57 protein-coding genes, 2 tRNA genes and 1 other RNA gene (2 of these 60 only partly in view) are annotated in these 54,563 nt (G+C 62.1%); 31 read left to right on the forward strand and 29 right to left on the reverse strand.

Features of this window, described 5'->3' with window-relative positions; genetic code table 11:
* The 3 genes from B2G88_RS15315 to B2G88_RS15325 all read right to left on the reverse strand — a co-directional run.
* A protein-coding gene (locus B2G88_RS15315) for a hypothetical protein (protein WP_245835412.1) crosses the window boundary here: on the reverse strand, positions 1-61 show its 5' portion. The gene continues 1,568 nt to the left of window position 1, outside the view; 61 of the gene's 1,629 nt are visible here — the first part of the coding sequence; the start codon lies at positions 59-61; the stop codon falls past the left edge of the window.
* A 539-nt stretch (positions 62-600) separates the two neighbouring features.
* A complete protein-coding gene (locus tag B2G88_RS15320) occupies positions 601-1,380 on the reverse strand; it encodes a DUF7504 family protein (RefSeq protein ID WP_087715246.1) in 780 nt (259 codons plus the stop codon).
* 150 nt (positions 1,381-1,530) lie between these two features.
* Entirely contained in the window at positions 1,531-2,286 is a 756-nt protein-coding gene (locus tag B2G88_RS15325) for a DUF5781 family protein (RefSeq protein ID WP_087715247.1), read from the reverse strand.
* A 225-nt stretch (positions 2,287-2,511) separates the two neighbouring features.
* Here B2G88_RS15325 and B2G88_RS15330 point away from each other — a divergent pair, with 225 nt between their 5' ends.
* Complete coding sequence (locus B2G88_RS15330) at positions 2,512-4,698, forward strand: elongation factor EF-2 (protein ID WP_087715248.1); 2,187 nt, start codon at positions 2,512-2,514, stop codon at positions 4,696-4,698.
* A gap of 417 nt (positions 4,699-5,115) precedes the next feature.
* Here B2G88_RS15330 and serS read toward each other — a convergent pair whose 3' ends face one another.
* The gene (serS, locus tag B2G88_RS15335) at positions 5,116-6,495 is read right to left on the reverse strand and encodes a serine--tRNA ligase (RefSeq protein ID WP_087715249.1); all 1,380 of its coding nucleotides are present in this window, start codon (positions 6,493-6,495) and stop codon (positions 5,116-5,118) included.
* Positions 6,496-6,617: 122 nt separating this feature from the next.
* On the opposite strand from serS, the gene B2G88_RS15340 reads away from it, so the two are divergent.
* On the forward strand, positions 6,618-7,826 hold the full coding sequence (locus B2G88_RS15340) for a potassium channel family protein (RefSeq protein ID WP_087715250.1): 1,209 nt from the start codon (positions 6,618-6,620) through the stop codon (positions 7,824-7,826).
* Between the two features lie 32 nt (positions 7,827-7,858).
* Here the strand turns inward: B2G88_RS15340 and B2G88_RS15345 are convergent, their stop codons facing one another.
* The 3 genes from B2G88_RS15345 to B2G88_RS15355 all read right to left on the reverse strand — a co-directional run bounded on the left by B2G88_RS15345 (position 7,859) and on the right by B2G88_RS15355 (position 9,406).
* A complete protein-coding gene (locus B2G88_RS15345) occupies positions 7,859-8,077 on the reverse strand; it encodes a hypothetical protein (protein WP_054863644.1) in 219 nt (72 codons plus the stop codon).
* Between the two features lie 178 nt (positions 8,078-8,255).
* Positions 8,256-8,837, reverse strand: coding sequence for a magnesium transporter (locus B2G88_RS15350; protein WP_087715251.1), 582 nt, complete (start codon positions 8,835-8,837; stop codon positions 8,256-8,258).
* Complete coding sequence (locus tag B2G88_RS15355) at positions 8,837-9,406, reverse strand: magnesium transporter (RefSeq protein ID WP_054863643.1); 570 nt, start codon at positions 9,404-9,406, stop codon at positions 8,837-8,839. Before B2G88_RS15355 ends, B2G88_RS15350 begins: the two co-directional genes overlap by 1 nt.
* 189 nt (positions 9,407-9,595) lie before the next feature.
* Between B2G88_RS15355 and B2G88_RS19685 the strand changes: the two genes are divergently transcribed.
* From B2G88_RS19685 to B2G88_RS15365, 3 genes are read left to right on the forward strand one after another with little or no spacing between them, the layout of a single operon-like run.
* Positions 9,596-9,760, forward strand: a complete 165-nt coding sequence (locus B2G88_RS19685) for a hypothetical protein (RefSeq protein WP_054863642.1) — start codon at positions 9,596-9,598, stop codon at positions 9,758-9,760.
* The gene (mgtE, locus tag B2G88_RS15360) at positions 9,747-10,787 is read left to right on the forward strand and encodes a magnesium transporter (protein ID WP_087715252.1); all 1,041 of its coding nucleotides are present in this window, start codon (positions 9,747-9,749) and stop codon (positions 10,785-10,787) included. Before B2G88_RS19685 ends, mgtE begins: the two co-directional genes overlap by 14 nt.
* Positions 10,788-10,797: 10 nt before the next feature.
* Positions 10,798-11,016, forward strand: a complete 219-nt coding sequence (locus B2G88_RS15365) for a universal stress protein (RefSeq protein ID WP_087715253.1) — start codon at positions 10,798-10,800, stop codon at positions 11,014-11,016.
* Here B2G88_RS15365 and B2G88_RS15370 read toward each other — a convergent pair whose 3' ends face one another.
* Entirely contained in the window at positions 11,017-11,418 is a 402-nt protein-coding gene (locus B2G88_RS15370; RefSeq protein ID WP_054863641.1) for a fluoride efflux transporter FluC, read from the reverse strand. It abuts the gene before it with no gap.
* A complete protein-coding gene (locus B2G88_RS15375; RefSeq protein ID WP_054863640.1) occupies positions 11,415-11,840 on the reverse strand; it encodes a fluoride efflux transporter FluC in 426 nt (141 codons plus the stop codon). Before B2G88_RS15375 ends, B2G88_RS15370 begins: the two co-directional genes overlap by 4 nt.
* A gap of 220 nt (positions 11,841-12,060) precedes the next feature.
* On the opposite strand from B2G88_RS15375, the gene B2G88_RS15380 reads away from it, so the two are divergent.
* On the forward strand, positions 12,061-12,963 hold the full coding sequence (locus tag B2G88_RS15380) for a cation diffusion facilitator family transporter (protein ID WP_054863639.1): 903 nt from the start codon (positions 12,061-12,063) through the stop codon (positions 12,961-12,963).
* A gap of 11 nt (positions 12,964-12,974) precedes the next feature.
* On the opposite strand, the gene B2G88_RS15385 is transcribed toward B2G88_RS15380, so the two are convergent.
* Entirely contained in the window at positions 12,975-14,225 is a 1,251-nt protein-coding gene (locus tag B2G88_RS15385) for an ATP-binding protein (RefSeq protein ID WP_087715254.1), read from the reverse strand.
* A gap of 175 nt (positions 14,226-14,400) precedes the next feature.
* Between B2G88_RS15385 and B2G88_RS15390 the strand changes: the two genes are divergently transcribed.
* A complete protein-coding gene (locus tag B2G88_RS15390) occupies positions 14,401-15,327 on the forward strand; it encodes an MBL fold metallo-hydrolase (protein ID WP_087715255.1) in 927 nt (308 codons plus the stop codon).
* A 103-nt stretch (positions 15,328-15,430) separates the two neighbouring features.
* Positions 15,431-17,470, forward strand: coding sequence for an AMP-dependent synthetase/ligase (locus tag B2G88_RS15395; RefSeq protein WP_087715256.1), 2,040 nt, complete (start codon positions 15,431-15,433; stop codon positions 17,468-17,470).
* Positions 17,471-17,478: 8 nt separating this feature from the next.
* On the opposite strand, the gene B2G88_RS19690 is transcribed toward B2G88_RS15395, so the two are convergent.
* Complete coding sequence (locus tag B2G88_RS19690) at positions 17,479-17,649, reverse strand: hypothetical protein (protein WP_176393263.1); 171 nt, start codon at positions 17,647-17,649, stop codon at positions 17,479-17,481.
* Between the two features lie 111 nt (positions 17,650-17,760).
* Here B2G88_RS19690 and B2G88_RS15400 point away from each other — a divergent pair, with 111 nt between their 5' ends.
* Positions 17,761-18,024 (forward strand): hypothetical protein, encoded by a 264-nt coding sequence (locus tag B2G88_RS15400; protein WP_054863638.1) that lies wholly within the window; start codon positions 17,761-17,763, stop codon positions 18,022-18,024.
* 10 nt (positions 18,025-18,034) lie between these two features.
* On the opposite strand, the gene B2G88_RS15405 is transcribed toward B2G88_RS15400, so the two are convergent.
* On the reverse strand, positions 18,035-18,607 hold the full coding sequence (locus tag B2G88_RS15405; protein WP_054863637.1) for a DUF2391 family protein: 573 nt from the start codon (positions 18,605-18,607) through the stop codon (positions 18,035-18,037).
* 141 nt (positions 18,608-18,748) lie between these two features.
* Between B2G88_RS15405 and B2G88_RS15410 the strand changes: the two genes are divergently transcribed.
* Positions 18,749-20,449, forward strand: coding sequence for an aldehyde ferredoxin oxidoreductase family protein (locus B2G88_RS15410; protein WP_087715257.1), 1,701 nt, complete (start codon positions 18,749-18,751; stop codon positions 20,447-20,449).
* Between the two features lie 44 nt (positions 20,450-20,493).
* Here the strand turns inward: B2G88_RS15410 and B2G88_RS15415 are convergent, their stop codons facing one another.
* The 3 genes from B2G88_RS15415 to B2G88_RS15425 all read right to left on the reverse strand — a co-directional run bounded on the left by B2G88_RS15415 (position 20,494) and on the right by B2G88_RS15425 (position 22,558).
* Positions 20,494-20,898 (reverse strand): response regulator, encoded by a 405-nt coding sequence (locus B2G88_RS15415; RefSeq protein ID WP_054863636.1) that lies wholly within the window; start codon positions 20,896-20,898, stop codon positions 20,494-20,496.
* Between the two features lie 89 nt (positions 20,899-20,987).
* A complete protein-coding gene (locus B2G88_RS15420; protein WP_087715258.1) occupies positions 20,988-21,353 on the reverse strand; it encodes a PLD nuclease N-terminal domain-containing protein in 366 nt (121 codons plus the stop codon).
* Positions 21,354-21,421: 68 nt separating this feature from the next.
* A complete protein-coding gene (locus tag B2G88_RS15425) occupies positions 21,422-22,558 on the reverse strand; it encodes a thiolase family protein (protein ID WP_087715259.1) in 1,137 nt (378 codons plus the stop codon).
* Positions 22,559-22,694: 136 nt separating this feature from the next.
* Between B2G88_RS15425 and B2G88_RS15430 the strand changes: the two genes are divergently transcribed.
* A complete protein-coding gene (locus tag B2G88_RS15430) occupies positions 22,695-23,381 on the forward strand; it encodes a DUF5806 family protein (protein WP_087715260.1) in 687 nt (228 codons plus the stop codon).
* A gap of 36 nt (positions 23,382-23,417) precedes the next feature.
* On the opposite strand, the gene B2G88_RS15435 is transcribed toward B2G88_RS15430, so the two are convergent.
* Together B2G88_RS15435 and B2G88_RS15440 are read right to left on the reverse strand one after the other, a co-directional pair.
* A complete protein-coding gene (locus B2G88_RS15435) occupies positions 23,418-24,062 on the reverse strand; it encodes a DUF7529 family protein (protein ID WP_054863635.1) in 645 nt (214 codons plus the stop codon).
* An 85-nt stretch (positions 24,063-24,147) separates the two neighbouring features.
* Positions 24,148-24,882 carry a lipoyl protein ligase domain-containing protein gene (locus B2G88_RS15440; RefSeq protein WP_054863634.1) on the reverse strand — a complete coding sequence of 245 codons (735 nt, stop codon included), beginning with the start codon at positions 24,880-24,882 and terminating at the stop codon, positions 24,148-24,150.
* A gap of 66 nt (positions 24,883-24,948) precedes the next feature.
* Here B2G88_RS15440 and B2G88_RS15445 point away from each other — a divergent pair, with 66 nt between their 5' ends.
* Positions 24,949-25,836, forward strand: coding sequence for a hypothetical protein (locus B2G88_RS15445; RefSeq protein WP_054863633.1), 888 nt, complete (start codon positions 24,949-24,951; stop codon positions 25,834-25,836).
* Between the two features lie 8 nt (positions 25,837-25,844).
* Here B2G88_RS15445 and B2G88_RS15450 read toward each other — a convergent pair whose 3' ends face one another.
* Complete coding sequence (locus B2G88_RS15450) at positions 25,845-27,269, reverse strand: serpin family protein (protein ID WP_087715261.1); 1,425 nt, start codon at positions 27,267-27,269, stop codon at positions 25,845-25,847.
* Positions 27,270-27,407: 138 nt separating this feature from the next.
* Between B2G88_RS15450 and B2G88_RS15455 the strand changes: the two genes are divergently transcribed.
* The 7 genes from B2G88_RS15455 (at position 27,408) to B2G88_RS15485 (ending at position 34,766) form a co-directional block, all read left to right on the forward strand.
* Entirely contained in the window at positions 27,408-27,902 is a 495-nt protein-coding gene (locus B2G88_RS15455; protein ID WP_054863632.1) for a PaaI family thioesterase, read from the forward strand.
* 271 nt (positions 27,903-28,173) lie between these two features.
* On the forward strand, positions 28,174-30,072 hold the full coding sequence (nosZ, locus tag B2G88_RS15460) for a TAT-dependent nitrous-oxide reductase (protein ID WP_087715262.1): 1,899 nt from the start codon (positions 28,174-28,176) through the stop codon (positions 30,070-30,072).
* A gap of 26 nt (positions 30,073-30,098) precedes the next feature.
* Positions 30,099-30,881: a hypothetical protein gene (locus B2G88_RS15465; protein ID WP_087715263.1), complete on the forward strand. Its 783-nt coding sequence runs from the start codon at positions 30,099-30,101 to the stop codon at positions 30,879-30,881.
* Positions 30,874-32,289, forward strand: coding sequence for a nitrous oxide reductase family maturation protein NosD (gene nosD, locus B2G88_RS15470; RefSeq protein ID WP_054863631.1), 1,416 nt, complete (start codon positions 30,874-30,876; stop codon positions 32,287-32,289). Before B2G88_RS15465 ends, nosD begins: the two co-directional genes overlap by 8 nt.
* Positions 32,270-33,220 (forward strand): ABC transporter ATP-binding protein, encoded by a 951-nt coding sequence (locus B2G88_RS15475; protein WP_087715264.1) that lies wholly within the window; start codon positions 32,270-32,272, stop codon positions 33,218-33,220. The genes nosD and B2G88_RS15475 overlap by 20 nt, the downstream gene beginning before the upstream one ends.
* The gene (locus tag B2G88_RS15480) at positions 33,220-34,164 is read left to right on the forward strand and encodes an ABC transporter permease (protein ID WP_087715265.1); all 945 of its coding nucleotides are present in this window, start codon (positions 33,220-33,222) and stop codon (positions 34,162-34,164) included. The genes B2G88_RS15475 and B2G88_RS15480 overlap by 1 nt, the downstream gene beginning before the upstream one ends.
* Positions 34,161-34,766 (forward strand): nitrous oxide reductase accessory protein NosL, encoded by a 606-nt coding sequence (locus B2G88_RS15485; RefSeq protein WP_054863847.1) that lies wholly within the window; start codon positions 34,161-34,163, stop codon positions 34,764-34,766. Before B2G88_RS15480 ends, B2G88_RS15485 begins: the two co-directional genes overlap by 4 nt.
* A 26-nt stretch (positions 34,767-34,792) precedes the next feature.
* Here the strand turns inward: B2G88_RS15485 and B2G88_RS19695 are convergent, their stop codons facing one another.
* The 5 genes from B2G88_RS19695 to B2G88_RS15495 form a co-directional block, all read right to left on the reverse strand.
* The gene (locus tag B2G88_RS19695) at positions 34,793-34,969 is read right to left on the reverse strand and encodes a hypothetical protein (protein WP_176393264.1); all 177 of its coding nucleotides are present in this window, start codon (positions 34,967-34,969) and stop codon (positions 34,793-34,795) included.
* A 94-nt stretch (positions 34,970-35,063) separates the two neighbouring features.
* A complete protein-coding gene (locus tag B2G88_RS19700; RefSeq protein WP_176393265.1) occupies positions 35,064-35,231 on the reverse strand; it encodes a hypothetical protein in 168 nt (55 codons plus the stop codon).
* 174 nt (positions 35,232-35,405) lie between these two features.
* Complete coding sequence (locus B2G88_RS19200; RefSeq protein ID WP_140408882.1) at positions 35,406-35,579, reverse strand: DUF1059 domain-containing protein; 174 nt, start codon at positions 35,577-35,579, stop codon at positions 35,406-35,408.
* Positions 35,580-35,592: 13 nt separating this feature from the next.
* Positions 35,593-36,006 carry a carboxymuconolactone decarboxylase family protein gene (locus tag B2G88_RS15490; RefSeq protein WP_054863848.1) on the reverse strand — a complete coding sequence of 138 codons (414 nt, stop codon included), beginning with the start codon at positions 36,004-36,006 and terminating at the stop codon, positions 35,593-35,595.
* Between the two features lie 642 nt (positions 36,007-36,648).
* Entirely contained in the window at positions 36,649-37,233 is a 585-nt protein-coding gene (locus B2G88_RS15495; RefSeq protein ID WP_087715266.1) for a cysteine hydrolase family protein, read from the reverse strand.
* A 137-nt stretch (positions 37,234-37,370) separates the two neighbouring features.
* Between B2G88_RS15495 and B2G88_RS15500 the strand changes: the two genes are divergently transcribed.
* The 4 genes from B2G88_RS15500 to B2G88_RS15515 all read left to right on the forward strand — a co-directional run bounded on the left by B2G88_RS15500 (position 37,371) and on the right by B2G88_RS15515 (position 42,060).
* On the forward strand, positions 37,371-39,005 hold the full coding sequence (locus B2G88_RS15500) for an Hvo_1808 family surface protein (protein ID WP_087715267.1): 1,635 nt from the start codon (positions 37,371-37,373) through the stop codon (positions 39,003-39,005).
* 63 nt (positions 39,006-39,068) lie between these two features.
* Positions 39,069-40,589, forward strand: a complete 1,521-nt coding sequence (locus B2G88_RS15505) for an Hvo_1808 family surface protein (RefSeq protein ID WP_087715268.1) — start codon at positions 39,069-39,071, stop codon at positions 40,587-40,589.
* A 30-nt stretch (positions 40,590-40,619) separates the two neighbouring features.
* Positions 40,620-41,780 (forward strand): nicotinate phosphoribosyltransferase, encoded by a 1,161-nt coding sequence (locus B2G88_RS15510; RefSeq protein ID WP_087715269.1) that lies wholly within the window; start codon positions 40,620-40,622, stop codon positions 41,778-41,780.
* 25 nt (positions 41,781-41,805) lie between these two features.
* Positions 41,806-42,060 (forward strand): hypothetical protein, encoded by a 255-nt coding sequence (locus B2G88_RS15515; protein ID WP_054863851.1) that lies wholly within the window; start codon positions 41,806-41,808, stop codon positions 42,058-42,060.
* Positions 42,061-42,199: 139 nt separating this feature from the next.
* Here B2G88_RS15515 and B2G88_RS15520 read toward each other — a convergent pair whose 3' ends face one another.
* Complete coding sequence (locus tag B2G88_RS15520) at positions 42,200-42,799, reverse strand: TIGR00296 family protein (RefSeq protein ID WP_054863860.1); 600 nt, start codon at positions 42,797-42,799, stop codon at positions 42,200-42,202.
* 213 nt (positions 42,800-43,012) lie between these two features.
* Between B2G88_RS15520 and rnpB the strand changes: the two genes are divergently transcribed.
* An RNA gene (gene rnpB, locus B2G88_RS15525) (RNase P RNA component) lies at positions 43,013-43,483 on the forward strand.
* A gap of 137 nt (positions 43,484-43,620) precedes the next feature.
* A complete protein-coding gene (locus B2G88_RS15530) occupies positions 43,621-43,950 on the forward strand; it encodes a DUF7344 domain-containing protein (protein ID WP_054863853.1) in 330 nt (109 codons plus the stop codon).
* A gap of 12 nt (positions 43,951-43,962) precedes the next feature.
* Here the strand turns inward: B2G88_RS15530 and B2G88_RS15535 are convergent, their stop codons facing one another.
* A complete protein-coding gene (locus B2G88_RS15535; RefSeq protein ID WP_176393266.1) occupies positions 43,963-44,256 on the reverse strand; it encodes a HalOD1 output domain-containing protein in 294 nt (97 codons plus the stop codon).
* Between the two features lie 605 nt (positions 44,257-44,861).
* Positions 44,862-44,934 (reverse strand) — tRNA-Arg (locus tag B2G88_RS15540).
* 292 nt (positions 44,935-45,226) lie between these two features.
* Here B2G88_RS15540 and B2G88_RS15545 point away from each other — a divergent pair.
* The 3 genes from B2G88_RS15545 to B2G88_RS15555 all read left to right on the forward strand — a co-directional run bounded on the left by B2G88_RS15545 (position 45,227) and on the right by B2G88_RS15555 (position 48,195).
* The gene (locus B2G88_RS15545; protein WP_087715270.1) at positions 45,227-46,681 is read left to right on the forward strand and encodes a single-stranded DNA binding protein; all 1,455 of its coding nucleotides are present in this window, start codon (positions 45,227-45,229) and stop codon (positions 46,679-46,681) included.
* Positions 46,682-46,745: 64 nt separating this feature from the next.
* Positions 46,746-47,183 carry a histone gene (locus B2G88_RS15550; protein WP_054863854.1) on the forward strand — a complete coding sequence of 146 codons (438 nt, stop codon included), beginning with the start codon at positions 46,746-46,748 and terminating at the stop codon, positions 47,181-47,183.
* A gap of 1 nt (position 47,184) precedes the next feature.
* On the forward strand, positions 47,185-48,195 hold the full coding sequence (locus tag B2G88_RS15555; protein WP_087715271.1) for a histone deacetylase family protein: 1,011 nt from the start codon (positions 47,185-47,187) through the stop codon (positions 48,193-48,195).
* A gap of 62 nt (positions 48,196-48,257) precedes the next feature.
* Here B2G88_RS15555 and cca read toward each other — a convergent pair whose 3' ends face one another.
* Positions 48,258-49,658 (reverse strand): CCA tRNA nucleotidyltransferase, encoded by a 1,401-nt coding sequence (gene cca / locus B2G88_RS15560; protein WP_054863855.1) that lies wholly within the window; start codon positions 49,656-49,658, stop codon positions 48,258-48,260.
* Between the two features lie 112 nt (positions 49,659-49,770).
* On the opposite strand from cca, the gene B2G88_RS15565 reads away from it, so the two are divergent.
* Positions 49,771-49,874 (forward strand) — tRNA-Asn (locus tag B2G88_RS15565).
* 108 nt (positions 49,875-49,982) lie between these two features.
* Here the strand turns inward: B2G88_RS15565 and B2G88_RS15570 are convergent.
* Positions 49,983-50,492 carry a CopG family ribbon-helix-helix protein gene (locus B2G88_RS15570; protein WP_054863856.1) on the reverse strand — a complete coding sequence of 170 codons (510 nt, stop codon included), beginning with the start codon at positions 50,490-50,492 and terminating at the stop codon, positions 49,983-49,985.
* A 103-nt stretch (positions 50,493-50,595) separates the two neighbouring features.
* On the opposite strand from B2G88_RS15570, the gene B2G88_RS15575 reads away from it, so the two are divergent.
* A complete protein-coding gene (locus B2G88_RS15575; protein ID WP_054863857.1) occupies positions 50,596-51,798 on the forward strand; it encodes a GTP-binding protein in 1,203 nt (400 codons plus the stop codon).
* A 4-nt stretch (positions 51,799-51,802) separates the two neighbouring features.
* Positions 51,803-53,086 carry a CobW family GTP-binding protein gene (locus B2G88_RS15580; RefSeq protein WP_054863858.1) on the forward strand — a complete coding sequence of 428 codons (1,284 nt, stop codon included), beginning with the start codon at positions 51,803-51,805 and terminating at the stop codon, positions 53,084-53,086.
* Between the two features lie 30 nt (positions 53,087-53,116).
* On the opposite strand, the gene B2G88_RS15585 is transcribed toward B2G88_RS15580, so the two are convergent.
* Positions 53,117-54,563 carry the 3' portion of a DUF6498-containing protein gene (locus tag B2G88_RS15585; RefSeq protein ID WP_087715272.1) on the reverse strand. The gene runs 20 nt beyond the window's last position, so 1,447 of the gene's 1,467 nt are visible here — the last part of the coding sequence; its start codon lies beyond the right edge, outside the window; it ends in the stop codon at positions 53,117-53,119.

A 54,563-nucleotide genomic window follows, 5' to 3' on the forward strand; every position in this document is an offset into this window, starting at 1 on the left:
GGTATGATCGTTCTGCAGAGGTTGTCTTTAACGCAGAACTAAATATCGAGACAGCCTCCATCACATCCGTTGGCTTGGTCGTCGTCGTAATCGTGTCTGCTGGTCGTCGATGAAATGATCGTGCACCAATCAGGCACTGTGTCTCCCCATCGAAGGAAATATGCGTTTGTTCGTTATCTGAATAGATATATACGGAACTATTGATGTGTGCGTAGACTTTGAGTGACCCAGAAATGTCGAGATTGTAGGTTCCGTGAGGAAAATACGCGTGATCGTCTGATTGGACTTCTGCCTTCATCAACCCCTCTTTGTTGCGAACAAGAACGCGATTCATCGTTGGAAGTACGATTTCGTCCGTTACGATCTGTGCCGCCGTCCCGATTGGAAACGGAATGCCATGCTCTTCAACCGGTTCCGGCGACACCGCACGAGGCGTCTGCAGATGATAGCGCCGTCGCTCGATGGGGTCGATAATCTCGAGTCCGGTATCGGTGGCGTCGAATGTCGGTTTCATTAGACGGGGTCCATCGGTCTGGTCGACGAGATGGCGTCAGTTACGCTGAATCAGAACGCGACCAGTATGACTGTGTTGTCGCTGAGTCAGGAGCGTGAGATCCAGCCGGACTTTCGCCCCTCGTCCGTAAGTGACCAGCGCTCTTCGTAGCCGTCCGCCCGATCTTGTACTTCGAGGACGACATCGAATAGCGACGAAAGCACCGAGACGATGGTCGCATCGTGTTCGACCGGCAAATGGCAGTGAAACATGCCGTCGGCGGCTGTCGTTCGGCCGGTGATCAGATGCAGAAAGGTGAACACGGTTTCTCTGTCGGACGCCTCGAGGAGTGGCAACAGTGAGTCGATGCCGACGCGCAGTTCGGCGGGTTCGAGGCCGTCGGCGTCAGTGTCGAAGAATTCAATTGCACTCGAGATAGCGATGCCGACGTCTGCGAGGGAGTCAACGGTAACGCGTGCTGGGGCAACGGTCGAAGAGTTGGTCGTTGCTGTCGGCGCGGTGGCTGTCTCGGGGTGGGGGGGTGTGGATGGCGTGTCCGGGTCGGTCTCGTCTGCGGTCGGTGGTGACTGGTGGGCGGTGGTGCCGCGTGCGGGGGCGTCGTACGTGATGTGTCGGAACGTTGCGGGCGTTGAGTCTGCTCCGGGTGTGGGCCAGACCGCCTGACCGGTTGTCGAGACGGCGATGCGCCGTCGCAGAGTGTCAACACTGGATTCGTCTCCGAACAGTCGGCGACAGATGTCTCGACGGTGGTCTGGTTGAAGCGAGCCGACGACGAGGACGCTCGCGCCGTCGTGTTTTAGCTGACGCAGTTTCGTCGTGAACCCCCCGTCGGTCGACGTATCGCCGCTGACTGGACCCGAGAACATCAGTTGTATGATCAGAAAAGATGGCGTAATAAACATTAAACGTTCGGGTCTCTTGTCAGCGCCTGATACTGGTTCCCAGACAGCGCCGATCACGCTCGAGCGTTCTCACGAACCCCCGTTTGTGTCTCCTGTCTTGAGACGCGCTGTGGACTAGTCGGCGGCGACGCCACCGTTGCCGACGTACGACCGTGTTGCATCGACGAGCACCTGTCGGTAGCTACTCGAGTCGGGTTCGCGCGCGAGTTCCCGGAATCGGTGTTTGAACCCCTCGAAATCGACCTCCGGGGCGTCGAGTGTGGCCGTGTGTGCGAGGTCATACAGTCGGTGATCAGTCTCAACGAGGTCGTGGCGCTCGGCGAGTGCGAGCGCGAACGCGGCGTTCACTGCCGTAATATCTGGATCCGCGCTTGCAGAGAGTCGCTCGAGGCCCGGGCGGGAGGCTGGGTCTGGTCGGTCCGCGATGGCGGCTGCGAGACTGGACTCGAGATAGGAGAGCAGTTTTTCGCCGGGGCCGACGGCGAGCGTGATGTCGTCGGCGTAGATGTCTTTCATGTGGTTGGCGATCTGGTAGCAGTGTGAGAGTTTGCGCCGCTCGACGGACTTGCCTGCGAGTGCGAGGTAGAGGACTTCCTCAATCGACTGGGTGTGGGAGGGGTGGTTCTGTTCGTGGCGAGCCATGTGTGAGAACTCGTGGAGGGCGAGCTCGCGGGCCATCGCACTCGAGGCGGCCTGGTGGGAGATGTTCAGGACGTGGTGGTCGTCGTAGTGGGCGGCCCAGGTTCGTTCATCGGGGTTGTCGCGGAGATGGACGTAGACAGGCAGCGAGAGATCGTGTTCTGTTTCGAAGAGGTCCCGAGCGCCGAGAAATGGAGTTGTTGGGCCGGGCCCCTGTACGCGTATATCCATGGGTAGCTATACCAGGGGTTGGGGCTGTATGTCTTTTACGCCGGGTTGCACTTGCAGCGAGGGGTGGGTAGGTGGGTTGGTGGGTTCGGAGACAGCGCTGCTCGTTCTGTGCGTGGTGTTGTCTCACGCAAACTGGATATTCCAGCGTTCGAACCGGATTCTGTGTCATTTTCGGCGGCGACGAAACACTACCCTTTTGACCCCGCTACCGGTAACAGGGTATATATGGGCCGACGCAAGAAGATCGTCCAAGAGTGTGAACGGTTGATGGACGAACCGGAGAACATCCGGAACATCGCCATCGCCGCTCACGTTGACCACGGAAAAACAACGCTTTCTGACAACCTCCTCGCGGGTGCGGGCATGATCTCGGATGAGACTGCCGGCGAACAGCTCGCGATGGACACGGAAGAAGACGAGCAGGAACGTGGGATTACCATCGACGCGGCAAACGTTTCGATGACCCACGAGTACGAAGACACCAACCACCTGATCAACCTGATCGATACGCCGGGCCACGTCGACTTCGGTGGCGACGTGACGCGTGCGATGCGTGCAGTCGACGGTGCGCTCGTCGTCGTCGACGCTGTCGAGGGTGCCATGCCACAGACCGAAACGGTCCTGCGCCAGGCACTCCGCGAGGGCGTCAAGCCGACCCTGTTCATTAACAAGGTCGACCGCCTGATTTCGGAACTCCAGGAAGGACCAGAGGAGATGCAACAGCGTCTCGTCTCGGTCATCAACGACGTCAACGAACTCATCCGCGGCATGACCGAGGATATGGACGACGTCGAAGATTGGACCGTCTCCGTCGAAGGCGGTACCGTCGGCTTCGGTTCTGCACTCTACAAGTGGGGTGTCTCCATGCCATCGATGCAGCGAACCGGGATGGACTTCGCTGAGATCATGGAACTCGAGCGCTCCGATAAGCGCCAGGAACTTCACGAGAAGACGCCGCTGTCGGATGTCGTCCTCGACATGGTCTGTGAGCACTTCCCGAACCCAGTCGACGCACAGCCACGTCGTATCCCACGTGTCTGGCGTGGTGACGCTGACTCCGAACTCGCAGACACGATGCGTCTCGTCGACGAAGACGGCGAGGTCGTCTTCATGGTCACCGACATCGGGATGGACCCACACGCCGGTGAAATCGCCTCCGGTCGTGTCTTCTCGGGGTCCCTCGAGAAGGGTCAGGAGCTGTACGTCTCCGGGACCGCGGGCAAGAACCGCGTCCAGTCCGTCGGGATCTACATGGGTGGCGAGCGCGAGGAAGTTGAAGAGGTTCCCGCAGGGAACATCGCGGCCGTCACCGGCCTGCGCGATGCCATCGCCGGCTCGACTGTCTCCTCCGTCGAGATGACGCCGTTCGAGTCCATCGAGCACATCTCGGAGCCAGTCATTACGAAGTCCGTCGAGGCACAGAACATGGACGACCTGCCAAAGCTCATCGAGACGCTGCGCCAGGTCTCCAAGGAAGACCCAACGATCCAGATTACGATTAACGAGGACACTGGCGAGCACCTCATTTCGGGTCAGGGTGAGCTTCACCTCGAGGTCATCACGCAGCGTATCGAGAAGAACCAGGGGATTCCAGTCAACACTGGTGAGCCAATCGTTGTCTACCGCGAGCAGCCCCAGGAAGCAAGTCCAGAGGTCGAGGGTATCTCCCCGAACCGCCACAACCGCTTCTACATCTCTATCCAGCCGATGACGAAAGACCTCGTCGAGACCATCCAGCTCGGCGAAGCCTCGATGGACATGCCAGAGCAGGAACGCCGTGAAGCCCTGCAGGATGCTGGGATGGAGAAGGATACGTCCCAGAACGTCGAGCACATCCACGGGACCAACATCCTCATCGACGACACGAAGGGTATCCAGCACCTGAACGAGACGATGGAACTCGTCATCGAAGGGTTCGAGGATGCACTGGACAACGGCCCGCTCGCAAATGAGCCAGTCCAGGGGACGCTTATCCGCCTGCACGATGCCCGACTCCACGAGGACACCATCCACCGTGGCCCGGCACAGGTCATCCCCGCCACGCGTGAGGCACTTCACAACTCCCTGATCGAGGGTCGCATCAAGATGCTCGAGCCGATGCAGGACGTCCGTATCGACGTGCCAAACGACCACATGGGTGCCGCCTCCGGCGAGATCCAGGGTCGTCGTGGCCGCGTCGACGACATGTACCAGGAGGGTGACCTCATGGTTGTCGAGGGTATCGCACCCGTCGACGAACTGATTGGCTTCGCAAGCGACATCCGCTCTGCGACCGAGGGTCGTGCCTCCTGGAATACGGAGAACGCCGGCTTCGAGGTCATGTCCGACTCGCTCCAGCGCGAGAAGATCATGGAGATCCGCGAGCGCAAGGGCATGAAGCTCGAACTCCCAGAGCGCATCCAGTATATCTAAGCAGTCGCCGTCTCGAGCGGTATCGCGTTTTTTCTTTCGAAACACTTGACAGCGCCAGCGATATACGAAACAGAGACACGCCTGTGCGTAAGAAGTGAGTGTCAGTTCGACGCGTCGTCACTGCGCCGAAAATGGCTGGTGAATCACGCCAGCCATCGACGATACGTTCACGTGTATTGCAAGCCCCGGCGCGTGGCCTGCATGTTGATTGATTCCAGTGTGACACATAATGCTATTCGAAGGAAAGCCGACTCTCACTCAGTGAGCTATGTCTTCGACTTAGAACCCTCTGTCTTATCGAATACTCATCTACTCGAGAGTGTCTATCTCGAGTACTGCTCTCGTCGTCTTTGACGCACTCTGTACGTGCAACGCGACTCGTTCTCGAGAATAGATACGATACGAAAACTGCGGTGACTACTCGCGCTCGCCGGCACCGAGTGCTGCTTCGCCGACCTTCTCGTGGCCTTCGATGACTTCCTGATCGCCCATGTACGGTTGCAGGGCTTCGGGAATCGCGACGGTGCCGTCCTCGTTCTGGTAGTACTCGAGAATAGCAACCATCACGCGTGGAATTGCAAGCCCTGAGGCGTTCAGGGTGTGCAGATACTCAGCGGATTCGTGGCGCTCGGGTCGGTAGCGCAGGCCGGCACGACGAGCCTGGAAGTCCTCGAAGTTCGACGCCGAGGAAACCTCGAGCCAGCGGCCGCCCTGTTCTGGGCCGTCGTCCATGTCGTCGCCGGGTGCCCAGACCTCGATATCGTAAGTCTTCGCGCTCGCAAAGGTGAGATCGCCGGTACAGAGTTCGAGAATGCGGTAAGGAAGTCCGAGTTCCTGGAGGACGACTTCGGCTTCCTCGAGGAGGCCCTCGAGGCGGTCGTAGCTCTCGTCGGGTTCGACGAAGTTGACGAGTTCGACCTTGTTGAACTGGTGGACGCGGACGATGCCACGGGTTTCGGTGCCGTGCTCGCCGGCCTCGCGCCGGAAGTTTGGCGTGTAGGCCTGATGTTTGAGTGGGAGGTCGTCAGTGAGGAGAATGTCATCGGCGTACATGTTGGTGACGGGAACCTCTGCAGTCGGGCAGAGCCAGAGGTCTTCGTCGTCGTACTCCTCGTCGTTGCTGCCGCCGAGTCGGTAGGCATCGTCGACGAACTTGGGGAACTGGCCGGTGCCACGCATTGAGGCGCTCTTGACCGGAACGGGCGGGAAGACGTCGACGTAGTCTTGCTCGCGATGAATGTCCATCATGAACTGGACTAAGGCGTGCTCGAGTCGCGCGCCGTCGCCTTTGAGGAAGTAAAAGCCGGAGCCGGTCGTCTTGGCGGCGCGTTCCTCGTCGATGATGTCCATTTCCTCGCCGAGTTCGTAGTGGGGCGTCACGTCCTCGGGCACGTCACGCAGGTCGTCGAAGCCCCAGCGTCGATCTTCCTCGTTGTGGCGCTCGTCGACACCGAGTGGGACGCTCTCGTGAGGGATCTGTGGAACCTCGAGCATGCGCTCTTGGAGTTCGTCCTGCAGGTCGGCCGCTTCGTCTTCGACCTCCTCGATCTGGTCTTTGAGCTCCTGTGATTGCTCGATTGCTTCGTCTTTTTCCTCCCGTTTGCCCTCAGAAACGAGTGTGCCGATTTTCTTGGTGATCTCGTTGCGCTCGTGGCGCAGTTCATCGCCGCGGGCTTTCAACTCACGCCAGCGTTCGTCAATCTCGAGAAGTTCGTCAAGGTCGACGTCGGCACCCCGGTTGTCCAGTGCGTCGCGTACCTCGTCGGCATTCTCGCGTACGTAGGTCCGATCAAGCATTGCTCGAGGCTTCAGTACGGCCGTCCAAAACCGTATCGGAAGGTGACCGCGAGTGAGACCAGCGCGCGATGAGAGCCGGGACACGGGAAATGTTTTTTCGTGTCGGGGGAAGTGGGGTTCGTATGGACCCGCTCGAGGGCGAAGCACCGTCGGCACCGATCAGGTACGAGCCCGTCAACGTCAAAGACGTGCTCGTCGAGATGAAAGACACCGCAGAGCTGTTGATCGACCTGTCGTACTCTGCCGTCTTGCACTCGAGCGAGGAGATCGCCCGCGAGGTGCTTCGCCTCGAGGGGCGGATGGACGAACTCGAGATGCGCGCGCGGATGGGCTTGATGATGGCCGTTCGCAGCCCGGACGACGCCGAGCAACTCGCGCCCGTCCTTGGGATCGTCACGGCGGCTGATGACATCAGCGACGCCGCAGGCGACATTGCGAAGGTCGTTCTCGAGGATATCGGCTTGCCGGAGGCGATGCGTGCAGCGCTGCCGGAGGCCGTCGAAACGCTCGTTCGCGGGGTTGTCGTCGGCGACTCCGAGTACGTCGACCGACCGCTTGCAGAGATCGACCTCGAGTCAGAAACTGGCGTACGTGTCATCGCGCTTCGGCGCGGAGACGAGTGGTTGCTCAATCCCGGCCCGGAGACGGCAATTCGTGCGGACGACGTGGCACTGCTGCGCGGGCCGGACGTCTCGATTAGTGAGGTCTACGAGACGCTGACTGGTGACCCCTACGAAGCGCCATCCGTCGAGGCGCCGGATATCGAGGATCTCGAGCGCGCGGTCGACACGATTGTCCACATGAAGAACCTCTCGGAGTTGGCGGTCGACCTCGCCTACAGCGCCGTGTTGTTCGACAGCGAACCGCTGGCCGAGGAGGTTCGCAATCTCGAGGTCGAAGTCGACGCGCTGGAGTCGCGCTTCGAGGCGTGGACGCTGCGTGCGGCGGCTGACGCGCCTGACCCGGTTGTGCTTCGCGGGCTAATTCACCTGGGCAGTGCCACGGAGGTCATCAGCGACGCGGCAATCGACATTAGCGAGGGTGTCCTGCGCGAAATCGACGTCCATCCGGTCGTCCAGATGGCCGTCGAAGAGAGCGACGAAATCATTACGCGCGTTGCAATCGAATCGGGCAGCGATCTCGATGGCGCTGCGATTGTCGGCGGCGTTCCGGATACGGAGACGACGATGTCGGTGATCGCAATTCGCCGTCCCGAAGAGGGCTGGTTGTTAGTTGGCGATGCCGACGCCGAAATCCGAAGCGGGGATGTCCTCATTGCAAAAGGAACGCGAACGGCTGCAGGCGCGTTCGACGATCTCTCACAGCCCTGAGAGACGGTTCGATTCGGTGCGTGTTCTGACGCTCACTCGAGTGAGGCGAGTACCGTCCCAACGAGTTCGAGGTAGCCAACTGTCGCGAGGGCAACGATGATGAGCGCAAGCGAAAGCGGCACGAGCGTCCGCAAACGCCATCGAAGCCGTGATCCTGAGGGGAGGTGTTCTCGAGCGCCAACGCGGATGGTGTGACGAAGCTGAATCAGTGCCTGTGCCATCGAGATGGCGATAGTCAGTGTGCCAGTCATCGCTGTCCTTGCTGTGCCTGCAGTGGCTGGTGGTGGGAGCTGGTGGACGTGTTCGAAAGCCGGGTGCGTGCCATATCACGACGGCCACGTCGTGACACTTGAAACTCAGTCAGACGCTCGACAGACGTGGCGCTGACGCTCCAGAATGTGGCCTCGAGAAGTCCTGAATCCCTCTGCGTTAGAAGTTGAGGACGGCTGCCGAGACGCCGATGAAGATGACCATGCCAAAGACGTCGACAACGTTGGTGACGATTGGAATCGTTGTGTCGTCGGGATCGATCCCCAGCCGGTAGGAGCCGTAGGTCGCGGCGAAACTGAAGACGATGGCGATCACGGCGACGGACATGCCACTGACCAGCGAGATGAACAGCAGCGTAGAGAGGGCAATCGGCGTATCGAAGATGAGTACGCCGAGTGCGTACGCGCCGATCCCAAGTGCGGTAAAGATCGTCGCTGCTAACGCCAAGATTGCGATGACGTTTGCCCACAGCACCCGATCCGTCGGATCGAGTTTTGTCGTCCCCAGGTGGAATCGAGTCGAGAGTCGGGAGCTCAAAATCGCGCCCAGATTCCCGCCCATATCGACCATCGTCGGCACCATCACCGCAAGAATCGCGAACTCCCCTAACATCTCTTCGGCCTCCTCGAGCGTGATGCCGGCCCAGAGGACGATGATCGAGAGGACGATCAACAGTGGGAACATATTGCCGACGATTGATTTCCACTCCCACGTCCCGAGCGAGCCCTGTGGAACGACCATTAGACGAGCACCTCCACGAGGCCAATCGAGAACAGCATGAACAGCATGCCGAAGATGTCACCCAGCGTCGTCACAATGGGGCCGACGAGATTGTCGGGATCGTAGCCGTGCTTGTAGCCGGCGAAGATCAGCGTGAGCAGGCCGAAGATGAGGATCACTGACGTGAGAACGCCCGCGATCAGCATGATACCGACGAGTTCGTACAGTGCAGCGACCTCCCAGCCGATGACGAGCAGTGCAAGCCAGGTGAGCACGCCGATGACAATCGAGATTCCAATTCCGTTTATAAACGACGCCAGCACCGCGTTGATAAGCCGTTCGTCCCGTTCGAACGTCGGCTCGATCAGTCCCTGGTGAAGCCCACTCGAGATCCGACCGCCGAGTGCGCCGTAGACGTTACCCCGCGTTGCGAGAAAGACGGGCACCATCACGAGTAACCCGGGAAATCGTTCGACGCTCTCGAGAATGCTCTCGAGGACGAGTCCAGCGAACAATCCGCCCCCGAGTGCGATCACCAACACCGGGAGTGCTTCGCGATAGATCGACCACACGTCGCCCCGAACGCTCATATCAGTGAATCACTCAGTCGCCTGTTAAACGTATGGGTCGCGTCCATCGATATCGGCGGCGTCGTCTTTCGGTTTCGTTGGCACTCCCCACGACACTATCTCGCACGTTCGACCATACCATGGTAATTGAATTCGTTGTTAGTCCCAAAGGAGAAGTATTTTTAGACAGGACTAAACATCGGCTCGTGTATGCTGTATTCCAACCACAGCAGTTCACTTCGCATCGATACGACCAGCAATGACGCACGCGAGCGACTGCCGACGCTCGAGGAAGTAGTGCTCGATCTTCTCGAGGGCGAATTTGCCGGCGTGATCCGCTCACACATTCGAGGTGAGGTGTATGGGGGCTGCTAGCGACCCCGACCTCGAGTTTCACGCGGATCGTGTTGGCGAGGTGACTGACGACGAGTACGTTGCGGTCACGCAAGATACGTTCGTCGAGATGGCAATCGACGAGTTCCGTCGGTTCGAACCGCTCGACGATGAAACGACTGTTTACTACCTGTACGTCACCGACAACGCTGATCGCCTCGTCGGCGTCATGTCGCTTCGGGAGTTGCTCAACGCGCCGGAGGACGACGTCGTCGAGGAGCACATGATAACCGATCTCGTCACGATCAACGCGGACGCCGACCCCGAACTGGCGGCCGACGAAATGGCCGAGCGGGAGTTCCCGGCGCTGCCGGTCGTCGACGACGACGGCTACCTCGTCGGTGTGCTTCGAACCGACGACATGCTCGACGTTGTCGAGGAAGAGGCCACCGAAGACATCCTGAAAAGCGCCGGCTTCTCGTTCGCCGACGTCGAAGAATCCCGAAGTTCGGCGATCCTCGAGTCCTCGATTCCGCGGATTCTCAGACTCAGACTCCCGTGGCTGATCGTCGCACTCGCCGGCGGGTTACTCGCCGGTGGGGTCATCGACTTCCACGAGGAAACGCTCGAGGGCGTCGTTGCGCTCGCTTTTTTCGTGCCAGTGATCATGGACATGGGCGGTAACGTCGGAACCCAGGCGTCGACGATTTTCGTCCGCGGACTGGCGCTTGGCCAGATCGACGACCGAAACGCGATGAAGTACTTCGCACGGGAAGGACTCATCGGCTTGCTGATCGGCCTCATCATCGGCTCGATTGGTGCCAGTGCAGCCTACGTCTGGCAGCTGAACGAGCCGTTCGCGACCGAACTCGCAATCGTCGTCTTCGTCGGCCTCGTCGCCGTCTGTGTCGTCGCGTCGGTCGTCGGCTACGTCATCCCGTGGGTGATGAATAAGCTCGGCTTCGACCCTGCCGCGGCGTCTGACCCGCTGATAACGACCGTCAAAGACGTGACGGCGCTGTTGATCTACTTCGGACTCGCATCCGTGTTGCTGGGCGAGTTACTGTAGCAACAGGGCGCTGCGAACGCACTGGCCTTTTTTCACGCTCGAGAGGGCACTCGAGGTGGTTGATCCAGCACGGACGATTGTTTCGTACGCAGACGACCACGACTGTTCACAGATGGTGTTCGGCAGCCACGGCTGCGAAGGACTCGCGCGATTCCTGCTCGGTAGTGCCGCCGAAACTGTCGTCCGGCGCTCAGCCGTTCCAGTCACAATGGTCAGACCCGAGGCGTAATCAGCCGACAAGCGCGAGCAGTCCCCACGCGAGGGCAATCCCTCCGAGCGAGAGCCCCAAATTCCCGCCCGCGTTCACAACAGCGAGCCGCCGATCACCGCGCTCCCAGAGTTGTACCGTTTCGACGGAAAACGACGAGAACGTCGTAAACGCGCCACAGGCACCGATTCCAACCAACTGGATCGTCGACTCACCAGCGCCTGCGAAGATCGCGAGCGCGAAGACGAAACTGCCGATCACGTTCACCGCGAGCGTCGGCCACGGGAACCGCTCGCTCGAGAACTGCAGGTACACCAGATGGCGCAAGACTGCTCCAATCGCGCCGCCGAAGCCGACGAGATGAGCCGACTCGAGTTCGAGACCGATGGAGAGAGTTGCGACCGACTCGAGGGCACCACTCATGCAGTCTCACCGCCTGTCGGCTGTGACCCCGTGGTGAGCCATCGAACGAGTGCCCGACTTGCGAGGACGCCAGCGAAGCCAAGTCCGTAGTTGCTGGCGACAATGGCGACGAGCAACAGCGGTTCGGCGGGGCCAGCGTCGACTGCGGTCTGGACCGCAAACGTGCTGTAGGTCGTCAGCGAGGAGAGAAAGCCGGTCGTAAAGACGAGTCGCGACTTCCGCGAGAGGATGTCGACGTACTCGGCTTCGTACGCAAAGAGGCCGAGCGCGAAGCTTCCGAGCACGTTCACGAGCAAGACGGCCTGAATATCCGAGAGCGCGCCGAGTGCGAGAAAGCGCAGATTCGCCCCGACGAAGCCGCCGATAGCGATCAATGCGAGCGTCTCGAGTCGGACGAGTGGGTGGGATGGGGGTGCTGCCATGGGTTGAAGGCAGGGACCGTCAGCCACGCTCGAGGGGTGTCGGTCGCCGAGAGCGGCAGTTGGGTCAGGCGGGCCCCATCGCCCGAATACGTACTCGAGACTTCTCAGAGCGACCATATGAGAATTTCGAAAGCCGATAGTGTCGTGGCGGGCCACGAGACCGAGACACACACGACAGTCGGAGGGAAAGACCCAAGTTTAGACTCCATCTAAACCAGATATGGCCGACTCGGCGACCGGCAGACGCGGGTTTGTTCGCGCCTCGTGGGCGAATGTCCTCGGAAACGCGGTCAAAATCATCGTCGAGGGAGCGGTTGGATTGGCATTCGGCAGCATGGCCCTGCTCGCGGACGCGGCGCACTCGATTGCGGATCTGGTTGCAAGCGTCGTCGTCCTCGTCTGGGGGCGCAGTTCCTTCGACGAACCGGACGACACCCACCCGCACGGGCACGACCGGATCGAACCCCTTACTGCGCTGTTCGTCGGCAGCGTCATCGCTGTTCTCGGGTTGAACCTCCTCTATGAATCCGCTCACGGACTCGCCTACGGGATCGATGTCACGTTCAGCCCGTTGTTACTCGGCGCGCTCGCGTTCGCAATCGCCGATATGTACCTCGTCTATCGCTACACCGAGTACATCAACGCTGACCTCGGGTCGACCGCACTCGATGCGCTGGCAACGGACTGTTTGAACGATATATTCACCTCGTTTGCCGCCGTCGTCGGCGTCCTTGGCGTCCTCTTTGGCATCCCGATGTTAGATCCAATCGCTGGCGGTCTCGTCAGTATCCTCGTCATCTATCAAGGGATTTCGATTGGCCGCGAGAACGTCGACTATCTCATCGGGGCTGCACCCGAGTCGGAGAAACGACACGAAATCACCGAGACGCTCCGTCGCGATCCCGCTGTCGAGGGCGTCCACGATCTCACGGTCTTCTATGATGGCACCGTCCTCGAGGTCGAGGTCCACGTCGAAGTCGACGGCGATATGCCGTTTCGGCAGGCCCACGATATCGAATCCGACCTCGTCGATCAGTTACGGGACATCGAGGACGTCGGTGATGCACACGTCCATCTCGACCCGTCGGGTATCGGCGAGTGGAAAGACCAACGGGACGACTGACGGTTTCACGTCTACGTCTGCTCGAGCGTGCGCTGTTCGAGGGGTGGTGCTGTCGATGTGGTCGCTGATGCAGACTCACCGGACGCTCCGGGTTTTCTATCAGAATCGCTTGCATAGTCGTCCGTTCGGGTCGCCTCGTCATCCGCACTGCTCCGGCAACGCTGTGTCGACGCTCGAGGCAGTGTAATCGCGAAGACGCTCCCCTCAGGGCTCGTCTCGACGAGGTCGACTGTGCCGCCGTATCTGTGTACCAGAATGCGGACGAGATAGAGACCGAGGCCGTGGTTGCTCGATTTGCGGTCGAACAGCGTCTCGCGTTCGCTTTCGGGAATTCCGGGGCCGTCGTCGGCGATGGTGACAGTGACAGTTTCCGGTGTCGTCTCGACGCTGAGATCGACGTGGGGGCACTCGTTGTCGTTGTGTTCGATTGCGTTCTCGAGGACGTTTGTGAAAATTCGCTTGAGCCCGTCGTTGCCGTCGACAGTGATCGAGGCAGGAATGGTGGCGTTGATCTCAGCGTTGTAGTTGGTTTGCATCGCTGACACGGTCTCTGTGAGCAGCGTCGAGAGGTCGACAACTGTTGACTGGTCCGATCTGGCGTTCGCCTCGAGCATCACGCGAACGTCGTCGATCACCGCCTGCAGTGACTCGGTTTCGCGATTGATCGTCTCGAGGCGGGCCTGTCGCCGGGTAGTCGGTGGCTCCTCGAGCAACAGGGAGGCGTGGCCGCCGATGATTTGGGCGCTGTTTAAGACCTCGTGTCGCAGCAGGTCGTTTAGGTACGCAAGCACCTGCCGTTCTTCGTCGAGTTGGTCGGCACGCACCGCTGCGGCCGTCGCTTCGACTTCGCGCTGGACGGCGCGGGCTTCGACGTAGCCAACGGCAAAGCCCCCAACTGCACCTGCGGTGACGGCAAAGTGTGTCCATGCGAGGGCGACAACTGGGTCGTGCCAGGGGAAAATGAGCATCGTCGGCAGCGTCACAGCAAGCAGTCCGACTGCGCCGCCGAGACACCACGCAATCGGGCGAGCGTAGCGATCAGTGTCGATATCACTTTGCTCAAGGCGGTAGCCACCCCAGGCCAGTCCAAGCGTCGGCATGCCGACGGTTCCAAGCGTCAACAGGAGGGCGGGGACGTCAGCAGGTGAGAGAAAGCGGTACCACCAGCCAAGCAGTGCCAGCCCCGAGAGCAGGCTAAAGCCGATAACTAATCGGGGTGAACGGGCCTGTGACCGAAGCCGATGGCGTATCTTACGATTCATGCGAACATTGATCACACGGGGACTGTTCTAATCTACAACTACCCTGGGGGGCTAAAAATCTTCATACGTCAGTGGTTCCGGTCCAAGTATGCCGAGAAACTCCTTTTCGCGCCTTCTATTGCAGATATTACTGTCTAAGAGGTGTTTTTATCCGGCTTGCCGACACGGTAGCTGTATGGACACAGAGGTCGGATCCGTCCGCAACGTCACCACTGGCGACTGTTCGGACCTGTACTACGTCGACACTGGCATGTACGAGACGCCCGGCTACGGCGCGGCATACATTCTCGATGCCGACCAGCCAGCGATTGTCGAGACCGGTATCGGCACGAACCACGAGTTCCTTCTCGAGGCGCTTGCCGACCTCGAGATCGACCGCGAGGAGGTCGCCACAATCGCGGTGACACATATCCACCTGGATCACGCGGGCGGGGCTGGCTTCCTCGCGGAGGCCTGTCCCAACGCGTCGGTGTACGTGCCCGCAGCGGGTGCGAGTCTGCTGGCCGACCCCGGTCGCCTCGTCGCCGGAACGAAAGCCGCTGTCGGCGATCAGTGGGAGTTCTACGTCGAACCCGAGCCAATTGATGAGGACCGGATCGTCGAGATCGAAAACGGCGATACAATCGACCTTGGTGACCACAGCCTGTGCGTCCACGGCGCTCCCGGGCACGCGTTTCATCAGGTCGTCCTCGAGAACCCCGAAAACAACGCGGTCTTTACCGGCGACGCCGCCGGCATCTGGGTGCCCGACCGCGAGCGAATCGTCGAAACCTCCCCGCCCTCGGACTTCGATCTCGAGGGCTGTCTCGCTGACCTCGAGACGATTGCGGAAATCGACCCCGACGTCTTGCTCTACACGCATTTCGGCCCGCGAGACGTGAGCGACGATCTCGAGGACGCTCTCGAGACGTACGCGGACACCCTCACAGCGTGGGTCGAGGCAGTCGAGGACACACACGCAGCACTCGAGGACGACGAGGCCGTTGTCTCCCAGTTCGCCGAGTCAGTTGACGCCGAACTGGTTGACGTGTGGGGAGCGCGGAAGGCTCGCGCCGAAGCAGTAATGAACGCTCGAGGCGTTCTCGACGCGCTCGGGGAGTGAGACAACGCCGGGAGAGACGTTGCTGGACACTCCCGAATAAACATGGCCGGCGATGACTGTAGTTTCATCATGTTTTATCGTACGGGAGGTCGTCACATACCGTATGAACTGGTTGGACGCCGAACGCGAGTACGAGGACGAAGTAATCGGCGAGACGACCCTCGGACGCCTGTTCGAGGATGCCGCAGAGCGAAATGCCAACCGTCCGGCCCAGCAGTACAAAGGCGGCGTCGTGGATCGGTCACTGACCGAGTCGGTCATCCCCGCCGCAGCGCCGGGTGAGTTTCGCCCGCTCTCGTACGCCGAGATGCGCGATATCGTCCGCATGCTTGCGGCCGGCTTTCGCGACCTCGGCATCGAACGCGGCGACCGGGTTGGCCTCTTTGCCAACACCCGAATGGAGTGGGCCCAGTGTGACTTCGCACTGCTCAGTGCCGGCGCCGTCGTGACGACCGTCTATGCCGACTCCTCGCCGTCGAAGATCGAATACCTGCTCGACGACCCGAACGCCTCGGCCGTCATCGTCGAAGACCAGCAGCGACTTGAGCACGTCCTCGAGATCGAAGACAATCTTGACCTCGAGTTCATCGTCTCGATGGATCGACTCGAGGGCGAGGTCACGGAGCGCGAGGACGTGTTGACGCTTGCTGACGTCTATGAACGTGGCGAGGAGACGTTCGACCTCGAGACGTACCAGGCGTGGGTCGACGCACCGGCGATGGACGATCTGGCGAGTCTGATCTACACGAGCGGGACGACGGGCAAGCCAAAGGGCGTCCAGCTCACCCACCGTAACTTCCGGGCGAACGTCAACCAGATCCGCAAGCGATTCGGGCCGCGACCGGAGAGAAGCGACGACGTGCCGGTCCTCGACGAGAACTCGCTTGCGGTTTCGTACCTGCCGCTGGCACACGTTTTCGAGCGAACGGCGGGACACTTCGTGATGTTTTCGTCGGGTGCCTGTGTCGCCTACGCCGAGAGCCCGGATACCCTACAGGAGGATTTCAGCCTCGTCCAGCCGTCGACATCGACGAGTGTGCCACGCGTCTACGAGAAGATTTACGACCGGATTCGCGAGCAGGCAAGCGAGTCGGGAGCCAAACAGCGGATCTTCGAGTGGGCAACCGATGTCGGCGTGAAACACCACCAGGCCGACAACCCGGGTCCAATTCTGAACGCCAAGCGCGCGCTCGCGGACAAACTCGTCTTCTCGACCGTTCGGGAGGCGCTTGGCGGCGAGATCGAACTCCTGATCAGCGGCGGCGGCAGCCTCTCGGCCGAACTCTGTGCGCTCTATCACGCGATGGGGCTGCCGATCTACGAGGGTTACGGGCTGACTGAAACCGCTCCTGTGATTACCGTCAACCCACCCGAAGCGCCGAAAATCGGGACAATCGGACCGCCAGTTGTCGACGTCGATGTCGCAATCGACGAAACTGCCGCCGACCAGTCGGCGTTCGAGGACGACCCCGGCGAGGTCGGCGAACTTCTCGTGAAGGGGCCGAACGTCACTCGCGGCTACTGGAACAAACCCGGGGCGACGGAACGGGCGTTCACCGATGAGGTCCCAGGCGGCGGCTCAGACGCCGCTGCCGATTCCGACGCTGACGAGCCAACCGAACCCATGGGTGCTGACGGCGCCACTGCCGGCCAGTGGTTCCGAACCGGTGACATCGTCCACAAACGTCCCGACGGCTACCTCGAGTTCCGTGATCGGACGAAACAGATCCTCGTGCTCTCGACGGGTAAGAACGTCGCGCCCGCGCTAATCGAGGATCAGTTCGCGGCGAGCGAGATTATCGAGCAGGCGATGGTCGTCGGCGACAACGAGAAGTTCGTCGGTGCGTTGCTCGTGCCGAACACGGATCACATTCGCTCGTGGGCCGACACAAACGACATCGACCTGCCTGACGATCCACAGGCGATGTGTGATGACGACCGCGTCCGCGAGTACATCCGCGAGGACGTCGACCGCGCGAACGAGGAGTTCGAAGACTACGAGCAAATCAAACGCTTCGAACTCGTTCCCCAGGAGTTCACCGAGGAGAACGAGATGCTCACACCGACGATGAAGAAAAAGCGCCGCGTCATCATGGACCGCTTTGCGGACCGGATCGACCACATCTACGACGAGGACCGCTAAGGACTGCGCTACCGCGTTTCGTCGTCCGACTCGTCATCTCCCGGCGTCAGCGTCTCCGAAATCTCGAGTGGGCCTTCGATGATTCCCTCGACGAGGTCGTCAGCGCCGACAGTGTCTTCGACGAGCGATTCGACTGGGTCGTCATCGTCGGCCGGAGTGAGTCGGTCTGGGTCTGTCATCACCCATAGCTTTGGCTGCGACACGGTTGACTGTTGGGTTCACATAGTTTGGGTCTCGAGGCGAGTCGGTGTCTCCACAAAAGTTATACCACCATCAGCGAGTGCTCGGGCATGGTCCGCCACCGTTTTTCGTACGCCCGGACGACCGAAGCCGCCATCTTTCCTGGCACGACCGTCCGATACCACTACCGAACCGGCGACTCGCTCGCGACCGTCGTCGAGCGAACCGACCGATTCGTGACGTTCATCGGCCCCGACTGCGACGGTCGCTTCACCCACGATCAGATCGACCGCCTGATCGATGACGACCGCCTCGAGGTCGTCCTCGACGACGAGTATCACGTCCCTGACGACGAGCGGCCCGTCCTCGAGTGACCGCTCGAGGTCAGTGTTCGCCGGGCAGAATATCCCCAAGCGAGCCACCGATTGCCATCGCGGTGAAGATCACCGACACCTGACAGAGATCAACCCAGGGATCGGCCCACGTGACGCGCCCCCATAGCGTCATCATCCCTGCGGCGGTCACGAAGGCGATGGCGAGCACCCAGACGGGGCGGCGCGGAACCACGCCGAAGTAAGGGTCGGTCACCCGCACATCGCGAAAGTCCGCGACGTAGAGGATGCCGACGACCAGCGCGACCGCGAGCGCGATGTTCACACCGAAGTACGCTGGCGTCGCCGCGAGAAACTCGCCGATCTCGAGAACGCCATCTTCGACGAGTAGCGGCATCCCGATGACGACGCTGCCGACGAACGCCTCCGCTTTATCTTTGCCCGTAAACTCGGTGATCACTCGGCTGACAGTGCCGTTACTCGAGAGGCGGGCGGCGAGGCGCTTTGTTCGACGAACCTCTCGCTGCTCGTCTGCGTCGTCGACCGTCTCTTCTAAGGTCTCGAGTTGCTCGTACAGATCATCGATTGTTGCTCGCTCCTCGGACGAGTCGCCCGATTTCGTCATACGTCCCGTGGCTGGCAGACTGGCTTAAAGCCGGTTTTTTCGTTCGGTCCGAAGAATGTGGCGTCGGAACCAGACCGGTGAGTCATCGACGTGAGTGGTGTAACCGGTAGTTTTAGCGCTCTCCGTCTCACACTATCGACCATGAAACACGTCCGCGGACCGCTGTGTACGATTGACGTCGGTGATCGAACGACGGAGACGGACGCTATCGACGACATCCTCGAGTCCTCACTCGGTGGCCGCGCACTGGGTACGCGTCTCGCACACGACCGAATTCCGTTCGACGTCGACCCGCTCGGTCCCGAGAACCGACTCTACTTCGCGACGGGGCCGCTCCAGCATTCAAGAATGAGTTTTACCGGGCGGATGTCCGCAACTGGCGTCTCGCCGCAGACGGATGGCCTGCTCTCTTCGAACGCGGGTGGCTTCCTCTCGAGGAATTTCACCGGAACCGGCTACAGTGCTGTCGAGATCACCGGCGCGAGCGACGAGTTGGTGATCGTCCACGTCACCGACACCGGCGTCGAGTTCGAACCTGTCCCGGACCTCGAGGAAGCCACCGTCTCAGAGACCTGTGACTACATCGACGACGAACACGACCTCGGGGCAGAGCACACGGTCGTCGTCGGCCCCGCAGGCGAAAACCGGGTTCGCTACGCCTCGATGATGACCTCGCGCGAACGGGCGTTTGGCCGGGGTGGCCTCGGCGCGGTTCTGGGGTCGAAGAACGTCAAGGCGATCACGTTCGACGGGGACTCGACCCACGACGTCGAGATTCCGTCGCTACAGATGGAGGTCCACGGCGAGGCTGCCCAGTCCGACCACATTATGCGGGACCAGGGGACGACCTCGGTCGCCGAGTACGCGAATCAGGTCGAGGCGCTGCCCACACACTACTTCTCGGAACTCTCCTTCGAGGGGATCGACGGCGTCAGCGGCGACCGCGTCGAGGAGAAAAAGTATCAGAAAGGGACCTGCTCGGCCTGTGCCTTTGCGTGCAAACTGCCAACTCGAGACGAGGACTCCGGCCTCGAGACCGAAGGCCCTGAGTACGAGACGCTGATGGCCTTTGGCCCGAACTCGGGCGTCGACGACATCGTCGACGTGATGCACTCGAACAAACTCTGTGACGAACTCGGTCTCGATACCATTTCGGCAGGCGACTCCGTTGCGGCGTATCTCGCGAGTGAAGACGAGTTCGGCAACGCCGATCTGATTCATGAACTGGTCGAGAAAATCGCCTACCGCGAGGGGATCGGTGACCAGCTCGCGGAGGGCGTCGCCCGCTTCCACGACGACCTTGGCGTCGAAAACTGGTCAGTCAAGGGCATGGAGTTTTCCGCCCACGACGGCCGCACGCTCAACGGTCAGGGACTCGCCTTCGCCACGTCCAATCGCGGCGCAGACCACATGTACGCCGAGTTCTACCCCTACGAGTACCCACTCGTCGACGCCGACGACGCCTTCCAGAAGGAGGGTCTCGAGGGCAAACCACCCAAACTCGTCGAACTCGAGAACATCAATGTGATCAAAGACAGCGCCGTGTTGTGTAAGTTCTCGCGGGATTTCGTCACCCCTGATCGCCTCGAGACACTGCTCGATGCCGACTACGAGGACCTGCTCGCACTCGGCGGCGAAATCGTCTCGCTCGAGCGTCACTTCAACAATCAGCGCGGCTTCGACCGGAGCGACGATACGCTCCCCTACGAGGACCAGATTCCAGGCTTCGAGGATGGCCTCGATGCGTACTACGACGAACGCGGCTGGAACAGCGATGGCACCGTTCCCGAAGTCGCACTCGAGCAGGGCGAGGACGGTTCTGGGACGGCAACAGCCGAGTAATCAAGGGGACTTCCAGTCAGCGACGGTGTGTCGCGACGTGGTGTTTACTTTTCAATCGAGTGCGTGACGTCCGTCAATGCCTCGGGCTCGAGTGGTTTTTCCATGCAGGCGTCGACTTTCGCTTCGACATCGGTCAACTTGAGATCGGCCCCCTGTTGTGAGCCGGAGAGGACGATGACGGGAATGTCTTTGACGTCCCCGTTCATTGCGGCAAGCACTTCCTCACCGTCCATCTGCCGAAGGTGCAAATCGAGCAATATCAGATCTGGCCGCGGTGCATCAGCGTATTCGCCACGCTGGTGTACGAAGTCAAGTGCGTCAGCGCCGTCAGTAACGACGTGTAGCGTCGGCTCCATCTCGGCCTCCTTGAGGAGTTCTTTTGTGAGCCGAACATCACCCGGATTGTCTTCTACTAAAAGTATTTCGGCTACGTGCTTTGGAAGCCCCATTATCACTCCGGATGCGATTGACGGGTTTAAGGGTTCTGTCGCCCCAGAATCTAACTCATCACGTCTTGAGTGTTTGGTATTACCATGAATTATTCTTCCCAGTCATGCAATTCCTCGTCAGCATCGTCATCGGTCTCGCCTCGAGTCCTGTCGTCCTCGTCGGTTTGCGATGCCAGTCGCGTGTCATCGGCCCGTGAGGGGTGAATCTCGAAGACAGTCCCGCTCTCGTCTTCCTCGTCGCCACGATACGGGTCCTCGTCCGGATCGTAGAACAACTCGCTGCGCTCGAACAGGTAGATGAAAAAGCCAAACAGCGGGACAAGAAATGTAATCGCCGTCCACTTCATTCGCGGCTCGAGGCCCACTCGACCGGCGTCGTAGTAGGTAAACGCCGTCAGCGCGAGATGCCAGGCGAGCGGAATCCCGATGATAGCCGCCAGCAGGAGCCTGCTCATACAGGTACTATGGCTCGAGGCTACTAAACTGACGGCCTCTTTGCGGTTTCGCCCGTCCAACAGCCCGTTCAGTTGACGTTGAACTCAATCGCCGCTCCTTGACCAAAGCCGACACACAGCGTCGCCAGTCCGAGGCCGCCGCCGCGCTTTGTGAGTTCGTGAATCAGCGTCACAGGCAGGCGTGCGCCCGACGCTCCCAGCGGGTGCCCGATTGCGATTGCGCCGCCGTTGACGTTGAACGTCTCGGGATCGACACCGAGTTCGTCGCGCGAGTAGATCGCCTGACTCGCGAAGGCCTCGTTAAGTTCCACGAGGTCGTACTCCTCGATATCGCGGCCGTTGCGCTCGAGCAGGCCGCGCGTCGCCGGAACCGGGCCAATGCCCATGACAGTCGGATCGACGCCGGCGACGTTGTTCATCCCGACTTCGGCGAGAATCTCGAGGTCGTGTTCGTCGGCGAAGGCTTCGCTGGTGACGAGCAACGCGGATGCACCGTCGGAAATTTGAGAGGCGTTGCCGGGCGTGACGGTGCCGTCGGATTTGAAGACTGTGGGGAGGTCAGCAAGCTTTTCGGCCGTAGTGCCGGGGCGCAGGCCCTCGTCTTCGGAGACGGTACCGTCCTCAGTTTCGATTGGGACGATTTCGTCGTCGAACCGGCCCGATTCGGTGGCGTCGACGGCGCGCTGTTGGCTCCGTGCGGCGTACTCGTCCTGTTGCTCGCGCGTGATGTCGTATTCTTCGGCGACCTTCTCGGCGGTCATGCCCATCTGGAGTTCGCCGACGTTGTACAGGTCGGCCATTCCTGGATGGACGCTACCCATGTTATCGCCCATCTGGACGCGACTCATGTTCTCGACGCCGCCGGCGATGATGGCGTCTCGGTTGCCGGCCGCGATAGCGTCTGCGGCGGACATGATGGACTGCATCGAGGACGCACACCAGCGGTTGATCGTCGTCGCGGGCACGTTCTCTCCGAGTTCCGAAAGGAGCGCAATGACGCGGGCGACATTGTTTCCCTGCTCGCTGCGTTGCTGCGCACAGCCCCACATCAGATCGTCGATTTCCTCGCCTGAGAGGCCTGTTTCTGCGAGAATCTCGTCAATCAGCGGCACCGACAGATCCTCGCTGCGGACGTCCGCAAACGCGCCGTCTTCTTTCCCCTGTGGCGTTCGCACTGCTTTCACGACGACTGGCGTCTGTGTCATACGCTATCAACGCCCCTCAGGAACTTAAAATCGGCAGAACTCGAGCGGATGCACGCGGAGTTTACGGATCGGGTCCGACAGGAGAACGACGCCCTCGAGAACAACCCTTATCTCGCGCGTGTTGGAATAGGCGGCCATGGACGAGGATGGACTGAACGCGGACCCCGCTCTCGAGGACGACCCAGCGCCGACGGACGACGCTGCTACCGCTGGCGATGACACGACGGACGAGGACGCTGCGACTGACGGGGCGATGCCCGGCGTGCCGGATCCTGAGCCCGAAGACTCCGACGTCCCCGAAGACGTCCAGAAATACGCGCGCTTCAAAAAGATGGACGGCGCGCAGTACGACCGCGTCAACGATTTCCTGCGTGACCGAACCTACGTGACCGCCCGCGAGTGGGCCATCGCCCGACTCTGTTCGGACTTCCGGACCGAAACCGGCGTCGAGATGACCAAAATCGGCGAGAATCTGCCCGAACTCGTGCCCTTCATGACCGACACCTACACGCCGCAGGCGGTCAATCAGGCCCGCTCGTCGTTCGAGGACAAAGTCCGAAAAGCCGGTGCAACCTTCCTCTACGGCGCGATGTGTGACTTCTTCACCGCCGAGGAACTCGATGACGTGATGTACGAATCGACCGAAGTTGCGAAATTCTTGCTGGAGGTCGAAGGCGTCGACCTCTCCGTTGAGGAAGAACTCGAGGCCGAAGAGCGAATCTCGAGCGTGATGCGTGAGGTGCGCGAAGCCAGCGAGGAGTTACGTGAGGCGGACGATCTCGGCGTCGATGACGACGGCGAGACAGCCGACGGGGACGAGTAGTCGGCGACTGTTGGTTGCAACGTGTGCGGTCGTTCGCTACGCTTCGCCCTTGCTGTCGCCTCTCCAGGCGCGAACGTCCGATTCCTCGAGAAACAGCGATGGATTGCCGTGTGAAAATGTGACCCACTCTTCGGCGTCGGGCGCGTCATCGGCCTCCGTTTCGGGTGTCTCGTCGGGTGCGCTGTCGGTCTCTGTTTCGGCTGCGCCATCGTCGCCCGCAGTCGACGGACGGGCGCTTACGTGAACCAGGAGTTCTTCCTCCTCGAGTGCGGTTTCGAACACTGATTGGGCGGCCGACAGCGAGTACGTCAGCGGCAGACAGATCGCCTGCTGGTTCGTCGTATCGCGTTCGACGACGAGCGCAAATCGCCTGTCTTCGCGTGGCTCTTCGACGTCCGTTGCGCGATAGTAGACCTCCGCTTCGTCGAAGGTGACGGTCTCGTCGGCCACGAGCGTCTCGAGCAGGCCATACTCGGTCTCTGAGACCTGGACGGCCAGCCCGAACCGTTCGCTTCGTTCGCTTGGAAAGACACTCAGCGGTTCGACGACGACGGTGTTCCAGTCGGTTTCGCGGTACTCGTCGGCGATTGCGCGAGCGTCTCCGAGGAGGTCAGTCCAGCGTGGGTCGGTGATCGGCGCATCGTCGGTGATCGACGACTCCGAGTCCGTTCGGCGCGTCATACCCCTCTCTGATGAGACCAAGCCCGAAAACAGTATGCCCGGCGGCAGCGCTCGACAGTTGCTCGTCACCGTGGCTCCGTTAGCGCTAATCCGCACGTAACGAGTCGACTGACACGATGTGTGTCTCACTCTCGTCTCCGATGAGCGCCGCCTCGAGTGTCTCTCTGAGATGGTCGTGGTCAACCTCAGCGTCACCGCTAGCGTCGGCGATGGTGCCGACAGTCGCCGGTCGAAATGGAACCTCGAGATCGGCGTACACTGACTCGAGCACCGTCGCGAGGACCTGGCGCGAGTCGACGAGGACGATGCCGGCGGTGATCGCGGCGTCGTTGCGCACGCGCTGGGCGATGCCGACGAGCTTTTGTTGCGAATCCGCGGCGTCGGTCGCTTTCGGCCGCGCCGACAGCGAGTGCGCGCCCGGACAGAACGACCCGTCGGGTTCGCCACGCTCGAGGTCGATACCCGCCTCCGAGAGCCCAGACACGACGGCTCTCGTTACTCGCTCGTAGCGCTCGTCCGTCCCGCGCCGAAAATCCGCGACGGGTTCGGCGCGGGCGAACGCGAGCGTCGTCTCGCCGTCGTAGGCGACTGCTCGGCCGCCGACATTGCGCTCGACGGGTGTAAACCCCGCCTCGAGTGCCCTCTTGCGAGCGCGTTCGTAGCCCGAACTGTGGCGATCTCGTCTCCCGAATGCGACCTGTCGGTGAGGGGTCCAGACGCGAATCGCGGGTTCGCCGGCCGCGGCGATCTCGAGCAGGCGCTCGCTCGCCGTCCGGTCGGCGTCGATTGTTCGCGCGCATCCGCGGACCACCCGAACCATGGGCTGTCTTCGGGTCGATGCGCCTAAACGCTCCCGCTGCCCATCCGCAAGCGAGGATCGAACCCGATGGATGCCATCACGCTGTCACAGGCTGTGCTCTCGCAGTACGCGCGTTTCTCGCTGTATAACTCGCCGTACCCTGCCCACGATGCGGGCTGTGCAATCGATCTGTATCCCGGCACGCTGCGTGACGGCCGAACGACGACCGCACCGAGCCCCATCTCTGGGGTCGTCCGCGAGACGAAAACGGTTCGTGCGCCGTCGAAACCCTACGCGCCCGACCACGACCATCTGATTCTGCTCGAGCCGACCGATCCTGCAGACGTCGCGGTCGCCGACTCGCTTGAGGAGCTAACCATCCGAATTCTTCATGTTGACCCAACCGTTGAGGCCGGCGACGCCGTTTCCCGCGGCGACTCGCTCGGACGACTCGTCCGCGCCGGCTTCTTCGCCCCGTGGGTTGACAACCACCTCCATGTCGGCATCCGCGGCCCCGACCAGAACCCCTACCGCGCGTCGGGGTCGCTCCCACTCGAGGTTGGGGTCGATCTCTACCCGCTCGAGTGGGACGGCACGGGAACAGTCGTCGAGACTGGTGAGACGTACGCGGTTCTCGACGCGCCCGAGAACTCGCAGCCCGACGGCACGTTCGTGGGAATTGCCAGCGACGCGGGCGGCGTTCTCGACGGCGGCGTGCCACACTACGACGGCGGCGGACTCCTTGGCGGTCCCGACGCCAGCACGGTCTCGCTCAACGGCGACCGTCTCGGCACTGGTGACGGCCGCACAATCGACTGGGACGACGTGACCGTGACGGCCAACGGCGAGCCGATCACCGGACTCTCGTTTTTCTGCGCTCGAGACGACAATTTCGGGGCGAAACTGATCTGTCCCGAGCGCTCGCTCGAGTGTGGCGAGGACGTCCGCGTTCGTGTTCGACCGACGGCAGAGTAATCGACGAATCAGTCGTCTTGGAGCGTCTCGCCGTCGACGACCCGACCCCAGAACAGCGGCGTCTCCGTGGGTTGGTCGCGAATGTAAAAGAGGAACGGCCGGTCGACGGTCATCTCGACGTGATCTGCGGGCGCGGACTCAGTCATGATGACGGCTGTCGCCGCTGCGGCTTCGGTGCCGTCCTCGTCGACCGCAACGAAGCTCTGGTGGACGATATCGTCAATAAACAGCCCGCCGCCGTCGCCCTCGAGCATGCCGCTGAAGTCCGCACCACTGCCGAAGGCGCGTTCCATTCCCAGTTCCTGCATCGTCTCGACGAGGCTCATCTTCGATTCTATCTCGAATTTCGGCAGTGCGAGGTCGACCTGCGGACGAGACGTCTCCTCGAGCAGTTGGCCGAGGTGGTCGGTCGAGACCGATTCTTCGAACGCCTCGAACTCGCCTGCGGCGGGGAGGATGACGACCATACTCGTCTCGCCGTTCGCGTAGGGGAGTTCGACGAGCTGGTGGTCGTCCACTTCGGCGTAGCGCAACTCGGTCGACTGGTGCATCATGTCGATCTCGGTCTCCTCGCCATCCAGTCCGATGAACGTCGCTGGCTCGGTGTTTTCGGGGTCGAAGTCGTGCTCCCAGGCCGCGAGGAAGTAGATCGCGTTCGTGAGCACGAGTCTGGTCGCGGCATCGACCGATCCCTCTGGCAGGAGGTCCTCGATTCGGTCGTTCGTCTGTGCTTCGACCCAGGCGTTGATCTCCTCGCGAGCGTCGTCTGGACTGCCCGAGAAGTCGACCAGTCGCTCGCCGGCCCCGTAATAGGCCGCGAGCAACTCGAGGAAGTCGCCGTTGAGTGCCAGTCCCTCGTCGGGCCAGACCGCGTTCGCACTCGAGAGTTCGAAGCCGAGGTCGTCCTCGCTCGCCTCGTCTGCCATCCAGTCGGGCGTCTCGACTGTCGCCCCATCTTCGTTGCGCCGCTCGAATTCGGCCTCGAGCGTGCCGAAGGCGGCGTGGAGGTCCTCACCCTCGAGTTCGTAGCGAAGGGCGTTGGCCATCTCGTCGGCTGTCTCACCGCGCGCGCCGGCGTAGGTCATCGCCAGCGCGACGGAGATGCTGTAGGGTGAGACGAAGAGATTCGACTCGGGGTCGGCTTCACGCAGGTGCTCGAGGAGGGCCAGCGAGAAGTCGATGTTGCCCCGCACTTGGGTAGCGAGTGCGGCGGTGTCGATATTCGGATCTGTGACGGGATCGACCTGCGGAAAGTCGAAGTCGGCGTCGCCGTCGAACGCGGACGATGGCTCGCCGTCGTCAGGTTGGTCCGAGTCGTCAGTGGGGGAGCCGTTACCATTCCCATCGCTCGACCCGTCGTCGCTCAGACAGCCGGCCGCCCCTGCCAGCAGGGCACCGGTCAGCGCGAGGACGGTTCGTCGGTCTGCAGTCATACCGGATAGTCCGTGAAGTGGTCATATACCGTTTCTGTAGGGTAAAATCGTTCTTTGACCGTGCGCTGCCGGGAAAACGGTCGTCAACTGACGAGCCGTGTACGAGGGATAAAGGGGCTTGCTGGTGGATGAACGGCCATGACAGACGATGCGGACGATGCAGATGCCACTGATCCCGCAGCCTACGACGATATCGCCGAATTCGTCCAGTACTTTATCGACGAACACCAGGAGTTCCTCTCGTGGATCGGCACGACAGTCGACGACGTCGACAACGGAACGATGACGCTCTCGGTGCCCTACGACGAGAAACTGACCAACACGCGACCAAACGCTGACGCAAATCAGCGCGCAGACATCCACGGCGGCATCGCCGCGACGCTCATCGACACCGCCGGCGGACTCGCCCTTCGGACGGAACTCGAGCAGCCACTCGCGGGCAGCATCGCGACGATCAATTTGAACGTCAACTACCTCCGGCCGGCGACGGGCGATCTCACGGCGACAGCAACCGTGATCCGCGCGGGCTCGAGCGTCGGCGTCAGCGAGGTCACGGTCACGAGTGAGTCACCCGACGGCGACATCCGCGAGGTTGCAACGGGACAGGGAGCGTATCGGATCTTCCGCGCCTAGCGTCCGTTCGGTGACGGTGTGTCTCCATCTGTCGATACTGCACCCGCAGTGTGCGTCACTGCCGTGACCCTCTGACGCACTCGAAATATATTATTTCTTATATAGAATCCTTCTCGAGATAGCATATAAAGGATCGGCCGAACTGGTTCTGGTGGGTTACTTCCAAATGGGAATATGAAGCGTTCCTATTAGGGTATCCTCCCAATTCGCATCTGTACCGAGCACCGAGGCGTTCGAACGGTGTGATACCAAACATATCGATCAAAGGACAATGACTGACACACACGACACTGCTGGGGGGAACTCGACACGCACCGCCGTCGAAGACGACCGCGACCCGCTATTTGCACGCATTCCGAGACGCGACTTCATGAAAGCCGGTGCGGCGGCCGGGGCGATAGGATCGCTAGCCGGGTGTACGAACTTACTTGACGAGGGTGAGACCACCGCGGCAGCGGACGTCGACGCGTCGGTCCCACCCGGCGAACTCGACGAGTACTACGCGTTCCTCTCTGGCGGCCACTCCGGCGATATCCGAGTGTACGGCGTCCCGTCGATGCGCCAGATTATGCGAATCCCCGTGTTCAACGTCGAGAGTGCACGCGGCTATGGCTTCGACGACGAAACACACGAAATGCTCCAGGAGGCAGGCGGCTACACCTGGGGAGATACGCACCACCCGCGCGTCAGCCAGACAGACAACCAGTACGACGGCGAGTGGCTCTTCGTCAACGACAAAGCGAACGGCCGGATGGCCCGCATCGACCTCGAGTACTTCGAGACGGACGCGATCATCGACCTGCCGAACCAGCAGGGAACCCACGGTGCCTGTGCGCTGATGCCCGACACCCGACTCATCTTCGGCGTCGGCGAACTACGTGTGCCGATTCCTAACGACGGGCGCGATCTCGAGGATCCGAGCGAGTACGGTTCGACGCTGTCGGCGATGTCGGCGGACCCGTTCGACCACGAGTGGGACGTTCGCGTCGACTGCAACCTCGACAACGGTGACTCCGGGAAGTACGGCGAGTGGTTCTTTACGACCAGCTACAACACCGAGGAGGCCGTCACCGAGTCGGAGATGACCGCGTCTGACACGGACTACGTGGTCGCGTTCAACATCCCGCGAATCGAGGACGCGGTCGATGCCGGCGAGTTCGAGGAAATCAACGGCGTCCCCGTCGTCGACGGCACTGAAGATAGCCCGCTGAACGACGGCGACGAGCCGCTCGTTCGATACATCGACGTGCCGACGAACCCCCACGGCGTGAGCGTCACGCCCGACGGCGAGTACGCGATTGCCTCCGGGAAACTCGATCCGACCTGTACGATCATCGAGGTCGATCAGCTCAACGAGGTCGACGACGCCAACGACGCAATCGCCGGCCGAGTCAACGTCGGCAACGGGCCGCTGCACACCGCCTACGACGGTCGCGGACACGGGTATACGACCCTCTTCGTCGACTCACAGGTCGTCAAGTGGGATATCGAGGCCGCCGTCGACGCCGAGATGGGCTCGGCTGACCCCGTCATCGAAAAGCACGACGTCCACTACAGCCCCGGCCACCTGATCGCCGCTGAATCCTACACTGGCGACCCGCAGGGCGACTGGCTGATCGTCCTCAACAAACTCTCGAAGGACCGATTCCTTCCGGTTGGGCCGGTCTTCCCCGAAAACGACCAGCTGTTCTACATCGGCGACGACGACGCCGGGATGGAACTCGTCAAGGACACGCCCGCCTACCCCGAACCGCACGACGCCTCTATCGTCCGCGCCGACCGACTCGATCCCGCGTCGGTGTACGACCCCGACGACCTCGCACTCGAGTTCATTTCGCCGGACGACGAGGACAACTTCATCGAGCGAGACGGCGACCGGGTCCACGTCGAGATGTACAACGCGCGAAACACCTTCGGACTCGAGGACATCGTGGTCCAGGAGGGCGACGAAGTGACCATCCGCTCGACGAACATCGAGCAAGAAGAGGACATCCTCCACTCCGTTGCCATCCCACAGCACAACGTCAACATCAAGCTGGCACCGCAGGAAACCCGTGAGGTGACGTTTACGGCCGACGAGCCCGGCGTCTACTGGATCTACTGTGCGTACTTCTGTAGCGCACTCCACCTCGAGATGCGCTCGCGGCTGCTGGTCGAACCGGCTGACTAACACCCGCGTTCCCACCTTGTTCCGCCATGTCACAACTCACCAAACTCGCTGAACTCCGTCGCGCGCTCCCGCTCGCAGCGGCGGCGCTGCTACTCGTCGCAATCGCGCTCCCGATGTGGCGGATCACGCTCGAGGCACCCCAGTACCCCGACGGCCTGTTCGTCGAACTGTACGCCTATCCACGCCTCGAGGGCGACGTCGCCGAAACGCAGGGACTCAACCGGTACGTCGGGTTCTACTATCCGGATCCGGTTTTCCTCGAGCCGAACTACGACGTCCATCCGAACGCAATCGAGGTGCCCGAGTGGTCCGTCGGCCCGCTCGCGTTCGTCGCCGTCGCAGCCGCTGGCGTGTTCGTTGCGCTTGCACCGACCGTCCGAAAGCTGAAGCTCGGACTGACCTGCCAACTCGCCGGTACGCTTGCCGTGTTCGTCACGATGTTCGCGGCCATCCAGTACCGGCTCTACCAGGCCGGCCATACGCTCGATCCCGACGCGCCGATGCGCGGAATCGACGGCTTCACGCCGCCGCTACTGGGCACCTACGAAATCGCGAACATCAGCGGCCTCGCCTGGTTCGGCCCCGGCGGCTACCTCACGCTCGTTGCGCTTGCGCTGCTCGTAGTCGCGTTCCTGTCTCGCGATTCGGAGGCCACCCTCGGGGACGTCCCGGCGCTCGTCCGCGAGCGACTGGATCGCCTCACGGGCGACGCACACGAAGAGCCTGTCAGCAGCACCGACCCGCCATCCTCGTCGCGGCCCGACCAGACGCCGTCGCCGACAGATTCCGAGGTGAGCCGCGATGACTGACCGCGAATCCTGGCTCCTCGTCGCCGCCGTCGCGGTCCTCCTTGTCGCACTCGGTGCAGCCGTCGTCGCGGCCGACGGCCCTGCAAGCGGTACCGCGGACGCGACTATCGAGGGCTGGACACCCGACGTGGACGACCCGCGCGACGTGACGGCACCTGACGAATCGGGCGTCGCAACGCTCGAGGACCAAGCGTACGACTCCGTACAGGCTGCCGTCGACGACGCCGAACCCGGCGATACGATCACGCTCGAGGGCCGGTTCGACGAGCACGTAACGGTCGAGACGTCGGATCTCACGCTCGAGGCGGCCGACAGCGCCGTCGGGAGCGAGACCGGCACCGAGGCCGCGCTGCTCGACGGGAGCGGTGAGGGCACCGTCCTCGAGATAACGGCAGCGAACGTCACCGTCGACGGGCTCTGGGTCCGCGAGTCCGGCCCTGACCGAAGCACCGAGGACGCTGGCATCTACGTCAACGGCTCCGACGCGACGCTGTCTGACGTGCGGATCACCGAGTCGACGTTCGGTATCTGGATCACCGAAGCGACGAACGTCACCGTCGAGGACGCCGCCATCGCAGGGCGCGAAGAGATCGGCGAGTCCCAGCGGGGCAACGGAATCCATCTCGACCGTGCCGACGGCGCGCAACTGCTGGACAACGAGATTACGACCGTCCGCGACGGGATTTACTTCTCGTGGTCCGAGGACGTTCGCGCCGACGGCAACCACCTGTGGGACCTCCGCTACGGCGTCCACTACATGTACTCCGATCACAACCATCTCGAGGGCAACGTCGCCTTCGACAACGACGTCGGCTTCGCGTTGATGGTCTCACAGGACCTGACGATTGTCGACAACGTCGTCGTGAACAACGACGGGCCGAGCGGGCAGGGGATCCTCGTCAAGGACGTCGACAACTCCGAAATTCGAGACAACGCCGTCGTCGCCAACCGCAACGGGCTCTACGTCTACAACGCCCACGGGAACGAGATCATCGACAACCTCGTCCTCGAGAACGGCGTCGGAATCCACTTTACGGCCGGCAGCACCGACGAGCGCGTCGTCGGCAACAGCGTCATCGAGAACGGCGAGCAGGCCTACGCCTCGACGACCTCGCAACTGGCCTGGAACGACACCGACGGCGGCAACTACTGGTCGGACGCCCGCGCGAGCGACCTCGACGGCGACGGCACCAGCGCGGTCCGCCACCAGCCCGCAGGCACCGTCGAGCAACTCGTCCGTGAGCAGCCCCAGGCCGCCGTCTTCGCCGAAAGCCCGGCGTTCGATGCCGTCCGCATGGCCGAGAGTTCGTTCCCGATCCTCGAGTCACCCGGCGTCGTCGACCACCGACCGCTCGCCGAACCACCACACGACAACTGGAGAGAGTACTATGCAGATCACGATTACTGACGTACACAAGCGCTACGGCGACGTCGTCGCACTCGAGGGACCCTCGTTCGAGATTCCATCGGGGTCGACGTTCGGCGTCCTCGGGACGAACGGAGCGGGAAAGACGACACTGTTCGGGTTGCTGGTCGGTCACGACCGCCCCGATGCGGGTCGGATCGAAGTCGGCGGCATCGACGTTGCCGAAGCCGGACATAGCGTCCGCGAGCGCGTCGCCTTCCTGCCCGAACACGCCGGCTTCCCGCCGGCGATGACCGGTCGGGAAGTGCTCGACGTCCACGCCCGCGTCCGGGGGCTCGAAGCGCGCGACCGACGGATCGAGGACGCCCTCGAGACGGTCGGTCTGGCCGATGCGGCCGACCGCGCGGTCTCGGGCTACTCCAACGGGATGGGCCGGCGACTCGGGCTCGCAGCGGCGCTGATTCCCGACCCGCCCGTCCTCGTTCTCGACGAGCCGACGGCCGGACTCGACCCGCGCGGCGTCGCCACGTTCCACCGGACGATTGAGCGGATCGGCCGCGAAACCGACGCAACCGTCGTCCTCTCCTCGCACGTGCTGAGCGAGGTCGAACGCCTCTGTGACGAGGTCGCCATCCTCGAGAATGGCAGTTTGCGCGCGGTCGGCTCCGTGACGGAACTGCGCGAGGAGACCGCCGACGGCCGCGTCACCGTGTCGCTGTCCCCAGCGGCTGACGCTTCCCGTGCAGACCTGCTCGAGGCCGTCCAGGGCCGCGGCGCAGTGACCGAGACGAGCGAAGGCTTCGAGGTCGTCTGCGAGCGCGACGCCGCGGTCGCCCTCTGTGGCGACCTCGAGTCCGACCTCGTCGAGCGCTTCGAAGTGACAGAGCCGGGTCTCGAGGCGGCGTTCCACGAGGCACTTCGCGACGAAAGTGACGCCCCTTCGACCGACACGGCGACGGAGGTGAGGGCATAATGTCGCCACCCGAGACTGACGCCGACCGCGGCCGAGACGCGCCCGAAGCCAGACCGGACGGCGGCTACAGCACCGCGGTCGGAACTGAGGCCGTCGAGGCAACCGACCTCGACTCGAGCGAGTCGGGCGAGTCCGGCGTCTGGTACCGCCAACTGTTGGTCGTCGCCGAGACGGAGTACCGCCTCGCGGTTCGCAGCCGGTGGGCGGTCGCGCTGATCGCCATCTTCGCCGCGTTCGCGCTCGGGCTGACGACCTTCAGCGGCGCGAGCGTGAGCCCGGCTGGCTTCGAGCGGACCGTCGCCAGTCTGGCCGTCCTCGCGGTCTACCTCGTGCCGCTGGTCGCGCTCGCGTTCGGCTACGACGTCGTCGTCGGCCGCGAGGAAAGCGGCTGGCTCCAGACGTTGTTCTCGCTGCCGGTGGATCGCGCCTGGATCGTCGTCGGCGCGTCGCTGGGACGGGCCATCGTTCTCGCGAGCGCGACGATCATCGGCTTCGGGATCGCCGGCGGCTTCCTGCTCCTCGAGTTCGGCCTGGCCGGGTTCGACGCCTACGTGGCCTTCCTGCTCGCGACCGTCGGCCTCGCGCTCGCGTTCCTCGCGCTTGCCGTCCTCGTCTCGACGCTGGCCCGCGAGAAAACGCACGCGCTCGGCATCTCCCTGCTCGCGTGGGCGTGGTTCGTCCTCGTCCACGACCTGCTCGCACTCGGCGTCATTTCTGCCCTCGAGCTGTCGGACGCGGCCGTCTCGGTGATGCTACTCGCGAACCCGACCGGCGTCTTCCGGGCGCTCGTGCTCGGGACGCTCGGCGCGGCCGGCGACGCCGGCTTTGCCTCCGTCCTTGCCGACGCCGGCCTGTCGACGCCGGTGCTCATCGCCGTCTTCGTCGGCTGGATCGTCGTGCCCATCGCCCTCGCCGCGCTCGCAATTCGGAGGCGACGACTATGACGCGCCACACTGGCGACGAACGCGCCGAACACGCCATCTCGAGTGGTCACTCACACTCGAGGCGGCGGATACTGACCGGACTCGGCGGCGTCGCGGCCGTCGCGCTCGCGGGCTGTCTCGAGGACGACGAGACCGATGCCGACGCGCCCGCGGAGCCGGTTGCCTTGACCGACGGCCAGTCCTGTGACGTCTGCGGGATGGTGATCGCAGACCACTACGGCCCCGCCGGTCAGCTGTTCTACGCCGACGGCGAACCCGACGACCGCGACGGGCCGGCGTGGTTCGACAGCCTCGCCGAACTGCTCGTCTACCACAACGAACGCGTCCAGCGCGGCTGGGAGCTTCGCGAGGCGTTCGTCACCGACTACTCGAGCGTCGACTACGACCTCCTCGAGCGCGAGGGGACGACGTACGTCTCGAGTCACGTCGAGGCGGCGGCGTTCGCGGACGCGACGGCTCTCTCCTATGTCGTCGACAGCGGGATTGAGGGGGCGATGGGCGAGGATCTGCTCCCCTTTGCCGACGAGGACGACGCCGCTGCGCTCGTCGACGAGTACGGTGGCGAGGTTCGGTCGTGGGACGAACTGACTCCCTCGGCGTGACCGTGCTTTTCAGGCGATTCCTGGGCCTACAGCTGTGAGTTCGACTGCGAGCCGTCGCCTCGAGTTGTCGACGACTCCGTGTCTCGAGCGCTGCGCCAGAGTCGACTATAGAGGAAACAGCCAATCGCCGCAACGACCAGCAAGTAGCTATAGATCACGAGTTCGATATAGTCGGGAAGTGGCGGAACCGACGCGGGGTCCATATCATGTGGAACGTTCACATGGAATATACATCTTGCCCTGTATTCGTTCACGATATATACAGACCCACGTGAGTGTCGCGAGTCCAAGAGGACCCTAGAATTTACCGGACGAGACCATCCAGTAGCGGATCACGAGATAGACGATGATGACCCCGAACGTGATCGCAAACAGCGTATCGCCGGCCATCGCCGCCGAAATCAAGGCTGCACCTGAGAGGATCATGCCGATAACGTACATCAGTTGTATGCGGCGCTCGTTCATCGACGCTCACCACCCACCACTGCAGGGACTGTCATAGCTACCTCTTCGAAGGAATCGATAAAAGTCCTCCTTCCTCGGCCTTGGGTCGGCTGCCGCCCGATGGGTGCACGCGAGAACAGACTCGAGTGCCCCTGTGACTTCGTTGGCCCCAGGTGCCCCGCCTCGAGTCTGCCCTCAGACGACTTGCAGATGGTCTTCGTGCAGTTCGTCCTCGGTGAGGTCCTGATCGTGGAACTCCCGCATGTGTTTCTGTGCCAGTTCGACCGCCTCCGTTTCGTCTTCCGATTGGATGATAAATCGGCAGGTGTCCGAGACCGATTCACAATCGAGTTTGTGTGCCTTCGACATGGTGCTCACGTGATTAGTCGTCGCCTGCGGCCGACTGCGATTGCAGGTGGGTCGCGATCTGTTCGGTTTCGTCTTTGAAGACCTCGAGGTCGTAGTCTTGGGCCTGGATGAGGGCGCTGTAGCGTGGTGTGTAACTCGCGAGGAACGAGAGTTCCGCGAGTTCTGCCTCGGTTGCGCCGTGTAGTTGGGCCGCGCCTCTGTGGAAGTGTCTGCAGTACTCACAGCCGATTGCTGCGGCCACCGCGAGCCCGACTAACTCGCGGGTCTTCGGGTCAATCGCCGTCTCGCCGAAGAGGAACCGCTTCAGGTTCGGCCACTCGTTTTGCAAGGCGTCCTCCGGGAGCGCGTCCAAATACCCCGGCATGATCCCGAACGTCTCCTCGATGTCTGTCACCGTCTCGTCGTACGGTTGCTGTTGTGTCGCCATTGGTTCTCCCCCGACTCCCCGTAGAACGGGTCGTCATACTTAGTAGCGTGGCTATTGCTACCAAGTAACAGTACCTACGACAATAGATTACTTAATGATTTTCGGCGAATTATATTCATATCCAGATCGGAGCGTCCACTTTCTCGGCCAGTCAGGACTCCTGTTTCGTCGCCGCTGGCAACACGTATTATCCCATTCTCGAGATGATATCTGGACTATGTGATGGGTGTGCCTGCGGACATCTCATCTGTAGTGCGTGACAACACGAGGGAAGACAACGTAGAACGCAACCGCAAGACCGATTCCGCTTCCAATGGCAGGGGCAAGCGTTTCTGGCCACGACTGCCCAAACCCGACAACTCCTGTCACTACTCCTCCCCCGAATGCAAGGCAAAATCCTAGAATGGCCACTCGAGATGGTGGCTGAAAAATACTATCCATAGATGAGCCGAGTCGTCGCCCAGTATAAATATATGGCACCCAACTCATATATTCGGCGGCTCATTTTGCCACCTGTACTTACGCTTCCTGCGGTCACAACGCAAGGGTTGGTGATTGTTCTATAGTAACAACTGCAACGAGTACCACACTGATCGCCGATCCGTCTGGTGCACAGATGTGCAGTGAGTGTCAGTGGCTACGCTATTCGCCGCCGAACGCCACCTCGTCGCTGGTCGTCACCTCACCGAACAGCCAGTCTGCGTGCTCGAGGGCGTACTCGTGGTGGTCGTCTTCGATTGCGCCGATGCAGTCCTCGAGCAACAGCGGGCGGAAATCGCGCAGGCCGGCACTGCCCGCGCTGTGGAGCACGCAGACGTTCGCGAGCGTGCCACAGAACAGCAGATCGCGGATGCCTCGAGCGCGTAACCAGCCCTCGAGTTCGGTCTTCTGAAACGCGTCGTACGTGTGTTTTTCGACGACGTGATCGGCCTCCTCGACGGGCAGTTCCTCGACGACCTCGGCCTCCCACGAGCCCTCGAGGACGTGTTCGCCCCACTGCTCGAACTCGTCGTAGTAGTAGGCGTCCTCGAACTGCTCGGGCGGGTGGACGTCGCGGGTGTAGATAACGGATGCGCCGGCGTCGGTTGCTTGCGCGACCAACTCACCGATTGGCTCGATGACGTCTTCGCTGCCCGGCGCGTACAGCGCCCCGTCCGGATGACAGAAGCCGTTTTGCATGTCGACAACGACGACTGCGGTTCGGTCGGCCTCGAGCTCGAGTGTCATACGCGGGGCTACGAACGCGGGTGTGAAAACGTTCGCGACGGCGGCTGTGCTCGCCGGCCATTGCCAGACTGCGCCGCTCACCGTTCGACCAGCGGTCTTTTTGCAGCCGCGTCCGTACGCTGGCCTGTTCAGACCGAATGACTCAGACGCGCACCCGTCTTCTCAGTGTCCTCGTTGTCGTCGTCGTTCTCGCCATCATCGGTGTCACAGCAGCCGGCATGGTGCCCGGCCTGCTGTCCGACGGCCCGGCCCCCGACAACGAGTCCGACGCCGAGTCGACATCCGACGACACCGCCTCCGACGCCCCTCCCGAGGACCGCCCTGACGACCCCTCGACCACCGAGACGATTGGCTACGTTGACGGCTACTGGTACGACGATGACCTCGCGGTTGACGACCAGGACGACGCCGTTGTCGACGAAGCCGACCTCGAGTCGGTGATCTACCGCTCGATGGCTCGCGTCGAAGTTATCCGCGAGTTGCCGTTCGAAGACGAGGTTCCAGTCGACGTCATCTCTCGCGAGGAGTTTCACGAAGACAGTGACGACCTCTTCGTCGACGTGACCGCCGACGAGCGCCTGCAGGAAAACGCCAACTACGAGACGCTGTTTATGGTCGAACGCGACGAGGACGCCGTCGACGCCATCGAAGCGATGTACGGCGGCACCGTCGGCGGCTACTACGACCCCGCAACCGACGAGGTCGTCATCGTCTCCGACAACCCGGAGACGCCCGAACTCGACGAAGTGATTCTCGGTCACGAACTGCTTCACGCCCTGCAGGACCAGCACTTCGACCTCTCGACGTTCGACCGCGAAACCATCGATCAGGACAACGCCAAGAACGGCCTCATCGAAGGCGATGCGGTCTGGGTCGAAACCGAGTACGAACAGCGCTGTGGGGACGAATGGGCCTGTCTCCCGCCGACCGGCGACGCCGCCGAGCCACCCGAGCCGAACTGGGGCGTCTACCTCACCGTGTTCCAGCCCTACGAGGACGGCCCCGACTACCTCGAGTCCCTGTTAGACCAGGGCGGCTGGGACGCCGTCAACGACGCCTACGACGACCCGCCTGCGAGCAGTTCCGAAGTGATCCGCCCCGGCGACGAGCGCGCCCCGGCCGATATCGCCGTCGAGGACCGCTCGAGCGACGACTGGCAGCAACTCGAGGTCAACGGCGGGGTGGCGAACGAAACCGTCGGCGAGGCCGGCATGGTCGCGATGTTCGGCGCTGGCGCACTCGAGACGGGCGAGCCAACGGTGATCGACCAGTCCGCACTCGTCGGCTTCGACCCCAGCCTCGAGTACGATCACGCCGTAACTGACGGCTGGGCTGGCGACGAACTCGTCACCTACGTCAGCGATGATGGTCTCGCGGCCGAGGACCCGCTCGACGCCGTTTCCCACACCGGCTCCGTCTGGGAAACCCGCTGGACCTCGAGCGAGGACGCCGAGCAGTTCTACGAGGGCTATCTCTACCTGCTCGAGGGCTACGGCGCAGAACCCGTCGAGGACCGACAGGACACCTACGAAATCGAGGGCGACGCCTACCCTGGGGCGTACTATCTCGAGCATAGCGACGACGGCGACGGCGAGACGGTGACCATCGTCCGCGCGCCGTCGGTTGACGCACTCGAAGACATCGACGAGGGCGCTGCACCCGCGAGCGAGGATGCACTTACGGCCGGTCTGCTTTCACCTGTTGAGCCTGCCTCGCTGACACTGGCGGCCGTCTCATCTCACACGGGCGATGCTGGCGGCCTGCACCCGTGACGTCGGTGTTCTGCCAGCCGCCGGAGCGATGGACCTTTCCTCACCCCGTCGAATGCACCGGGTATGACGCGACTCAGGCTTTTCGCAGTCGTCTTTCTCGTCGTCCTCGCGGGCTGTTCGGTACCCGGCGCGCTCGACGAGTTCGACGACGACCGCGAGGCCGGCCACATCGGCACCTACGCGTACGACGATGTTTTCGAGTTCGACGGCAGTGAGGGGCTGACCGAATCCGAACTCGAGGCCGTCAAATACCGGGCAATGACGCGGATCGAAGTCATCCGCGGGCTGCAGTTCGATCATGACGTCGATCTCGAGGTGATCGACAGAAGCGAGTATCGCACCCAGCGCGGCGAGAGCCCGCCAGCCTCGGCGTTCGAGAACGAACTCTGGCGCGGGATGTTCGTCGTCGACGGCGAGACGGACGTCAATCAGGCGCGCGATACGCTCTACGGTGGGGCGGTACAGGGATACTACACCAACAACCGCATCGTCATCATTACGGACGACACTGACGAGATTCGCGTCAATCGCGACACGCTCGTCCACGAACTCGTCCACGCACTCCAGGATCAGCGATTCGGCCTCGAGCGGACGGGCGAGACGCTCGACGCCCAGCGCGCGGAAACGGGTCTGATCGAAGGCGAGGCGAACTATCTGCCACACCTGTACGCCGAGCGCTGTGACGACGACTGGCAGTGTCTCCCCGAAATCGGCGCGCCGGCAGATGCCGAACTCGAGGCAGACGATGAGGTTGATCCGGACGAGAGCGGTGACGACGCCGACGCCAGTGCTGACGCGGGTGACCTCGAGAGCCAGCCGTTCAACGTCGGCCTGTTCCTCTCGATTTACGCGCCCTACTCCGAGGGGCCAGCGTTCGTCGAGGCGCTTCACGACCGTGAGTCCGACTGGGGCGGCGTCGACCGCGCCTACGACGACCGACCGGCGAGTACCTCACAGGTGATCCATCCCGAGCGGTATCCCGACGATGAACCGGTCACCGTGACGATTCCGGACCGCTCGAGCGACGAGTGGGAGCCGGCAACTATCGGGGATGGGATGGCACAAACTGAGACGGTCGGCGAGGCCACGATCTTCGGTGCGCTCTGGACGAACGGCGCAATCGACCGGCCGCTGACGGAGGGTGCAACGACGCTCTCGCCGTACAACTATTCGGCCCCAGAAACCGACGGCTGGGCTGGCGATACGTTCCAGGTGTATCACGATACCGCCGACGAGAACCGGACTGGCCACGTCTGGGAACTCGCCTGGGAGAGCGCTGCCGACGCCGACGAGTTCGCCGGCGCCTACCGAACTGTGCTCGAGACCAACGACGCCGAGCGGGTCGACGACGCGACCGGCGAGACGTATCGAATCGCCGACGGCGATGCCTTCGCGGGTGCGTACCGGCTTGCTGTCAGCGACGACACCGTCACGATCATCGGCGCGCCCACTGTCGATGATCTCGAGTCGATTCACGCCAGCGACTCGGTGGCCACGGCTGCGCTAGCTGGTGATCACAGCCACCCATCGGCCGCCCCGGCGACGGCCGCAACCTCGATGGCGTCATCGATGGCAGACGGGTAGCTTTTTTGCGTCAGGCGGAAAGTCGCCCGTATGTCACCACCGTTCGATACCGTCCCTGACGACGCAATTCTCGAGGGGCGTGCGACGGACGCCTACTTCGAGCGCACCCGGACGACGCTCGAGCACACCGGCAAGAATCCCCACGTGGTCGCCGAAGTAACTGCCGACCAGTTCCCAACGGGCGCGTTCGAGGTTTTCACGGGTATCAAAGACGTGGCGACGCTGTTCGAAGGCCGCGACGTCGATATCGACGCGCTCCCGGACGGGCAACTGTTCGACGGCGGCCCCGTCATGCGAATCGAAGGGTCGTATCTCGAGTTTGCCGAACTCGAGACGTCACTGCTTGGCTTTCTCTCACAGCCGAGTGGCTTCGCGACGGCCGCACTCGAGGCGCGACTGGCCGCGCCCGACTCACAGGTGCTGTCGTTCGGTGCGCGCCACGTCCACCCCGCAATCGCCCCAACGGTCGAACGCGCCGCGTTGCTCGCCGGATTGGATGGCTTCTCACACATCGCCGCGGGCGAGGTGCTCGAGCGCGAACCGGGCGGGACGATGCCCCACGCGCTCATGTTCTGCTTCGGTGAGGGGAATCAGGCAGAGGCCTGGACGGCCTTCGACGAGGCCGTTCCCGCAGACGTCCCCCGAATCGCACTCACCGACACCTTCTGGGACGAAAAAAGCGAGAGTCTGCTGGCCGCTGAGACGCTCGGCGACGACTTAGACGGCGTCCGCATCGACACCACCGGCTCCCGCCGCGGCGACTTCAGACACATCGCTCGAGAGGTCCGCTGGGAACTCGACGCGCGCGGCCACGAGGACGTCGATATCTTCTGTAGCGGCGGCCTCGAGCCCGAGACGATCCGCGAACTGCGCGACGTCGCCGACGGCTTCGGCGTCGGCAGTCACATCACCGGCGCACCATCCGTCGACTTCAGCCTCGATATCGTCGAACTAGATGGCGAACCGGTCTCCAAGCGCGGCAAACTCTCCGGCGTCAAAGAGGTCTATCGAACCGCAGACGGCGGTCACCACGTCGCACTGGCGAATCAAGAGGGGCCCGACGATGGGGAGGCACTGCTCGAGCCACTCATTCGCGGCGGCGAAATCGTCCGGGAGTTTGATCTCGAGGACGCAACTGAACGTTGTCTGGCTGACGCTGACGCGGTTGGATTCAACGAATCAACGGATTGAACACTCTGGACTCAATCGATCCGATATGGAATCCGCCGCTCCGTCGGACACACGGCCATCCCGGACCGACATCGCGAACCGGCTAACACTCCAACTGTTTGGCATCGGCCTTCTCGCTGTCTTGATCAGTGCGTTGGTCCCAGTTCTTCTCGGTCCGGTCGGCCCACTTGGGATGGTCCTCCTCTTGTTCCCGTACGGTCTCATCCTCTGGCTCGTCGTTCACGCTGTCTTCGCTGCGCTCGAGGATTTAATCCAGTTGAAACTCGCCGAACAATCCTGACTCGAGTCGTCACTTCGCGTCCTCAAGGATGCTGCTACAGTGGTGTAACCGACACCGTCTGTGCTATCGCATGTTCTCGACGAACGATGCCCCCATCGTTCGTCTATACTGAGTCGGACTCCCCCAGCCCCTGTTTGTCTTAGACTTCTTCGATACTGCCGTCGGCCGCGCGCTCGCGGAAGACCTGCCCTTCGAACAGCGTGACGACGACGTCGTCGTCTTGCCAGGCTCCTGGCGCGAGTTTCGCCTTCCGGCAGGTGCGATCCAGATACTCGCGTGCGCTCCAGTTGTTCTCGACTGGCACCGTCGGATAGAGCCACCCGCCCTCGCCGCCGTCGATGGCGACGCCGTGAGTTCCGACCTCGAGGTCGGCCAATGGGTCGTCCGTCAGGATGACGTTTCTGACGGTACAGACCGAGACGGTGAGATTCGACAGTTCAGAGGGACTCACTTCGGAGCCACAGGAGTCTTCGCTCGCGGCTTCGATTGCCGCGTCGACGATGACGTGGCCGAGTTGGTCGTCCGAACGGTAGCCACCAGCACACCCGCGCAGGCTGCCCCGCCCGCGCGTTGACTCGAGGCGGACGAACGCGCCCGTCCGCTCGTAGAAGGCTTCCCGCATGCTGCCTGGTTGTTCTCGTTGCCCGTGTTGTACGTAAGATTCGAGGGATTCACGCGCGAGTTCGACCGCACGTGCCCCGTCTTCATAGGAGAGGTCGACGCCCTGTCGCTGGGACATACAACAGTACATAGCAATGCCGCTCCTAAAACGCTTCCATTCGTTTCGAGAGCCAAACCACCCTCATAATCGGGGAACTTATTCACCTTCAGCCACTACAGTTGGTGGGAGAGAGAGCCTGGCTGCCGCGGCGAACGTGTCGGCGACGACGCGTTCGTTTGCTGATGGCATCCCATCGGATTGCCCAACGCTCATACAGTGGCCCATCTCATTGAGATGCGCCACGTACGCGAGGAAAGTCCCCCCACCTGTTCGGGCAGGTGACCGGACGCAAGTCCGGAGTGGGAGACCACTGGCTCTGGAACAGAAACGACACGTCTTGGCCTGACCGATGATGCGTGCGAACCCAACCGAGAGGACGGGGAGTGAACCCGCAGAGGGACACGCAGTCGTTCAGACTGTCAAGCAAGTGTGGTCGATATCGTGGTTCAAACCCACGAGTCACGAACGCGGTTCGACACGTCTCCGATGTGAGAACGTCGGGACATGAGACGACGGAAGTCGTCGACCACAGTCGGCGTGACTGGCCACACTTCGACGGCCAAGGATCGATGGAACGGCGAATCCTCACCGGTGCAAGTCCATGCCGTGGTAGCCCGAACACCCCACGGCTCGCTGTGAGCCGTGGACGGCGTGGACGCTTAGCCAAATGCCGGGATGAACAGAAGGGGGCTTACTCCTCTCACCCAGTTTTACGTGTATAGCACACGCCCTACTGCCGCCTATACTATGAGTCACGTCTATCGATTCTCCGCGCAGCACTCGCCCCAAATATATTTGGAACGAGGCTTTTGCACCCATAGTCTACTATACGGATACGAATGGAAACCGACGATATCTTCACCCTCCTCTCGAACGCGGATCGGCGTTGCGTCCTCGAGACACTGTATGAACGCGGTCCAATGACAGTTGACGAACTCGCCACCGAACTCGCATCCACCCCATCTGGGGCATCTGCTGACGTTGACCAACACGTTGCAGTTTCCCGTGCGAAAATCAGTCTCATCCACCAGCACTTGCCGCAGCTAGCCGACTACAGCGTTATCGACTATGCCGGTCCCGATGGCTCCGTCTCGCTCGAGAAAATCGACGAACTCGAGGACTACCTTGACGCCGGAGTGGCGCAGTCCCCGCTCGCAGCGATGCAGTAACGACGAAAACGGCTACTCGGTCGCCGAGACGATAATGCGGTCGCCACCCTCGATAGCAATGTGGTAGTCGGCATAGAAAAAGGCCATCTCGAGGCCGGCTCCCTCGCGCTGGCGGTCGAACAGCGTATTGAGGGCGTCCGGATCGATGCTGTCATACAGCGGTGGCAATTCGATGGGATCCGTTCCAGTGGCTGTGGCAACGGCGTCGATAACGGCTTCAGTAACCGACTGTTCGTCTGCAATATCGTATCGTACAAGAGTTCCTGCGGTGCCCGTTGATCCAGTCTGAGTGAGTGCAGATTCCATACGGCTTCTGCCTGAAAGGCAACATCCTTGTATATAACGGTACCTAAATCCGCGCATCTAACACATTAATAATTATAATAGTGGCGGTTGCCCAGCTCTATTCCACTTTTTTGAAGCGGTTAGTGGCAGTGTACAGGACCTTCGTTTTGCGGATTCAATTTTGCTCTCGAGATTGTTTTCTATTTATAAGTGTCCTCGTTGCTAACTGTCCTCCTGTTGTTGTCATGTTAGAACTGTTCCAGGCGTGCAGCGTAATCGCATCTAGGCTGCAACTTATCTGCTCAAATCTCCGCGTCAGAGTTGCCTTTAGCACAGATTCTTCGCTTCGCTCGGCGTTGTTGTGTCGGTGAAAACGTCCTGACGGAGTCTTACGCGAACGCAGTGAGCGTAAGGCACGTCAGGACCGAACCAAAAGCGAGTGCTGAACAACGTGAAGCACTCGCGATAAGTGAGCGTCCTGACGGAGATTTGAACTCGCCAAGATGTTCCGGGCGTGCGGCGCAAAGCGCCGTTCCGGGCTGCAACTTGTCTGCTCAAATCTCCGCGTCGGAGTTTCCTTCAGCACGGACTGCTCGCTACGCTCGCAGTATTGTGCTGAAGAGAAACGTCCTGACGGAGATTTGAACTCCGGTCCCTGGCTCCGCAAGCCAAGAGGATAGTCCACTACCCTACCAGGACTCATCTATTCGTAACCGGGGGACTATTAAAGCACTTTCGAAAGGGCTTCCCACTGAGGGTTGGGGGCGACAGCCATGGGTCACGTGGGCATGCGATCACTCGAGGCCTCCAGAGCTATCCTCGAGATGTACTCTCCACCACAGGCGCGGTTTTATATACGAAGGCGGGACCAACGGAGGCATGACCGCGACTGGTGATGGGTGTGGCGACGCCCGACTGCGACGCTCGAGGGGGGTGCGTTCACGCCGAATGGGCAATGTTTATGCGCGGGCTACCCATGCACGAGCATAGAATGAGCGACATCGAGGGCGTATATGAGGACCTCGAGGCCGACGTTTCTCTCGAGGAGTTTCGCGAGGCCGTCGAGGAGAAAGTCGAGCAGATGGGGGGACTCGCGGATGAGGAGACAGCGGCGATGCTCATCGCTCACGAGGTCGGCGAGAGCGAGGTTGGTGGCATCGCGGATATCGAACCCGGCATGGAGGAAGCAAAGTTCGTCGCCAAGGTACTCTCGATTGGCGAGGTTCGGACCTTTGACCGCGACGGTGAGGACGAAGATGGCCGCGTCGTCAACGTCGAAGTCGCAGACGAAACTGGCTCCGTGCGAGCGGCCTTTTGGGACGAACACGCCGAAGCCGCCATCGAGGAACTCGAGGAGGGACAGGTTCTGCGGGTCAAGGGCCGCCCCAAGGAGGGCTTCAGCGGCGTCGAGATCAGCGTCGATCAGGTCGAACCGGATCCGGATACGGAGATCGACGAGGTGCAGGTGTCGGATACCCATACCGTCGAGAGTCTCTCGCTTGGACTGTCGAACGTGAATCTCGTGGGACTCGTCCTCGACACCGGCACCGTCCGAACCTTCGACCGTGATGACGGCTCCGAGGGCAAGGTGTCGAATCTCGTCCTCGGCGATTCGACCGGGCGCGTGCGCGTCACGCTGTGGGATGAGCAGGCAGAGCTCGCGACCGAGTTCGACCCCGGTGTCACCGCGGAAGTCGTCGATGGCTACGTCAAAGAACGCGATGGCTCCCTCGAACTCCACGTTGGCAACCGTGGCGCAGTCGAAGAAGTCGACGAGGACATCGAGTACGTTCCTGAAAGCACACCTATCGAAGACATCGAGATCGGACAGACGGTCGACCTTGCGGGTGTCGTCCGCTCTGCAGATCCAAAACGCACGTTCGACCGGGATGACGGCTCCGAAGGACAGGTTCGGAATATTCGCGTCCAGGATGCAACCGGAGACATCCGCGTCGCAATGTGGGGTGAAAAAGCCGATATCGATATCGGACCCGGCGACGAGGTCGCCCTCGGTGACGTCGAGATCCAGGACGGTTGGCAGGACGATCTCGAGGCTTCTGCGGGCTGGCAGTCGACGATTACGGTCCTCGAGTCCGAGGCTGACGCGGCCTCGAGCGGAAACGACGACGCCAGTCCTGGCAGCAACAACGCAGGGCTGTCCGCGTTCGCTGGCGATACTGCCGATTCCAGCGACGAAGCCGACGATTCGGCGACCACTGATTCTGATGGCGAGTCCGACTCTGCTGCCAGCGATGACGACGCCCCTGCTGACGGCGCGGAAACCGAGTTCACCGGCGTCGTCGTGCAGGCTGGGGACCCGGTCGTTCTCGATGACGGCGAAACGACGATGAGCGTCGCGACCGACGCGGATGTCGGTCTTGGCGAGGAAGTGACCGCTCGTGGGGTCGTCCGTGAGGGCCGTCTCGAGGCAAATAACGTGTTCTGAGCGGCCGAAACACCCTCGAGCGCCTAGGAAAAGCGTTAAGGGCGTTTACTTCGCCTAGCATGATATGAACGTCGAACTCCCGTTTGCCCCGGTTGATACGATCATCCGGCGGAACGCGGGCGATCTTCGGGTGAGTGCCAGTGCGTCGAAGGCACTCGCATCACGGATTCAAGAACGTGGTAGTGAACTCGCAGTCGATGCCGCCGAGGAGGCGACTGCGGATGGCCGAAAGACGCTGATGGCGCAGGATTTCGGCGTCGGAGCGGTCGTCGACAAGGACGATCTCGAGTTGCCGGTCGCACCCGTCGACCGGATTGCTCGACTGGATATCGACGATCAATATCGCGTCTCGATGGACGCCCGTGTGGCCCTTGCGGACATTCTCGAGGATTATGCGGACAACGTTGCCAGAGCGGCGGCGATCCTCGCTCACCACGCGGATCGACGGACCATTACTGACGACGACATCGAGACGTACTTCTCGCTATTTGAGAGAAAGTGACATGCAATTTGGTTACAGCGAGGTCTGTCTCGAGCACGACCCTGGGCCACGACATCCAGAGACACCCGACCGATTGCGTGCGATTCGTGAGCGACTGAAGCGCAAACACGGGGTCGAGTACGTCGATGCCGGTCCTGCTGACCTCGAGACAATTGCTGCCGTCCACGACCGTGAGTACGTCGAGTCAGTCGAGGAGTTCTGTGCTGATGGGGGCGGGGACTGGGATCCTGATACGTCCGCTGTCGAAGCAACTTGGGACGCGATTCAACACAGCACCGGACTCGCCTGTTGGGCAGTTGATGCCGCACTCGAGGGTGCATCTGGACGGCAGACGCCGTTTTCGCTCGGCCGTCCGCCGGGCCATCATGCCGTCTACGACGACGCGATGGGGTTTTGCTTTGCGAACAATGCCGCGATTGCGGCCCAGCATGCACTCGACAGCGACGACTTCGACGTTGAGCGCGTCGCAATCGTCGACTGGGACGTCCACCATGGTAACGGGACGCAGGATATCTTCTACGACCGTGATGACGTCGTTTTCGTCTCGCTACACGAGCAGGGGCTGTATCCGGGCACTGGCGACGTGGACGAGACCGGCGAGGGTGCGGGCACGGGAGCGACGATGAACTTCCCACTGCCAGCCGGCACTGGGGATGCCGCCTACCTCGCCGCGGTCGATGGACCGATTACGACCGTCCTCGAGGACGCCGATATCGATCTCCTGCTGGTCAGTGCGGGGTTCGACGCTCATCGCCACGACCCAATCTCTCGGATTCGACTCTCGACGGAGGCATACGCCTTGCTGACCGACCGACTCCGTGCGGTCGCAGACGAGTGTAACGCCGGACTGGCGTTCGTGCTCGAGGGTGGCTACAGCCTCGATGTCCTCGCAGACAGCGTCGCGATGGTCCACGAGACGTTCGACGGTCGGGAGCCAATCGAACCGAATGGCGACTTCAGCGACGACGCCGCTGCGGTCATCGAGGACGTGGCCGATGCTCACGGGCTATAGTACCAGTTCGACCCGTCGTAGGCCACACTTGTCGCCGAGTGGTGGTGCTCGCTATACTGCTCTCATGGCCGCGGCTCGAAGTACTGTCTCAGTTCCGGCCCAAACTCTGCGAGCAACGCTGTGATTTCGTCGCCCACGAGCACGTCGTAGTCGTCTTTAAGGGCCGTCTCGACGTGTGCGCCGAGTCCAACATCGAAGAGTCGCTCGCTCTCGAGGAACCCACGCGCGGTCGTGAAATTTCGTTCGCGTTCGGCGACGTAGCGCCCGCCCTCAATGAACGGGCCGTAGGTGTCTGGATCGTCTGCGTAGGCACTGTAGAACCCTTTCGCGTGGCCTGTGACGTGGACTGGTGGACCTTGATGGCGTTCGACACCGGGCTGTTCGGCAACGGTGAGTTCCGCGAAGATCACGGCTGTTTCGTCGGCGAACGTCGTCCCGCGGAATACGTCGAAATCGCGGTCGTCGAGCCCTTGTGTCACTCCTGAGAGCGACTTATAGAGTTGTGGGTAGAGTTGATCCTCGACCACATTTGGGGCTTCGAAACGCACAGCGACCGGAATCGTTCCGCGGCGCTCGAGGTGGGCGCGAAGTTCGGATTCAGAGAGTGGTTCGGGATCGTCGGCTTCGAAGTACTCGAGTGCGGGTTGATCGAGAACCGCGCGAGCGTAGTGCTGGAAGCGCGCAACGTTCGCAGCCGAGCAAACGGCGGCGACGTTTCGTTCGGGATCAGTTGGGTCAATGACGACGAGCGGGTCCGTAAAGGTCTCCTGTCCGTGGTCTTCGGGATCGAGTTTGACCGGTGGCTGCCACTCGGTAGCGGCCTCGAGCAACTCGCGGAAGCCACCGTACTCGACGACGAGCAGTTCGGTGAGGTAGCCGCTAAAGCCACGCGTCCGGAGGTCACTGCCGTAGGATCCAATGCCTTTCAGGAACTGCTTCGTCAGGCGCACGTCGGCCGCGAGGTCGTCGTCCAGTCGGGCCTCGAGATACTGCGTGTGGAAGGGGGTGCGGTCGACCGCCGACCGGATCTCTGTCGCAGACTCGAGACGAAAGCAGGGGACAACGTCGATGTCGAACCCCTCGACGGTGCCTTTGACGTAGGGATGTTCGGCGTACTCCTCGTGGCCTTCGGGCAGCGTTTCGTGGCCGACCGCGAGCCCGTAGCGCTCGAGCGTCTCGCGGTTGAGTTCCGGCGGGAAGCGAACGAAAATGTCGATGTCGCGGTCGCCGCTGATCCAGGTGTCTCTGGCCGTCGAGCCCGCCTGCAGGACGTCAGCACCGGAATCGAGGTCGGTTGCAGCGTCCTCGGCCCGTGCGGCGAGTCGGTCGGCCACTGTCCGCAAGCGCTCGCGCTCGTCGGGGCTGGGATCGACTCGCTCACGGACCGTCTCGAGGACGGCCTCGAGGTCGCCGTCTGTGTCGCCTGCGTTGCGGTCGTCCGGATCGGCTTCCTCGTCGCTCATTGGGTGTCTTTACTCGAGCCGTGGGTGAAAGGGTATCGAACCGCAGGAAGCGACGGCCTCTCGAAACGGAAAACGAAAGCCCTATCAAATGCACCGCCCAATCAAAGAATGAGCCGAAGTAGCTCAGATGGTAGAGCACCTCGCTGTTACGGTGACACAGGTTTCCTGGTCGCCGCAGATACGAGGTTGTCCCAGGTTCGAGTCCTGGCTTTGGCGCTGTTTTCTCGAACACTACTCGTAAAGAGCGGTCGTTCCGAGCGAATTCAGGGTTTGGGAATGTGGAGTATCGGTTGTGCGTCTCTTCCTCGAGAACTCACAGACGACCTATGTGCTCCGTTGTGTCTCCGGGAGCTGTCCGACCGCGTCCAGCGGCACCAGCGAGTAGTCGACGGTGTCGACACCCTCGACCGCGCGGAGTTGGCCGACGAACTGCGAAATCTCCTCGAGGTCGCCCTCGAGGACGAAGACGTCGAGACAGAACCCGGGCTGTGAGTCGGTGATCGTTGCCTTTGTCACCGGATCCGCAGCGTCGTCACCATCGTCTCGAGTGCGAGCGGTGCCGACGTGACTGTGGTCGTTCGAGATGATCGCCGTCTCGTGTTCGTGGCGAATGTCCGTCACGCGGCGCTCGACGGATTGGTTCGCGAACTCGTAGAGAACAGTAACGGTGCTTGCGAGGCGGCGATCCTCGAGTCGGTCGTCGTCGAACTCCGAGAGCAGGGTGCGGGCGCTTTCGCGGACGACTTCGCTGCGGGCGGTGTAGTCGTGATCGTCGGCGACGGCGTCGAGTCGCTCGAGAAGTTCGGCCGGCATCGAGACGCTGACGACGGGCATAGTATGAAAATGGACACTTGAGATAATAATATTTGTTATGAACTGCACAGCGAGAACGTAATAACCAACATTAACAAGACGCGGGTACGTATTCACAACCGATATGGACGAGAGTCGAATCCCTGTGACAGTTCTGAGCGGTAGTCTCGGTGCGGGCAAAACCACCGTACTCAATCACGTATTGACCGCGGACCACGGCTTAGAGGTCGCCGTCGTCGTCAACGATATGGGTGAGGTGAACGTCGACGCCGAACACGTTACCCAGCAGTCCGACCTCGGCGGCGAGGAGGAGGTCATCGAGATGTCGAACGGCTGTATCTGCTGTCGCCTGCGTGGCGACATGTTAGACGAAGTCGGCCGACTCGCCGAGCGCCGAGAGTTCGACTATCTGTTGGTCGAATCCTCCGGTATCTCCGAGCCGATTCCCGTCGCCCAGACGTTCGCGATGGGCTTCGAGGACGCCGAGTTCGACCCGACCGACACCTACGCACTGGATACGATGGTGACGGTGGTCAACGCCCACAGCTTCTGGGAGTCCTTTGACTCCGGCAGCGCCCTTACGGAGCAAGAACTCGAGGGCGACTCCGGCCGTGTCCCCGAGGAGGTCCTGCTCGACCAGATCGAGTTCTGTGACGTACTCCTGCTCAACAAGTGCGACCTCGTCCCAGACGATGACCTCGCAGAGATCGAGGCCGTTCTCGAGCGCCTCCAGCCGCGCGCGGAGATCATCCGCACGGAGTTCGGGAACATCGAGCCGGACCAAATCCTCGGCACCGGTGAGTTCGACTTCCAGCGCGCACAAGACTCGGCTGGCTGGAAACACGAACTTCAGCACGACCACCATCACGACCCACAGGAGGAACACGGCGTCACCTCCTTCGTCTACCAGCGCCGCCGCCCCTTCCACCCCGAGCGCATCGCTACCCTGCTGTCGGACCTGCCGGACGAAGTCGTCCGCGCGAAAGGCTTCTTCTGGAGCGCCGGTCGCGAAGATGTCGCGATGGGCGTCGACAAAGCCGGCACTTCGGTCCGGGCCGGGCCTTCCGGGACGTGGCTCGCAAACCTGCCGAAAGCCGAGCGCGAGCAGTACTTCGCCGCCCGCCCCGGGCTCAGAGACGACTGGCACGAGGAGTACGGCGACCGAATGACCCGGCTGGTGTTCATCGCCCGCGAGTTCAACGAGGAGGGACTGATCGAGCGACTTGACGACTGCGTGCTCACCGACGCTGAGATGGACGACGATTGGGGGTCCTACCTCGACCCGTTCGAACCGGAAGACCAACGTGAACTCGCACTCTCCCAGTAACCAGATGTCTGTTCCGGTCACCGTCCTCAGCGGCGAACTCGGCGCGGGGAAGACGACGCTGCTCTCGGGACTCCTCGAGTCCGGCGAGCGAGATATTGCCGTGTTGGTCAACGATGTCGGCGCGGTCAACGTCGACGCCGACCTCGTGGAAGCGCGCACCGATCTCGAGACCGGCGAGGAGGTCGTCGCCCTCGAGAACGGCTGTATCTGCTGTAGCCTGGGCAACGAACTCTCGCAGGCGGTGATCCAACTCTGGAAGGAACACGAGTTCGATCACCTCGTCGTCGAGGCCTCCGGCGTCAGCGAACCCGAGCCGATTGCTCGTCAGTTCGTCCGCGGACCCGCCGGCGGCCCGTACGATCTCGAGGCCGTCGTGACGGTGGTCGACGCGCGGCGATTTTACGACCGCTTTGCCGACGCCGACGCGGACGGACCCGAGATACAGGGGGCCGACGACTCCGGCACGCGCCCGCTCGCGGATCTGGTCCTCGAGCAAGTCGAGTTCTGCGACCTGCTGGTGGTCAACAAGTACGATCTCGTCGACGACGACGAACGCGAGCGCGTCGTCGCCTTACTCGAGACGCTCCAGCCTCGCGCCGAAATCGTGACGACGGAGTACGGCGCGCTTGAGCCCGACGAACTGTTGGGAGTCGAGCGATTCGATCTCGAAGAAGCCGCCGAGTCGGCGGGCTGGAAGCAGGTGATCGAGGCAGAGGAACACGAGCACGATGGCCACGACCACGATCACGGTGACCACCACGACCACACGGACAGTGATCACGATCACGACCACGACCACGACCACGACCACGATCATCACGACCACGTCCACCCGCCCGAGCGCTACGGCATCGCCGTCGACACCTACCACCGTCGCCGGCCGTTCCACCCCGAACGCCTCGAGGCGTTCCTGTCGGACCTCCCCGACGGCCTCGTGCGCGCGAAAGGCCTCTGTTGGATCGCCGGTCGCGAGAAACAGGCCATCACGATGAGCTACGCCGGTGACGAGACCGCACTCGAGGTGACGGGCCGGTGGATCGCCAGTTTCTCCGAGGAGCGCCAGGAGCTGTACCGGCAGGGCCAACCCGACCTCCCCTGGGACGACGAATGGGGCGACCGAGAGACGCGACTGGCGCTGATCGGGCGCAACATCGATCTCGAGGCGCTTGCAGCGCGCCTTGATGAGTGTCTGCTCACCGACGCCGAGATGGACGAGGATTGGCCCGCCTACGAGAACCGTGCGCCGACTGGAATGGGCGAGAGCGCTGTGGTCTCGAGTGAGCGCTAAGCAGACGTAATCACTGGGGCGAGATACAAACTACGCTGGCTCCGGGTACGCTTGCCGCCAGAGTCCGTGCACGACGAGTGCGAGAAACGGCAGTCCAAAGACGACGTAGGGCAGGGCACCCACTAGTGGCCACGGCCCGGCCGCGAAGACGACGGCACCGACGAGTACGCCGCCGAGGGGGACGACTGCAGCCGTCGCAAGCCGCCGGTTGAGTGGCTCCAACTCGAGTGTCGTCTCCCGAACCGGCAACTCGAACGCGGCGACGAACGCCTCGGCGTCCGTCACCGGGCCGACCTCTCGCATCGCCGCGTCGTCGCCCCAGCCCATCTGGGCCTCGAGCGTTCGCGTGTCATACATCCGGTCGGGATACCGAGTGTGAACGACGCTGATATCGCGGACTTCGTGTAGCGGCAGCGCCCACTGTGGCTCTTCAACCCACGTATCGTACGCGACGATCTGGTCGTCGTACCGGCGATACTCGAGCGGGGCGTACTCGAGGATGTGTTCGGTCGTTTTGATCGTCAGAAAGCCCACGAGCGCCGCGAACGCGAGGAGACTGATGCCGACCGTCAGCGCGACCGCGGCCCCGCCGCTGGCGGTGCCTCCTAACACCCCGAGGGAAACGACCCACGCGAGCAGGACGATCCCGGTGTAGAACGGGGCCGGTTTGATCAGCGTGCGGAGAACGCCGGTCAGAACCACCGTCCGCGTGTGCGTCCCAACTCGAGCGTCCGGTTCGCCCTCGGGGATAGCCAGCGCCTCGAGGGGTTCGCCCTCGTCGTCTGGACCAGAGAGCCAGCCGGTGAGTCGCCCGCCACCGCCGTTGGTCGCGCGAAACGCCGACCAGTCGACGAGCAGTTTCACGGCGACGAACGCGCCGAGGACGACGGCACCGCTGGCTTCCGCGACGACGAACAGGACGAAAATCAGGAAGAACGCCTGTCGCGCCGGGGTTTCGATGACGGCGTACGGCGAGGTCGTCTCGTAGCGTCCGCCGCGGAAATAGTCGCGCCAGGTCTCGATGACCTGTCCGCTCACCAGCGCCGCGACGCTGAGCCAGACCTCCGGGCGCGCGAGGGCCTCGCCGACTGCAACCTCGGACAGCAAGCCGACGATAAAGAGCGTCGACCACACGGTCGCGAACAGCAACGCGCCGATAAACGGCAGGTTCCGCGGGTAAACCGGCGGGAGCCACCACGTGAGCGTGACGCTCCCGCGCTTTTGTGCCAGTTCGGTGTTGCCAACGCCGACGACGCTCGAGTCGCTCTCGCCGTCGTCCGTCTCCAAGTCCTCGATTCGCGGCGGCTTCCCCGCAAACAGCGCCTTCCCCGCGGCGAGCGGAAACGCGAGCAACACCTCGAGCGCGTAAATGACGACCAGCGTCGCCGGGTCCCAGCCGAACTCGAGCACGCCGACCAGCGGCACCAGGTTTCCGATGAAAATCGGCACGAACGCCACGGGACGGGGGATGCGTTCG

Source organism: Natronolimnobius baerhuensis (assembly GCF_002177135.1).
GTDB lineage: Archaea > Halobacteriota > Halobacteria > Halobacteriales > Natrialbaceae > Natronolimnobius > Natronolimnobius baerhuensis.

What these genes read in the sequence shown, in the direction of transcription:
- B2G88_RS19200 (WP_140408882.1), bottom strand. Translation starts at nt 35,579, where the DNA reads ATGTCGAAGGCACACAAACTCGATTGTGAATCGGTCTCGGACACCTGC.
- B2G88_RS15450 (WP_087715261.1), bottom strand. Translation starts at nt 27,269, where the DNA reads ATGACTGCAGACCGACGAACCGTCCTCGCGCTGACCGGTGCCCTGCTG.
- B2G88_RS15530 (WP_054863853.1), top strand. Translation starts at nt 43,621, where the DNA reads ATGGAAACCGACGATATCTTCACCCTCCTCTCGAACGCGGATCGGCGT.
- B2G88_RS15350 (WP_087715251.1), bottom strand. Translation starts at nt 8,837, where the DNA reads ATGGTCGTTCCACAGGGCTCGCTCGGGACGTGGGAGTGGAAATCAATC.
- B2G88_RS15545 (WP_087715270.1), top strand. Translation starts at nt 45,227, where the DNA reads ATGAGCGACATCGAGGGCGTATATGAGGACCTCGAGGCCGACGTTTCT.
- B2G88_RS15320 (WP_087715246.1), bottom strand. Translation starts at nt 1,380, where the DNA reads ATGTTCTCGGGTCCAGTCAGCGGCGATACGTCGACCGACGGGGGGTTC.
- B2G88_RS15480 (WP_087715265.1), top strand. Translation starts at nt 33,220, where the DNA reads ATGTCGCCACCCGAGACTGACGCCGACCGCGGCCGAGACGCGCCCGAA.
- B2G88_RS15495 (WP_087715266.1), bottom strand. Translation starts at nt 37,233, where the DNA reads ATGACACTCGAGCTCGAGGCCGACCGAACCGCAGTCGTCGTTGTCGAC.
- B2G88_RS15500 (WP_087715267.1), top strand. Translation starts at nt 37,371, where the DNA reads ATGACTCAGACGCGCACCCGTCTTCTCAGTGTCCTCGTTGTCGTCGTC.
- B2G88_RS19695 (WP_176393264.1), bottom strand. Translation starts at nt 34,969, where the DNA reads ATGGACCCCGCGTCGGTTCCGCCACTTCCCGACTATATCGAACTCGTG.
- B2G88_RS15505 (WP_087715268.1), top strand. Translation starts at nt 39,069, where the DNA reads ATGACGCGACTCAGGCTTTTCGCAGTCGTCTTTCTCGTCGTCCTCGCG.
- B2G88_RS15510 (WP_087715269.1), top strand. Translation starts at nt 40,620, where the DNA reads ATGTCACCACCGTTCGATACCGTCCCTGACGACGCAATTCTCGAGGGG.
- B2G88_RS15330 (WP_087715248.1), top strand. Translation starts at nt 2,512, where the DNA reads ATGGGCCGACGCAAGAAGATCGTCCAAGAGTGTGAACGGTTGATGGAC.
- B2G88_RS15515 (WP_054863851.1), top strand. Translation starts at nt 41,806, where the DNA reads ATGGAATCCGCCGCTCCGTCGGACACACGGCCATCCCGGACCGACATC.
- B2G88_RS15410 (WP_087715257.1), top strand. Translation starts at nt 18,749, where the DNA reads ATGAAACACGTCCGCGGACCGCTGTGTACGATTGACGTCGGTGATCGA.
- B2G88_RS15475 (WP_087715264.1), top strand. Translation starts at nt 32,270, where the DNA reads ATGCAGATCACGATTACTGACGTACACAAGCGCTACGGCGACGTCGTC.
- B2G88_RS15575 (WP_054863857.1), top strand. Translation starts at nt 50,596, where the DNA reads ATGGACGAGAGTCGAATCCCTGTGACAGTTCTGAGCGGTAGTCTCGGT.
- B2G88_RS15420 (WP_087715258.1), bottom strand. Translation starts at nt 21,353, where the DNA reads ATGAGCAGGCTCCTGCTGGCGGCTATCATCGGGATTCCGCTCGCCTGG.
- B2G88_RS15400 (WP_054863638.1), top strand. Translation starts at nt 17,761, where the DNA reads ATGGTCCGCCACCGTTTTTCGTACGCCCGGACGACCGAAGCCGCCATC.
- B2G88_RS15520 (WP_054863860.1), bottom strand. Translation starts at nt 42,799, where the DNA reads ATGTCCCAGCGACAGGGCGTCGACCTCTCCTATGAAGACGGGGCACGT.
- B2G88_RS15395 (WP_087715256.1), top strand. Translation starts at nt 15,431, where the DNA reads ATGAACTGGTTGGACGCCGAACGCGAGTACGAGGACGAAGTAATCGGC.
- B2G88_RS15340 (WP_087715250.1), top strand. Translation starts at nt 6,618, where the DNA reads ATGGACCCGCTCGAGGGCGAAGCACCGTCGGCACCGATCAGGTACGAG.
- nosZ (WP_087715262.1), top strand. Translation starts at nt 28,174, where the DNA reads ATGACTGACACACACGACACTGCTGGGGGGAACTCGACACGCACCGCC.
- B2G88_RS15405 (WP_054863637.1), bottom strand. Translation starts at nt 18,607, where the DNA reads ATGACGAAATCGGGCGACTCGTCCGAGGAGCGAGCAACAATCGATGAT.
- B2G88_RS19685 (WP_054863642.1), top strand. Translation starts at nt 9,596, where the DNA reads ATGCTGTATTCCAACCACAGCAGTTCACTTCGCATCGATACGACCAGC.
- B2G88_RS15550 (WP_054863854.1), top strand. Translation starts at nt 46,746, where the DNA reads ATGAACGTCGAACTCCCGTTTGCCCCGGTTGATACGATCATCCGGCGG.
- B2G88_RS15430 (WP_087715260.1), top strand. Translation starts at nt 22,695, where the DNA reads ATGGACGAGGATGGACTGAACGCGGACCCCGCTCTCGAGGACGACCCA.
- B2G88_RS15445 (WP_054863633.1), top strand. Translation starts at nt 24,949, where the DNA reads ATGGATGCCATCACGCTGTCACAGGCTGTGCTCTCGCAGTACGCGCGT.
- B2G88_RS19700 (WP_176393265.1), bottom strand. Translation starts at nt 35,231, where the DNA reads ATGAACGAGCGCCGCATACAACTGATGTACGTTATCGGCATGATCCTC.
- B2G88_RS15390 (WP_087715255.1), top strand. Translation starts at nt 14,401, where the DNA reads ATGGACACAGAGGTCGGATCCGTCCGCAACGTCACCACTGGCGACTGT.
- B2G88_RS15490 (WP_054863848.1), bottom strand. Translation starts at nt 36,006, where the DNA reads ATGGCGACACAACAGCAACCGTACGACGAGACGGTGACAGACATCGAG.
- mgtE (WP_087715252.1), top strand. Translation starts at nt 9,747, where the DNA reads ATGGGGGCTGCTAGCGACCCCGACCTCGAGTTTCACGCGGATCGTGTT.
- cca (WP_054863855.1), bottom strand. Translation starts at nt 49,658, where the DNA reads ATGAGCGACGAGGAAGCCGATCCGGACGACCGCAACGCAGGCGACACA.
- serS (WP_087715249.1), bottom strand. Translation starts at nt 6,495, where the DNA reads ATGCTTGATCGGACCTACGTACGCGAGAATGCCGACGAGGTACGCGAC.
- nosD (WP_054863631.1), top strand. Translation starts at nt 30,874, where the DNA reads ATGACTGACCGCGAATCCTGGCTCCTCGTCGCCGCCGTCGCGGTCCTC.
- B2G88_RS15380 (WP_054863639.1), top strand. Translation starts at nt 12,061, where the DNA reads ATGGCCGACTCGGCGACCGGCAGACGCGGGTTTGTTCGCGCCTCGTGG.
- B2G88_RS15435 (WP_054863635.1), bottom strand. Translation starts at nt 24,062, where the DNA reads ATGACGCGCCGAACGGACTCGGAGTCGTCGATCACCGACGATGCGCCG.
- B2G88_RS15415 (WP_054863636.1), bottom strand. Translation starts at nt 20,898, where the DNA reads ATGGGGCTTCCAAAGCACGTAGCCGAAATACTTTTAGTAGAAGACAAT.
- B2G88_RS15465 (WP_087715263.1), top strand. Translation starts at nt 30,099, where the DNA reads ATGTCACAACTCACCAAACTCGCTGAACTCCGTCGCGCGCTCCCGCTC.
- B2G88_RS15455 (WP_054863632.1), top strand. Translation starts at nt 27,408, where the DNA reads ATGACAGACGATGCGGACGATGCAGATGCCACTGATCCCGCAGCCTAC.
- B2G88_RS15385 (WP_087715254.1), bottom strand. Translation starts at nt 14,225, where the DNA reads ATGAATCGTAAGATACGCCATCGGCTTCGGTCACAGGCCCGTTCACCC.
- B2G88_RS15570 (WP_054863856.1), bottom strand. Translation starts at nt 50,492, where the DNA reads ATGCCCGTCGTCAGCGTCTCGATGCCGGCCGAACTTCTCGAGCGACTC.
- B2G88_RS15375 (WP_054863640.1), bottom strand. Translation starts at nt 11,840, where the DNA reads ATGGCAGCACCCCCATCCCACCCACTCGTCCGACTCGAGACGCTCGCA.
- B2G88_RS15485 (WP_054863847.1), top strand. Translation starts at nt 34,161, where the DNA reads ATGACGCGCCACACTGGCGACGAACGCGCCGAACACGCCATCTCGAGT.
- B2G88_RS15535 (WP_176393266.1), bottom strand. Translation starts at nt 44,256, where the DNA reads ATGGAATCTGCACTCACTCAGACTGGATCAACGGGCACCGCAGGAACT.
- B2G88_RS15325 (WP_087715247.1), bottom strand. Translation starts at nt 2,286, where the DNA reads ATGGATATACGCGTACAGGGGCCCGGCCCAACAACTCCATTTCTCGGC.
- B2G88_RS15355 (WP_054863643.1), bottom strand. Translation starts at nt 9,406, where the DNA reads ATGAGCGTTCGGGGCGACGTGTGGTCGATCTATCGCGAAGCACTCCCG.
- B2G88_RS15440 (WP_054863634.1), bottom strand. Translation starts at nt 24,882, where the DNA reads ATGGTTCGGGTGGTCCGCGGATGCGCGCGAACAATCGACGCCGACCGG.
- B2G88_RS19690 (WP_176393263.1), bottom strand. Translation starts at nt 17,649, where the DNA reads ATGACAGACCCAGACCGACTCACTCCGGCCGACGATGACGACCCAGTC.
- B2G88_RS15555 (WP_087715271.1), top strand. Translation starts at nt 47,185, where the DNA reads ATGCAATTTGGTTACAGCGAGGTCTGTCTCGAGCACGACCCTGGGCCA.
- B2G88_RS15370 (WP_054863641.1), bottom strand. Translation starts at nt 11,418, where the DNA reads ATGAGTGGTGCCCTCGAGTCGGTCGCAACTCTCTCCATCGGTCTCGAA.
- B2G88_RS15345 (WP_054863644.1), bottom strand. Translation starts at nt 8,077, where the DNA reads ATGACTGGCACACTGACTATCGCCATCTCGATGGCACAGGCACTGATT.
- B2G88_RS15580 (WP_054863858.1), top strand. Translation starts at nt 51,803, where the DNA reads ATGTCTGTTCCGGTCACCGTCCTCAGCGGCGAACTCGGCGCGGGGAAG.
- B2G88_RS15425 (WP_087715259.1), bottom strand. Translation starts at nt 22,558, where the DNA reads ATGACACAGACGCCAGTCGTCGTGAAAGCAGTGCGAACGCCACAGGGG.